The 55745-nt window shown below is 64.9% G+C and carries 54 protein-coding genes and 4 pseudogenes; 26 read left to right on the forward strand and 32 right to left on the reverse strand.

Annotation, left to right across the window (positions count from 1 at the left end; translation table 11 throughout):
• Nucleotides 1-104: 104 nt before the first annotated feature.
• The 3 genes from AWC08_RS28295 to AWC08_RS28305 are packed head-to-tail and all read right to left on the reverse strand — an operon-like array spanning nucleotide 105 to nucleotide 2003.
• Nucleotides 105-668 carry a VOC family protein gene (locus tag AWC08_RS28295; RefSeq protein WP_069435626.1) on the reverse strand — a complete coding sequence of 188 codons (564 nt, stop codon included), beginning with the start codon at nucleotides 666-668 and terminating at the stop codon, nucleotides 105-107.
• Nucleotides 669-671: 3 nt separating this feature from the next.
• On the reverse strand, nucleotides 672-1160 hold the full coding sequence (locus tag AWC08_RS28300) for an LppP/LprE family lipoprotein (protein WP_065137087.1): 489 nt from the start codon (nucleotides 1158-1160) through the stop codon (nucleotides 672-674).
• A 45-nt stretch (nucleotides 1161-1205) separates the two neighbouring features.
• Complete coding sequence (locus AWC08_RS28305) at nucleotides 1206-2003, reverse strand: spirocyclase AveC family protein (RefSeq protein WP_159460030.1); 798 nt, start codon at nucleotides 2001-2003, stop codon at nucleotides 1206-1208.
• Between the two features lie 84 nt (nucleotides 2004-2087).
• Here AWC08_RS28305 and AWC08_RS28310 point away from each other — a divergent pair.
• Nucleotides 2088-2408: pseudogene (locus tag AWC08_RS28310) on the forward strand (TetR/AcrR family transcriptional regulator); the annotation flags it as partial.
• 296 nt (nucleotides 2409-2704) lie between these two features.
• Entirely contained in the window at nucleotides 2705-3550 is an 846-nt protein-coding gene (locus tag AWC08_RS28315) for a mycofactocin-coupled SDR family oxidoreductase (RefSeq protein ID WP_065137136.1), read from the forward strand.
• A 6-nt stretch (nucleotides 3551-3556) separates the two neighbouring features.
• On the opposite strand, the gene AWC08_RS28320 is transcribed toward AWC08_RS28315, so the two are convergent.
• From AWC08_RS28320 to AWC08_RS28335, 4 genes and pseudogenes are all read right to left on the reverse strand, one after another.
• Nucleotides 3557-5665, reverse strand: coding sequence for a hypothetical protein (locus AWC08_RS28320; protein WP_069433313.1), 2109 nt, complete (start codon nucleotides 5663-5665; stop codon nucleotides 3557-3559).
• A gap of 48 nt (nucleotides 5666-5713) precedes the next feature.
• Nucleotides 5714-5992: pseudogene (locus tag AWC08_RS38740) on the reverse strand (TIGR03854 family LLM class F420-dependent oxidoreductase); the annotation flags it as partial.
• A gap of 9 nt (nucleotides 5993-6001) precedes the next feature.
• Nucleotides 6002-6553 (reverse strand): TetR/AcrR family transcriptional regulator, encoded by a 552-nt coding sequence (locus tag AWC08_RS28330; protein ID WP_065137090.1) that lies wholly within the window; start codon nucleotides 6551-6553, stop codon nucleotides 6002-6004.
• A complete protein-coding gene (locus AWC08_RS28335) occupies nucleotides 6537-6983 on the reverse strand; it encodes an SRPBCC family protein (protein ID WP_065137091.1) in 447 nt (148 codons plus the stop codon). Before AWC08_RS28335 ends, AWC08_RS28330 begins: the two co-directional genes overlap by 17 nt.
• A 123-nt stretch (nucleotides 6984-7106) precedes the next feature.
• Between AWC08_RS28335 and AWC08_RS28340 the strand changes: the two genes are divergently transcribed.
• From AWC08_RS28340 to AWC08_RS28350, 3 genes are all read left to right on the forward strand, one after another.
• On the forward strand, nucleotides 7107-7331 hold the full coding sequence (locus AWC08_RS28340) for a three-helix bundle dimerization domain-containing protein (protein ID WP_065137092.1): 225 nt from the start codon (nucleotides 7107-7109) through the stop codon (nucleotides 7329-7331).
• Between the two features lie 116 nt (nucleotides 7332-7447).
• On the forward strand, nucleotides 7448-8515 hold the full coding sequence (locus AWC08_RS28345; RefSeq protein WP_069433312.1) for a DUF2855 family protein: 1068 nt from the start codon (nucleotides 7448-7450) through the stop codon (nucleotides 8513-8515).
• Between the two features lie 25 nt (nucleotides 8516-8540).
• Nucleotides 8541-8912 (forward strand): DUF4345 domain-containing protein, encoded by a 372-nt coding sequence (locus AWC08_RS28350; RefSeq protein ID WP_083271085.1) that lies wholly within the window; start codon nucleotides 8541-8543, stop codon nucleotides 8910-8912.
• Here the strand turns inward: AWC08_RS28350 and AWC08_RS28355 are convergent.
• Nucleotides 8909-9133 (reverse strand): hypothetical protein, encoded by a 225-nt coding sequence (locus AWC08_RS28355; protein WP_065137094.1) that lies wholly within the window; start codon nucleotides 9131-9133, stop codon nucleotides 8909-8911. The two genes, AWC08_RS28350 and AWC08_RS28355, sit on opposite strands and share 4 nt — an antisense overlap.
• Nucleotides 9126-9332 carry a hypothetical protein gene (locus tag AWC08_RS28360; RefSeq protein ID WP_069433311.1) on the reverse strand — a complete coding sequence of 69 codons (207 nt, stop codon included), beginning with the start codon at nucleotides 9330-9332 and terminating at the stop codon, nucleotides 9126-9128. The genes AWC08_RS28355 and AWC08_RS28360 overlap by 8 nt, the downstream gene beginning before the upstream one ends.
• A gap of 69 nt (nucleotides 9333-9401) precedes the next feature.
• On the opposite strand from AWC08_RS28360, the gene AWC08_RS28365 reads away from it, so the two are divergent.
• Both AWC08_RS28365 and AWC08_RS28370 read left to right on the forward strand, forming a co-directional pair.
• Nucleotides 9402-10271 carry a VOC family protein gene (locus tag AWC08_RS28365; protein ID WP_065137096.1) on the forward strand — a complete coding sequence of 290 codons (870 nt, stop codon included), beginning with the start codon at nucleotides 9402-9404 and terminating at the stop codon, nucleotides 10269-10271.
• Nucleotides 10268-10957 carry a M15 family metallopeptidase gene (locus AWC08_RS28370; RefSeq protein WP_065137097.1) on the forward strand — a complete coding sequence of 230 codons (690 nt, stop codon included), beginning with the start codon at nucleotides 10268-10270 and terminating at the stop codon, nucleotides 10955-10957. Before AWC08_RS28365 ends, AWC08_RS28370 begins: the two co-directional genes overlap by 4 nt.
• Before the next feature lie 2 nt (nucleotides 10958-10959).
• On the opposite strand, the gene AWC08_RS28375 is transcribed toward AWC08_RS28370, so the two are convergent.
• Nucleotides 10960-12312: a serine hydrolase domain-containing protein gene (locus AWC08_RS28375; RefSeq protein WP_174900794.1), complete on the reverse strand. Its 1353-nt coding sequence runs from the start codon at nucleotides 12310-12312 to the stop codon at nucleotides 10960-10962.
• A gap of 242 nt (nucleotides 12313-12554) precedes the next feature.
• On the opposite strand from AWC08_RS28375, the gene AWC08_RS28380 reads away from it, so the two are divergent.
• From AWC08_RS28380 to AWC08_RS28390, 3 genes are all read left to right on the forward strand, one after another.
• Nucleotides 12555-13415: a phytanoyl-CoA dioxygenase family protein gene (locus AWC08_RS28380; protein WP_065137099.1), complete on the forward strand. Its 861-nt coding sequence runs from the start codon at nucleotides 12555-12557 to the stop codon at nucleotides 13413-13415.
• A gap of 6 nt (nucleotides 13416-13421) precedes the next feature.
• Complete coding sequence (locus tag AWC08_RS28385; RefSeq protein ID WP_083271084.1) at nucleotides 13422-14132, forward strand: peptidoglycan recognition protein family protein; 711 nt, start codon at nucleotides 13422-13424, stop codon at nucleotides 14130-14132.
• Between the two features lie 62 nt (nucleotides 14133-14194).
• Nucleotides 14195-16216: a sensor domain-containing diguanylate cyclase gene (locus AWC08_RS28390; RefSeq protein ID WP_159460031.1), complete on the forward strand. Its 2022-nt coding sequence runs from the start codon at nucleotides 14195-14197 to the stop codon at nucleotides 16214-16216.
• Here AWC08_RS28390 and AWC08_RS28395 read toward each other — a convergent pair.
• The gene (locus AWC08_RS28395; protein ID WP_264076701.1) at nucleotides 16210-17373 is read right to left on the reverse strand and encodes an NDMA-dependent alcohol dehydrogenase; all 1164 of its coding nucleotides are present in this window, start codon (nucleotides 17371-17373) and stop codon (nucleotides 16210-16212) included. The two genes, AWC08_RS28390 and AWC08_RS28395, sit on opposite strands and share 7 nt — an antisense overlap.
• A gap of 149 nt (nucleotides 17374-17522) precedes the next feature.
• On the opposite strand from AWC08_RS28395, the gene AWC08_RS28400 reads away from it, so the two are divergent.
• The 3 genes from AWC08_RS28400 to AWC08_RS28410 all read left to right on the forward strand — a co-directional run bounded on the left by AWC08_RS28400 (nucleotide 17523) and on the right by AWC08_RS28410 (nucleotide 20698).
• Nucleotides 17523-17855, forward strand: coding sequence for a hypothetical protein (locus tag AWC08_RS28400; RefSeq protein WP_065137101.1), 333 nt, complete (start codon nucleotides 17523-17525; stop codon nucleotides 17853-17855).
• A gap of 73 nt (nucleotides 17856-17928) precedes the next feature.
• Nucleotides 17929-19695, forward strand: coding sequence for a serine/threonine-protein kinase (locus AWC08_RS28405; RefSeq protein WP_069433308.1), 1767 nt, complete (start codon nucleotides 17929-17931; stop codon nucleotides 19693-19695).
• 241 nt (nucleotides 19696-19936) lie between these two features.
• Nucleotides 19937-20698, forward strand: coding sequence for a 2-oxo acid dehydrogenase subunit E2 (locus tag AWC08_RS28410; protein WP_159460032.1), 762 nt, complete (start codon nucleotides 19937-19939; stop codon nucleotides 20696-20698).
• Between the two features lie 11 nt (nucleotides 20699-20709).
• On the opposite strand, the gene lipY (AWC08_RS28415) is transcribed toward AWC08_RS28410, so the two are convergent.
• Complete coding sequence (gene lipY, locus AWC08_RS28415) at nucleotides 20710-21870, reverse strand: triacylglycerol lipase LipY (RefSeq protein WP_082986757.1); 1161 nt, start codon at nucleotides 21868-21870, stop codon at nucleotides 20710-20712.
• A 118-nt stretch (nucleotides 21871-21988) separates the two neighbouring features.
• Here lipY (AWC08_RS28415) and AWC08_RS28420 point away from each other — a divergent pair, with 118 nt between their 5' ends.
• Nucleotides 21989-22453, forward strand: coding sequence for a PE family protein (locus AWC08_RS28420; protein ID WP_065137104.1), 465 nt, complete (start codon nucleotides 21989-21991; stop codon nucleotides 22451-22453).
• A gap of 12 nt (nucleotides 22454-22465) precedes the next feature.
• Here AWC08_RS28420 and AWC08_RS28425 read toward each other — a convergent pair whose 3' ends face one another.
• The 4 genes and pseudogenes from AWC08_RS28425 to AWC08_RS28435 all read right to left on the reverse strand — a co-directional run bounded on the left by AWC08_RS28425 (nucleotide 22466) and on the right by AWC08_RS28435 (nucleotide 26260).
• Nucleotides 22466-23404 carry an N-acetylmuramoyl-L-alanine amidase gene (locus tag AWC08_RS28425; RefSeq protein WP_083271087.1) on the reverse strand — a complete coding sequence of 313 codons (939 nt, stop codon included), beginning with the start codon at nucleotides 23402-23404 and terminating at the stop codon, nucleotides 22466-22468.
• A gap of 524 nt (nucleotides 23405-23928) precedes the next feature.
• Nucleotides 23929-24559, reverse strand: a pseudogene (locus AWC08_RS39765) (DUF1906 domain-containing protein); the annotation flags it as partial.
• Between the two features lie 156 nt (nucleotides 24560-24715).
• A pseudogene (locus AWC08_RS39770) lies at nucleotides 24716-25099 on the reverse strand (M23 family metallopeptidase); the annotation flags it as partial.
• Nucleotides 25100-25120: 21 nt separating this feature from the next.
• On the reverse strand, nucleotides 25121-26260 hold the full coding sequence (locus AWC08_RS28435; protein ID WP_142283862.1) for a peptidoglycan-binding protein: 1140 nt from the start codon (nucleotides 26258-26260) through the stop codon (nucleotides 25121-25123).
• Between the two features lie 401 nt (nucleotides 26261-26661).
• Here AWC08_RS28435 and AWC08_RS28440 point away from each other — a divergent pair, with 401 nt between their 5' ends.
• Nucleotides 26662-27132, forward strand: a complete 471-nt coding sequence (locus AWC08_RS28440; RefSeq protein ID WP_065137106.1) for a hypothetical protein — start codon at nucleotides 26662-26664, stop codon at nucleotides 27130-27132.
• Nucleotides 27133-27184: 52 nt separating this feature from the next.
• Here AWC08_RS28440 and AWC08_RS28445 read toward each other — a convergent pair whose 3' ends face one another.
• Both AWC08_RS28445 and lipY (AWC08_RS28450) read right to left on the reverse strand, forming a co-directional pair.
• Complete coding sequence (locus tag AWC08_RS28445) at nucleotides 27185-27484, reverse strand: hypothetical protein (RefSeq protein ID WP_082986752.1); 300 nt, start codon at nucleotides 27482-27484, stop codon at nucleotides 27185-27187.
• 98 nt (nucleotides 27485-27582) lie between these two features.
• Nucleotides 27583-28986 (reverse strand): triacylglycerol lipase LipY, encoded by a 1404-nt coding sequence (gene lipY / locus AWC08_RS28450; RefSeq protein WP_065137107.1) that lies wholly within the window; start codon nucleotides 28984-28986, stop codon nucleotides 27583-27585.
• A 300-nt stretch (nucleotides 28987-29286) separates the two neighbouring features.
• Between lipY (AWC08_RS28450) and AWC08_RS28455 the strand changes: the two genes are divergently transcribed.
• Entirely contained in the window at nucleotides 29287-30186 is a 900-nt protein-coding gene (locus tag AWC08_RS28455; RefSeq protein ID WP_065137108.1) for a universal stress protein, read from the forward strand.
• 45 nt (nucleotides 30187-30231) lie between these two features.
• Here the strand turns inward: AWC08_RS28455 and AWC08_RS28460 are convergent, their stop codons facing one another.
• Entirely contained in the window at nucleotides 30232-33045 is a 2814-nt protein-coding gene (locus tag AWC08_RS28460) for an ATP-binding protein (RefSeq protein WP_069433304.1), read from the reverse strand.
• Between the two features lie 252 nt (nucleotides 33046-33297).
• Here AWC08_RS28460 and AWC08_RS28465 point away from each other — a divergent pair, with 252 nt between their 5' ends.
• Nucleotides 33298-34446, forward strand: a complete 1149-nt coding sequence (locus AWC08_RS28465) for a BTAD domain-containing putative transcriptional regulator (RefSeq protein WP_069433303.1) — start codon at nucleotides 33298-33300, stop codon at nucleotides 34444-34446.
• Between the two features lie 33 nt (nucleotides 34447-34479).
• On the opposite strand, the gene AWC08_RS28470 is transcribed toward AWC08_RS28465, so the two are convergent.
• The 5 genes from AWC08_RS28470 to AWC08_RS28490 all read right to left on the reverse strand — a co-directional run bounded on the left by AWC08_RS28470 (nucleotide 34480) and on the right by AWC08_RS28490 (nucleotide 38143).
• Nucleotides 34480-35283 carry a crotonase/enoyl-CoA hydratase family protein gene (locus AWC08_RS28470; RefSeq protein WP_069433302.1) on the reverse strand — a complete coding sequence of 268 codons (804 nt, stop codon included), beginning with the start codon at nucleotides 35281-35283 and terminating at the stop codon, nucleotides 34480-34482.
• A gap of 52 nt (nucleotides 35284-35335) precedes the next feature.
• Complete coding sequence (locus tag AWC08_RS28475) at nucleotides 35336-36169, reverse strand: DUF1206 domain-containing protein (RefSeq protein ID WP_083271082.1); 834 nt, start codon at nucleotides 36167-36169, stop codon at nucleotides 35336-35338.
• A 176-nt stretch (nucleotides 36170-36345) separates the two neighbouring features.
• Nucleotides 36346-36561 carry a hypothetical protein gene (locus AWC08_RS28480; RefSeq protein ID WP_142283863.1) on the reverse strand — a complete coding sequence of 72 codons (216 nt, stop codon included), beginning with the start codon at nucleotides 36559-36561 and terminating at the stop codon, nucleotides 36346-36348.
• On the reverse strand, nucleotides 36561-36902 hold the full coding sequence (locus AWC08_RS28485; protein WP_069433300.1) for a hypothetical protein: 342 nt from the start codon (nucleotides 36900-36902) through the stop codon (nucleotides 36561-36563). The genes AWC08_RS28480 and AWC08_RS28485 overlap by 1 nt, the downstream gene beginning before the upstream one ends.
• Before the next feature lie 23 nt (nucleotides 36903-36925).
• Nucleotides 36926-38143: a CynX/NimT family MFS transporter gene (locus AWC08_RS28490; protein WP_069433299.1), complete on the reverse strand. Its 1218-nt coding sequence runs from the start codon at nucleotides 38141-38143 to the stop codon at nucleotides 36926-36928.
• A 72-nt stretch (nucleotides 38144-38215) separates the two neighbouring features.
• Here AWC08_RS28490 and AWC08_RS28495 point away from each other — a divergent pair, with 72 nt between their 5' ends.
• Nucleotides 38216-38884 (forward strand): FadR/GntR family transcriptional regulator, encoded by a 669-nt coding sequence (locus AWC08_RS28495; protein WP_069433298.1) that lies wholly within the window; start codon nucleotides 38216-38218, stop codon nucleotides 38882-38884.
• Between the two features lie 18 nt (nucleotides 38885-38902).
• On the opposite strand, the gene AWC08_RS28500 is transcribed toward AWC08_RS28495, so the two are convergent.
• On the reverse strand, nucleotides 38903-42049 hold the full coding sequence (locus tag AWC08_RS28500; RefSeq protein WP_069433297.1) for a bifunctional cytochrome P450/NADPH--P450 reductase: 3147 nt from the start codon (nucleotides 42047-42049) through the stop codon (nucleotides 38903-38905).
• A gap of 566 nt (nucleotides 42050-42615) precedes the next feature.
• On the opposite strand from AWC08_RS28500, the gene AWC08_RS28505 reads away from it, so the two are divergent.
• From AWC08_RS28505 to AWC08_RS28515, 3 genes are all read left to right on the forward strand, one after another.
• Nucleotides 42616-43812 carry an EspA/EspE family type VII secretion system effector gene (locus AWC08_RS28505; protein WP_085088598.1) on the forward strand — a complete coding sequence of 399 codons (1197 nt, stop codon included), beginning with the start codon at nucleotides 42616-42618 and terminating at the stop codon, nucleotides 43810-43812.
• A 64-nt stretch (nucleotides 43813-43876) separates the two neighbouring features.
• Nucleotides 43877-44194 (forward strand): ESX-1 secretion-associated protein, encoded by a 318-nt coding sequence (locus AWC08_RS28510; RefSeq protein WP_069435106.1) that lies wholly within the window; start codon nucleotides 43877-43879, stop codon nucleotides 44192-44194.
• A gap of 42 nt (nucleotides 44195-44236) precedes the next feature.
• Nucleotides 44237-44860 carry a hypothetical protein gene (locus AWC08_RS28515; RefSeq protein ID WP_069435105.1) on the forward strand — a complete coding sequence of 208 codons (624 nt, stop codon included), beginning with the start codon at nucleotides 44237-44239 and terminating at the stop codon, nucleotides 44858-44860.
• A 156-nt stretch (nucleotides 44861-45016) separates the two neighbouring features.
• Here the strand turns inward: AWC08_RS28515 and AWC08_RS28520 are convergent, their stop codons facing one another.
• Complete coding sequence (locus AWC08_RS28520; protein WP_142283864.1) at nucleotides 45017-45739, reverse strand: hypothetical protein; 723 nt, start codon at nucleotides 45737-45739, stop codon at nucleotides 45017-45019.
• Nucleotides 45740-45960: 221 nt separating this feature from the next.
• Between AWC08_RS28520 and AWC08_RS28525 the strand changes: the two genes are divergently transcribed.
• Nucleotides 45961-46752: a phosphatidylethanolamine N-methyltransferase family domain-containing protein gene (locus tag AWC08_RS28525; RefSeq protein ID WP_069435103.1), complete on the forward strand. Its 792-nt coding sequence runs from the start codon at nucleotides 45961-45963 to the stop codon at nucleotides 46750-46752.
• 18 nt (nucleotides 46753-46770) lie between these two features.
• On the opposite strand, the gene AWC08_RS28530 is transcribed toward AWC08_RS28525, so the two are convergent.
• Both AWC08_RS28530 and AWC08_RS28535 read right to left on the reverse strand, forming a co-directional pair.
• A complete protein-coding gene (locus AWC08_RS28530; protein ID WP_172835274.1) occupies nucleotides 46771-47583 on the reverse strand; it encodes an enoyl-CoA hydratase/isomerase family protein in 813 nt (270 codons plus the stop codon).
• Nucleotides 47584-47645: 62 nt separating this feature from the next.
• Nucleotides 47646-48872, reverse strand: coding sequence for a cytochrome P450 (locus tag AWC08_RS28535; RefSeq protein ID WP_069435108.1), 1227 nt, complete (start codon nucleotides 48870-48872; stop codon nucleotides 47646-47648).
• A gap of 205 nt (nucleotides 48873-49077) precedes the next feature.
• On the opposite strand from AWC08_RS28535, the gene AWC08_RS28540 reads away from it, so the two are divergent.
• The 3 genes from AWC08_RS28540 to AWC08_RS28550 are packed head-to-tail and all read left to right on the forward strand — an operon-like array spanning nucleotide 49078 to nucleotide 50294.
• Nucleotides 49078-49632 carry a TetR/AcrR family transcriptional regulator gene (locus AWC08_RS28540; protein WP_069435102.1) on the forward strand — a complete coding sequence of 185 codons (555 nt, stop codon included), beginning with the start codon at nucleotides 49078-49080 and terminating at the stop codon, nucleotides 49630-49632.
• A 31-nt stretch (nucleotides 49633-49663) separates the two neighbouring features.
• Complete coding sequence (locus tag AWC08_RS28545) at nucleotides 49664-49924, forward strand: type II toxin-antitoxin system Phd/YefM family antitoxin (protein WP_069435101.1); 261 nt, start codon at nucleotides 49664-49666, stop codon at nucleotides 49922-49924.
• The gene (locus AWC08_RS28550; protein ID WP_069435100.1) at nucleotides 49905-50294 is read left to right on the forward strand and encodes a type II toxin-antitoxin system VapC family toxin; all 390 of its coding nucleotides are present in this window, start codon (nucleotides 49905-49907) and stop codon (nucleotides 50292-50294) included. The genes AWC08_RS28545 and AWC08_RS28550 overlap by 20 nt, the downstream gene beginning before the upstream one ends.
• 216 nt (nucleotides 50295-50510) lie before the next feature.
• Here the strand turns inward: AWC08_RS28550 and AWC08_RS28555 are convergent, their stop codons facing one another.
• The 3 genes from AWC08_RS28555 to AWC08_RS35910 all read right to left on the reverse strand — a co-directional run bounded on the left by AWC08_RS28555 (nucleotide 50511) and on the right by AWC08_RS35910 (nucleotide 52882).
• Nucleotides 50511-50885, reverse strand: coding sequence for an FKBP-type peptidyl-prolyl cis-trans isomerase (locus AWC08_RS28555; RefSeq protein ID WP_069435107.1), 375 nt, complete (start codon nucleotides 50883-50885; stop codon nucleotides 50511-50513).
• A gap of 79 nt (nucleotides 50886-50964) precedes the next feature.
• The gene (locus AWC08_RS28560) at nucleotides 50965-52386 is read right to left on the reverse strand and encodes a DUF2252 domain-containing protein (RefSeq protein WP_069435099.1); all 1422 of its coding nucleotides are present in this window, start codon (nucleotides 52384-52386) and stop codon (nucleotides 50965-50967) included.
• Nucleotides 52387-52639: 253 nt separating this feature from the next.
• Nucleotides 52640-52882, reverse strand: a complete 243-nt coding sequence (locus AWC08_RS35910; protein WP_069435098.1) for a hypothetical protein — start codon at nucleotides 52880-52882, stop codon at nucleotides 52640-52642.
• Between the two features lie 574 nt (nucleotides 52883-53456).
• Here AWC08_RS35910 and AWC08_RS28570 point away from each other — a divergent pair.
• Nucleotides 53457-54308 (forward strand): hypothetical protein, encoded by an 852-nt coding sequence (locus tag AWC08_RS28570; RefSeq protein ID WP_142283865.1) that lies wholly within the window; start codon nucleotides 53457-53459, stop codon nucleotides 54306-54308.
• Nucleotides 54309-55057: 749 nt separating this feature from the next.
• On the opposite strand, the gene AWC08_RS28575 is transcribed toward AWC08_RS28570, so the two are convergent.
• A complete protein-coding gene (locus tag AWC08_RS28575) occupies nucleotides 55058-55321 on the reverse strand; it encodes a helix-turn-helix domain-containing protein (RefSeq protein WP_232008099.1) in 264 nt (87 codons plus the stop codon).
• Nucleotides 55322-55745 lie beyond the last annotated feature (424 nt).

The following is a 55745-nucleotide window of genomic DNA, read 5'->3' on the forward strand; positions in this document are numbered from 1 at the left end:
TCACACCTCCGCGCCGAAGGCGCGCAAAAGTACAGGATTTACGGCGTGTCGCCGTACACACGCGCGCGCTCGCCGGCGCCGCGGCACCCGCAGGACACGACGGGTCACGGAAGCAACAGCTCCCGCACGTTGAGCTGCGGACAGGTCTTTGCCCAGGCGCGAGTGGCAAGTTCGGATTGCGTAGCGCCCGCACGCAAGGCGGCGAGCATGACGTCGGGGTCGAAGGACGGGCCGATCGGATCGGCACCGTATTCGTCTCCACGCATGTAGGCGGTCGATTCCTGGGGAGTCGCGAAGTTGTCGATCTGCAGTTCCACCATGTTGATATCAGGATCCCGGTAATAGATCGATGTCGTCACACCGTGCTGTACGGGCACATGAGGACGAATGCCGTTCTCCCTCAAGACCTCGTATTTCGACAGCAGGCTGAGCAAATCGGGGAAGGTGTAGGCGGAATGGGCCAGGCCCACTGTCGTCGCGGTGCGCGGAGTCGGGTCGGGCAATTCAACGATCGCCAGCCGGTGATGCTCTTCATCGAAAGTCAGAAAGCACAGCGACGCAATCTCGAACACCACATGGGCGTCGAGCACTTTCATGTACCAGTCACGCAGTGCGGGCAACTGGCCGGTCTGCAGCACGATATGGGCCAGCTTCTTGTCAGGGCCCATGGCTCACCAGGCGGGCGCCGGGTCCAGCATCGCGACGTGGTCGTTCTGCCACTGGTAGCGCACGGTGGTGGTTGGCCCCGGGCACGCCGTGCAGACTTCCCTGCCGTCCTTGTAGTCCAGAGCGACGGTGTCATCGGTGGTCTTGGCTGCATTAACCGTCGTGAAGGCATACGCCTTCAACGTCGCAACGCCCACGTAGTTGCCCTTGTGGAACAGCAAAGCCAGATCCGGTGAACTGCCGGTGGCTCCCACGACGGTGATGATGACCGTGGACAGGGTGGTGCAGGGGTTGTAGTTGCTGCTCGCATCGAAGCTCTTGACGTTGTGATCCCACGCCGAACCTTGCGGCAGCGTCGGCAACGCCCCCAGCGCCGCCTCGATCTGGGGGGCATTCAGGTTGACGCCACACGTCGGGTCTGCACGAACCGGTGGCGCGAGCGGATTCAACACGCAGAGCGCGGCGATAAGGGCGCTCAGGACAACGACTCGCATCGAAACACTGCCTCCTTGTCGGCCGCAGTCAATCGTCGCGCTGTTTCAATCCCGGCTGGTAGGACCGCGATGACATTGTGTCGAAGAAGTGACCAAGCGGCGGATTACCGCGCGGGCTGCTCGGTCGGGCCCGAGGTCACCCAACCGCCCAGTTTTATAGCCAGATGAGGCGCGAAGACGGCCCCGTACATCAGGTTTCCGACGATGCAGCGCGGACGTCAGCCGGCTGCCCGACTTTCGGTCGGCCCACGCCTCGATCACATTGCGGCCTACGCAATCCGTGCGCCCCAGCAGGTAGGTGAAGACCATCATCTGCACACCCATGGCGAGCGAGTCGTAGACGGATACTGGTGCGCGGTCCCTTCGAAGACGGCCAGTCCGGGAATCACGTCCGTAATGGAACCCGAGCCGCGCGCCGATGAACGCGTTGAAGTTGAAGGCCCAGCAGAAGCCGACCACGAAGCCGACGGTGAGCAGGGTGATGGGCCTGCGCGTACCGAACCGCGTGCTCAACCGTTGCCCGACGGCGGCGCCGATCGTCGCCGGCAACACGAAGTAGCCGATGTAACCGACCGGTACCGACGACGGCAGGCCGCCCCAGGTCATATTCTGCGGCCACCACGACGGCATGCGCGGCAGGGCCGGCGGGAACTGTGCGTACATCGCCCAGTCATACGGAGCCTCAATCCAGGAGAACGAGATCGCCGAGATGCAGAGCAGCAGCAGTGGGTGCGGGCGACGGCGGCGGATGCTCAGATACACCCCGACGGCGGTGAAGACGATGCCGCTGCCCCAGCCGAAAATGACGGCAGCCGTGAGCAATGGGGTTAGCCCGGTGCTCAACGCCGGGCTTCGGGGTCGGAATAGATGACCACGCCGTAGATGACGGCAAGCAGCACCACGACTCGCGAGATCGCGTCGGCTGCCGACGTGATCGTCGAGCACCGGGGTTTGCTGCTGACGCTGGCCGCTTCGGAAGCCTTCAGTCAAGAAGAGATCGCCGAAACCGGAATGGGCGACATCCGAGCGGCGATCGCGGTGCTGGGGCGGATCAGCAACGAAGGCATGCAGTTACCCGGACTGCGCTCCAGTCGCCCCGAACTGCCGGCGCATTCCACCGTGGCGATGATCGCCGGCAAGGTGGCATTGCGTTCGGCGTCCTTCGGCGATGAGCAGCCCCCGCGTGAGGCGATCGTGGATGAACTGGTGCAGGCGAGCCTGCACGGATTCCTGCACCGGCACAGCTGAATTGACGGATCAGAAGGTCAGCGCCCCGGTGAAGTACGTGTACGGCGAAATATTTAGCCGCACAACCCATCTCACTCGCCTCGTCGGCCGCGGTCGACGAGGAGGTCACCGAACAGCTGCGGGCGGCCCTGACCCTTGCGGATGACCCGGGCCGAACTCGAGGAACTCGTCGTCCGCTTCGCGGTCTACCTGGGCCGGAACCTGGCGCGGCGCCTCGACGATCCGTTGGTCGAGGTCGCTGAGGCGATCGACGACACCTGAGGCGGTTGAAAACCGCCATGGCAGGATTCATCGCTATGGCAGAAAACAGGGTCGGCAGAGTCGCCGGCAAGGTCGCATTGATCACCGGCGCGGCACGTGGCCAGGGCCGCGAACACGCGATCCGGCTGGCCGAGGAGGGCGCGGACATCGTCGCGATCGATGTCTGCGCGGACATCGACGGCGTCGCCTATCCCTGCGCCACCGAGAGCGACCTCGCCGACACCGCGGATCTGGTGGAGAAAGCGGGCCGCCGCATCCTCACCGCGAAGGCCGACGTGCGGGACGTGGAGAGCCTGCGGGCGGCGGTTGCCCAGGGAGTGGACGCGTTGGGCCCGCTGGACATCGTGGTGGCCAACGCCGGCATCAGCGGGGTTCCCGCTCCCGCGGCGATGATCGAGGAATCGGCGTGGCAGACGATGATGGACATCAACCTGACCGGGGTGTGGCACACCGTGAAAGTGGCACTGCCGCACATGACCAACGGCGGCGGGTCGATCATCCTGGTCAGCTCGATGCTCGGCATCCGCGGCGGTGGCTACATGGCCCACTACGCCTCGGCCAAACACGCCGTCGTCGGGCTGATGAACTCGCTGGCCAACGAGCTTGCACCGCAATGGATCCGGGTCAACTCCATTCATCCGGGCAATGTGCTGACCCCGATGCTGGACAACGACTGGTTCGTCCGGACGCTGCGCCCCGACCTGCCGAACCCCACCGTGCAAGATGCCGGGGAGATCATCGGGCAGTTCCACCTGTTGCCGAAGCCGCTGATCGAGGCGCGCGCCGTCAGCAACGCCGTGCTCTTCCTCGCCTCCGACGAGGCGCAGTACATCACCGGCGCGGCGCTGCCGGTCGACGCCGGCGCCGTCGCGAAGTTCTGACGGACCTCACCCGCGCGGAAGTCTCCGCAGCCGGTCGGGATCGCCCTCGACACACAAGTAGGGTTGCCCGTCGTCTGCCTCGGCGACGCTGACGGGTAATTGGTTCGCGCCGGGGGTGTCCGGTTCGACGAGGAGCTCCAGTTCCCCGGAGTCGACATAGCGCACCGCGTCGTCGTTGGACAGCTTCCATGGCCGGCCATCGGTTGGCCACTGGCCGCCGACAGTCCGGATGTGTTGCAGCTCAGCGTCTTCGGTTCCGTCAGCGTGCGCGTAACTCACCCACAACTTTCCGGGCAGCGGGCGGAAGAACACCGCGAGGCGCTGACGGTTGAGATTGACGTCGACCGGTATCCCGATGGGAGGCAGGGAGGTGCCTTCGGGCTCGTCGTTGAGCGACTTCTTGACCTGACGAGAACCGATCCCGGTGCCGAACCAGTCGATGGTCAGCACAGTGGTGAGGTACTGAGCGATCGCCAGAGTCAACAGCCCACCGGCTCCGGCCACTCCGACACCCGCGGCGCCGGCCGCGGCGGTGACCGGAAGCGCGACGAGACCGGCGACGGCCGCCGCCCCTGCGGCAGTGGCGACCTTTCCGGCCGCCGTCAGGCTGAAGTCCGGGTTGATCTCTGGCTCCGGCGGATTCTGCACCGGCCGGACCCCGACAGTGCGTGGTAGTTCGTCGAAAAGCTCACTGACCCGCTTGACTTCTGCCTCGTATTCTTCACCGCTGATCTCACCGGCGCGTTTGCGTTCGCCCGCGGTTTTCATTGCCTGCTCCAGGCTTTCGATGGTCTTGAAGTTGGCGCGGCGAGTCTCCTGAACCGTCGGGTCGCGCGGAATTTCGTCCAAACCCATGTCGTAGGTCACCTTGAAGCTTGCGTTGAAGTCGTAGAGCTTGGTTTCGGCGCTGACCGTGCCGTCCACCACCAGTCGGCCATCGCCGGTGCGCGGCAAGATGTCGGCGTCGAGTGCGTCCAGGCTGCGCTCGTCGCCACCGATTTTGACCGTCTTGGGCCCGCGCAACAGACACGGGACGTCGGAGTCGAAGTCGCTTTCGTCGAGGTCAAAGGTGTTGCGCACGGTGTCGCGAACCTGACGCAGGATACTCCACCCGGTGACCGCCAATCCCGTTTTCTCACGCGGGTTTTCGGCCAGAACCGACGCCGGGAGCTGTTCTCCGGGAGGCAGGTCACGCAGGGTCTGAAGTTGAACCACCATGGACTCGTGGGTGGTGTCACCTATGTCGAATCGGTGCACGACGGCGTCGAGAGCCTTGACGGTGCTGTCGTCCTGCGCGTCCGGGTCGACGTCCAGGGGTGTCGGTAACAGGCTCTGAATTCCGTTGTCGCCCATCTCGGCAAGCTGTGGGCGCATCGCGTCTGCGATCTGCGCGGCGAGCGAGTCGAGCACCCTGGTTCTCGCCTCGTCGTCGGAGAGGCCGGGATGTTGCAGCTTTTCCACGTTCACCAGGAGTTGGCCCGCGATGCTGTGGGTGATCCAGTGCGCCTCGGCGTAGTCGAGCTCCCAGCTGATCCGCGGGTCCTGGCCGGTGAACGCGGTAGTGCCGTCGGCACGGCGCTGGACGCCCGGCCCGAACAGCCGGGTCGCGTACTGACCGGGCAGCGCGTCGGCCACCAATACCGGAGCCTGCTGGGCAGTGAAGTTCAGCGCGATGGTCTGCTTGCCCGGCTCAATCTGGTGAGACTCGAGTTGGTCGTGGATGGTCAAACGCCCGAACAGCGGGATCTCGTTGTAGGGGATCTCGCGCGACTCCCCGGCCCGCGGGCCGTCCGGGATGGTGATGGTCGTAGGCGGGAGCTCGACCAGTGGGATGCAGGTCACCGAATCGATGACGATTCTGGAATCGAAGATCACCAGGTCGATCGCGAAATGCCTTAGTGGATCTCGTTTTTCGCCGTCGATCTCTTCCTGCCAGGCACGCTGGTGCGAATCCAGGATGAACCAGACGCGATCCAGGGTGACGTCGAGATTGGCCGTAGCGGAGTAACCGGTGCCGTCCACGGATTCGGTGTACGTGTCGCCGCTGAACATCTCGACCGTCTGATCCTGCACGCGTTCACGATGAATCTCGATGATCGTGTCGGGACGTTCCATGCGGATGCTGTACCCACAAAGAGTCGGGAGTCAATCACCCGGGCAGGCTCAGTTCTGCCGAGGAAGCGCCTCGGCGGCGAAGCGCTCGATGAACCCGTCCGCCGCCCCGCCGACCGGTCTGATGACGAACTTCGTCAAGCTGGCGTCCAGGTAACCGTCGAGCTGGCGGTGCAGCTGGTCCCAGCCCGCGGCAATGAACTCCGCAGGCTCACGATCTGCACGGCGCCGGCATACCGCCGCTGCCAGCTCGTCGGGCGATTCGCCGTCGGCGACTGCCAGCGAGATGCCGAAGTGATCGGCTTCGATGCTCCGGCCGGCCTCGGCTGCAGGCGCCCGCTATTTCCATCCCGGCCGCCGCAGCAGATCGGCAAAAAGCTGCACCGCGGAGCTGACGCCCGCGTCGTCGTCGGTGGCGACCAGGTCGAGCAGCAGCCCGCGCGTGACGGCAAGACCCAGCCGCACCAGCGCCGGGTCGTTGTCCGGGCCGCCCACCTTCGCCGCCTCGGCCAGCCAGGCGTCAACGGCGCCGGGCACCATACGGGCGAACGGCTCCTCGCCCTGGGCGCCGCGGGAGTAACACTCGAAGAACAGTCGCTCGAAGGGACGCAGCTCAGGCCGGCACAGGGTAGCCCACATGGCGGCGAAGCTCTCGGCCGGATCGGTCGGCAATTCGGACAGCACCGCCATCTGGCGGCGCTCGACCTCCTCGACGATGGCCAGCAACATTTCGTCCCGAGATGCGAAGTGGTGCAGCAACATTCGATGGCTGGTGCCCACCGCGGCCGCTACGTCACGCAGCGACCGGTCCCCGATGCCGCCGGCAGCGAATTCGTCGATCAGGTCATCGAGCAGCTGCTGGCGCCGCCTGAGGTCAGGAGTGCGGGCCAAGTGACTGCCGCAGTTGCTCGCTGCGACCCTTGAGCCCTTGGGCTTCCATCTCCAGGTAGCGACGCGTGGTGCGGATCATGAGTTTGGCGATGAGCGCCCCTATCGGACCTCGTTGGTCGAGCGCCTGCCGTACCAGTGTCCGGTCGTCGGCGATCGGGGTCAGCGAGTGCAGGGCCGACGTGGTGCCACCCGGCGAACGCTGCACCCAGGTCCAGGACACCCCGGGCGCGACATCGGTCACCTCCCAGACCAGCTTTGGCAGTCTGGGTTGCTTGATCTGGAATCGCTTGCCCACGGCCAGGCCGGGCCCGTCCAGGGCGACCAGCTCGGTCACCGAGGCGGTCCACTCCGGCCAGCGCTCGACATCGCTGAACACGTCCCACACCAGGGTTGCCGGTGCGTCGATCTCGACGCCGCTCTCAGTAATCATGTACCAAATGGTACATACCCGATCGCGCTGTCACCAGCCTTTTATGTGCCTTGGATTCATGCCCCTGGCGTTCGTTAACCTTCGGTTTGACGAACGGTCACCGTCCGGGCAATCCTTTTCACCATGCCTCCGCGCGCACGGATCCCCGAGCAGACCCGAATCGCCGAGATCGAGCGCCGCCTGATGGAGCAGTTTCCCGAGGTCAATGCCGAGTTTCTCGACGAGGCTGTCCGCGAACATCATTCCCGATTCGCCGCGAGCCCCATCCGGGACTTCATCCCCCTGCTCGTCGAGAAGCGCGTGCGTCAGGAACTCACCGGTCTTACCCACGCCGACCGCGTCTCATAGCGGTCGCCTCGGGGCATCGGCACCGCTGGCCAGTGTGCTGAAGCGGGCGGACAGCCAGGCAACGATGACGGCGGACCCGCTGTTGTGACACTGCCGGCGTCTTAGGCTGTTGTCTCATGGACTTCGAGATTCTCCGCACCGATTTGCACCAGACCCGGTTCGTGTCCGGCGATGCGCCGTCGCCGGCCGACGGGCAGGCCGTGTTGCGGGTCGAGGCCTTCGGCCTGACGTCCAACAACATCACCTACGCCGTCTTCGGTGAAGCCATGCGGTACTGGGACTTCTTCCCCGCATCCGACCCGCAATGGGGAAAGTTGAACGTCTGGGGCTACGCGCACGTCGAGGAGTCGCGCCACCCCGGCCTGAGCACAGGAATGCGCGTCTACGGGTACCTGCCGTGCGCCAGCCACTTGCTGATCGTGCCGGACCGCATCAACGAGAAAGGATTCAACGACGCGGCGCCGCACCGGCTGCCGCTGCCCTCGGCCTACCAGGGCTACCGCGACGTCACCACCGATCCCGTCTATTCCGCAGATCGCGAGGCGGAGCACATCCTGTTCTTCCCGCTTTTCTTCACGTCGTTCTTGATCGATGACTTTGTCGCGGACGAAGGTTTTTTCGGTGCCGACACGATCGTGATCTCCAGCGCCTCGTCCAAGACGGCAATCATCGCGGCGTACCTGCTCGCCCAGCGCGGGGGCGTTCAGGTGGTGGGGCTGACGTCGCCGAGCAACAGCGCCTTCGTCGAGGGACTTGGCGTCTATGACTCAGTTCACCGGTACGACAACATTTCCGAGCTCCCCGGCGATCGCGCCGTGTACATCGACATCTCGGGCGACGGCGCGGTGCGGGCCGGCGTCCACACCCGCTACGGAGATCGCCTCGCCCATAGCTCCGCGGTAGGCATGACCCACTGGACCCAGATGGCGCAAGGCGGCAGCGATCTCGCCGGACCCAAACCAGTCTTCTTCTTCGCTCCGGACCGCATCAAGAAACGCGGCGCAGATTGGGGCACCGCGAAACTCGACCAGCACGTCGCCGAATCATGGGTGCCATTCGCGCAGTGGGCGTCGAAATGGCTTCGGGTGGAACATATCTCCGGCCAGGACGAAATTCAGCGGGCCTACCTCGAGCTGCTCGACGGAAAGGTCGATCCCACGGCCGGCACCATCGTCGATCTGTGAAACCCCGGGGTGTCAGGAGGCGCCAGTGACAGTGACCGTGACCGCGTTCGCCGCGGTGTTCTTCCTCGGCATGGGCGTCTACGCGTTGGCCGCTCCGGCCAAGATGATCCAGGTGTTCGGCATCCGGTTGCCAGAGCGAGAATCCCGCTCGGAGGTACGGGCCGTCTACGGCGGATTCGGTCTGGCAATCGCGGGCGCGCTGGCGTATGCGGCGACCAGTGCAGGCCCGGCACGAACCGGAATCATGATCACCGTCGGGCTTGCGCTGGCGGGCATGGCATTCGGTCGCATCGTCTCGGCCGTGATCGAAGGCAGAACTCCGTTCTACCCCAACTGGTTCTACTTCGTCGTCGAAGTGGTTGTCGGCGGTGCGCTGCTACTGACCGCGCAGAGCTAGCCGACAGCCGGCGGGGTCCCCCAGCATTCGACGACCTCGGCCAGATCCCGAAGCAGCACGTAGCGGTAATCCTGCGCGGCGGCATTCGCGGTCGACTCCGCATATGCCGCCCTCGCGCCGGCCTCGTCGCCTTCGTAGACAGTTGTCGGGACCGGGGGCACCCCGGGATTGTCGGGCGCGGCCGCTTCGCCGACCTCCACGGTCCAGGAATGCTCAGTCATGATCCTCGTTCCGGGCGCACTCGGCCTTGGACCGGCTCTGGCCCGCGGCCCGCCGATGCTCGGTCGCGGCGTCACTGTGCAGGTCACCAGAGCTGTTGGGCTCGGCCTTGGTGGCCCACTCATGGCCTTCGGCTATCTGCTCATCCAGTTGCGCCGCGCGATCCCCGGCGGCCGCACGTTCACGTGCTGTGTCCGGCATGTCAGCAGGGATAGCCAGACAACCGCGACCCAAACAGATCCGCGACACCCGATCAGGCATGCTGAATCCGTGTTCGACGCGCTCGACCACGTCATTGTCGCCGTCGGCGACCTCAGCGACGCCACGCGCCGCTACGCCACGCTGCTGTCACGCAGCCCGTCGTGGCGCGGCGAGCATCCGGGCTGGGGCACGGCCAATGCGCTGTTCAGGCTCGACAACACCTACCTCGAGCTGATCACTCCCCACGGTGACGGGCCGCTGGGGCGCACCGTCGCGGCGCGGCTGGATCGACAAGGCGACGGTCCGATCGGGCTTGCCTTCGCCAGCTCCGATCTCGACGCCGCGCACGCCGCACTAGTCGCCAACGGCCTTGAACCGCCGCCTGTTTCGCCTGGCCAGGGTCGCGACACGGCGACCGGGATGGTGCGGCACTGGCGCAGCGTGCTGCTGCCGGAAGCACGCACCCGCGGCGTGCTGATCATCGCGATCGAGCACGAGTCCCCGAACCGCCTTCCCGAGGCAGCGCCTATCGGATCCGACAATGCCTGCGCAGATGACATCGTCACCGGGATCGACCACGCGGTCGTGCAGACCTCGGACGCCGATGCCGCGATCGCGCTGTACCGCGACGGCCTGGGCCTGCGCCTGTCGCTGGACCGCAGCTTCCCCGATTGGGGCATGCGGCTGGTCTTCCTTCGGGTCGGCGGCGTCACCGTCGAGATTGCCCAGCCGCTGAGTGACGCGACGCTTCCGCCACACACCGATCAGCTCTGGGGTCTTTCCTGGCGGGTACCGAACGCCGACGCGGCGCGGACGCGGTTGCTGGCAGCGGGCCTCGACGTCTCCGAAGTGCGTCCCGGACGCAAACCCGGCACCCGCGTGCTCAGCGTCAAGGACGGCACCTGCGGGGTACCGACGCTGTTCATCGAGCCGCGTTGAGGTCGTGCCGGCGGGTACTCGCCCTCCTCGCGCTCCTCGCCGTGCTGGTGCAGTGCGCCCGGCCGGAACCGCCCCAGGCGGCCACGACGACGTCTGTCTCCGCGCCATCGTTGCCCGCTCACACGCCTGCCGGGGCGGTCGTGCAGCCGGTGACCGCCGCCGACCTCGGCGCGAGCTGGCACCCGGGCTGCCCGGTCGAGCCTGCGCAGCTACGCCGAGTTCGTCTCAGCCACCGGGGTTTTGACGGGCAACCACATGACGGCGAGCTCGTCGTGCACCAAGACCTGGTGCCGGCCGTCATCGACATCTTCGAGCAACTCCTGCGAGTGGGCTATCCCATCGAGCGGATGCAGAATGTCGACCAGTACCCGGGCGCCGACGATGAACTGTCCATGGAGGACAACAACACCTCAGCGTTCAACTGCCGCACCATTCCGGGCACCGGCCGCTGGGCACAGCATGCCTACGGCCGCGCGATCGACCTCAACCCCCGCCTGAACCCCTGCCTGTATTCCAGCGGCAACGTCGAGCCGCACAACGCGGCAACCTATTTGGACCGCGGCCGCACCGACGCCGGGCTTCTGCACCGCGGCGACCCGGCAGTGCGTGCCTTCACCGATCGAGGTTGGCAGTGGGGCGGCGACTGGACCACACCGATCGACTACCAGCACTTCGAGCGGCCCTGAGCTCACAGACCCAGCGCCCGGGCCGCCGCCGTCGCCACCTCGCCTCGCAGGTTCGACATCGGTGGACTGCCCCTGGTGTGAATCGAATTGGAGAGCAGCACGATGTAAGTGTCGGAGCCCGGGTCCATCCACAGCGAGGTTCCGGTGAAGCCGGTATGGCCGAAGCTGCCGATGGGAAAGACCGCGCCGCGCGGCGCGGACTGCCCGGTGTCGATATCCCAGCCGAAGCCGCGCAGGTTCTGGCCCGCGATCGCCGGATAGCGCGCGGCGAGCAGCGACTGGTTGCCGTTCGGCCGCTGGGCGAGGGCTTTGCGGGCAGCCTGATTGGCCGCTTCGAGTTGGAGGGCTGTGTGTCCCGGCTGCTGCGGCGCGGTCATCATCTCCAAAGTCGCTTGTTTGAGCGGGAATTGGCTTGGCCGTCCGGCGAATCGGTCGAGCAGGGCCTGAGCGAAAATGCTGACGTCGTACGCCGTGGAGAACACCCCGGCGTGGCCGGCCACCCCGCCCATGCGCCGCGCCGTCGTGTCATGCACGGTGCCTCGGAGCAGGTGATCGAGGTCGGGGTTCTTGTCCGGGTCGGCTCTGCCCTCTTCGTCACGTGCGGTCGGCGCGATGCGCGCCAGCAGGCCCGTGTCCCACGACCCCGCCGGACAAGTGGCCGGGGCCGCCCCGGGCGTCCAGGCGAGCGCGGACCCGTACGTGACGTGCGGGCCGCACGCTTTGGCCGCCGGAAGGAACCGGGTGTCGGCCATGCCGAGGGGACCGAAGATGTGTTGCTGCGCATACACATCGAGCGCCTGACCGGTGATCTTTTCGACTAGCGCACCGAGCAGGATGAAGTTGATGTCCGAGTAGCGGAAACCTTCGCCGGGGCCTGACTGCAGCGGCGTGGTCAACGCGCGGCGAACGCCTTCGGACCGGTCGGGTCCAGCCAGTCCCCAGGGGTCCTTGAGTTCGACGTCACCCGGCTCACCCGAGGTGTGCGTGAGCAGCATCCGGACCGTCACTTTGGCGCGCCGCGGATCGCCCAGCGGGTTGAAGTCCGGCAGGTACTGCTGAGCGGGATCGTCGACCTGTACGTTGCCCTGTTCGTAAAGCTGCATGACGGCCGTGGCCGTCACCAGGTTCTTGGTCAGTGACGCCAGGTCGAAGATCGTGTCCTCGGTCATCGGCTCGGCGGGCGCCGGCCGGCCGTCCAGGCCGGGCTCGCCGGCGTGCTTGCGCAAGCCGTATGCCTGGTGGAATGCGATGGCACCGGCGTGCCCGATCTCGACAACAGCCCCGGGCAGCTTGTCTGCTGCGATGGCATCGTTGATCAGCTTGGAGACGGCGGCGAAGGCGGGTGCGTCCGCCATTTCGGGCAGCTTCGGTGGCGGCGCCGGGGCGGGGGCGGGCACTGGCACGGCCTGGCCGCCGGCGTTCACCGCGGTGTGCGCCGCAGAGCCGTGTGAGCAGGCCGGCGCGAACGCCAGCAACGTTGCGAGTGCGATGGCCTGTCGCTTCACGCGATTCCCCGTGTTCGCGGATAGTGATTGAGCAGTTTCAGCTTAGTGTGGACTTGAGTGTGGACTGAGGTACTACCCGAAGGACGCGGACCATGAACATCGACCAGGAGTCCGTCACCACGCTGGAAGATCTGCGAGGCGATCTGGCCCAGCGGTACAAGTGGACGCCCACCGGTGGGAGCTCGGTCGAGCGCGCGGTGGTCCAGGACGACATGGCCGCCCTGGCCCGCGACGGCTATGTGATCTGGGAAAACCTGCTCAGTGCCGACCAGTGCCGGGAAATCCGTGAGGTGTTGCGTCCTTTGCTGGGGCATACCGGCCGCAACTCGTTCGAGGGTCGGCGCACGCAGCGCATCTACAGCGTGTTGAGCCGGACGCGGGCGTGCGATCGGCTCGTCGACAATCCGCGGGTGCTGGCGGTGCTCGATCGGTTGTTGATGCCGAACTATCTGCTTTCTGCTCTGCAGGCCATCAACATTCAGCCCGGCGAGTCCGCGCAGCTCGCCCACCATGACGACGGGTTCTATCCGGTTCCGCGTCCGCGGGAACCGTTGGCGGCCGCGACGATCTGGGCGATCGACGACTTCACCGCCGACAACGGCGCCACCGTGGTGATCCCCGGCAGTCACCGCTGGGGAAAGCGTCGTCCGGGCCCCGACGATCCCACTCGGCCGGTCGTCATGCCCGCCGGGTCGTGCGTCTTCTTCGTCGGCACGTTGTGGCACGGCGGAGGCGCCAACACGTCCGCGACCGACCGGCTGGCCGTCACCGCCCAGTACTGCCAGCCGTGGCTGCGACCGATGGAGGCGTTCACCCTCTCGGTATCGCGCGACATCGCTCGAGAGGTCTCCGACGACATCCGCCGCATGCTCGGCTACAGCATCCACCCGCCGTTCGTCGGTGCGGTCGATGGCCTGCACCCGTTGCGGCTGCTGGGTATCGAGGAGGACTAAGCGCGCATGGACGCTACGGCAGATCATGTGAGCCGTCGCCGGCTGCTGTCCCTGGCCGGCGGCCTGGGCTTGACGGCGGCTGCGGTAGACGCCTGTGCCGGCAGGACCGCCGCTGACCCCGCGCGGGCCGCCTCGGTGCCGATGCTGTGCCGCGATGCATGGGGTGCCCGTCCCGCCCGTCCCGGCGGGACGCCCCAGACGATCGCCCGCATGACCCTGCACCATGCTGCCGTGGCACTCGGCGACAACCGCAACGCTCCGGCCCGCTTCCGCGCAGACCAGCGTTACCACCAGGACAGCCTGGGCTGGATCGACATCGCGTATCACTTCGGGGTCGACGGCAAGGGCAACATCTACCAGCTACGCAGACCCGAGATCGCCGGCGACACCGCCACCGACTACAACACGGTCGGCCACTTCCTGGTCATCTGCGAAGGCGACTTCGACAAAGAGGCCGTGCCGGAGGAGCAACTTCGCGGGGCGGCACAGGTATTCGCTTGGGCTGCAAACACTTACAAACTTTCGACGAGCACCTTGGCGGGCCACCGCGACTTCGCCCAGACCTCGTGTCCAGGCAAGAATCTCTACGCCTACCTCTCCTCGGGTGAGCTCAAGCGCCGCATCGACGATCTCCTGTCCGCCGGCGGGGTCGACCTTCAGCCGTTGTGCGGATCGGAAGGGGCGGCGAAGGTGGCGGCCATCGAAGCCGGTAACTGACGTCAGAGTTCCGCAAGGCGAAGCGGTACCAAGGATCTGCATCGCTCGCCTAAAGTGTCATGGTGACCGCGGGAGAGCATCCCAGCGCGCAGACTCTGTCCGGCTGCGCGAGTGAGCAATTGCATCTGTCCGGCCGAATTCAGGCCCACGGGGCGCTGATCGCCGCCAACCTGCAGGACCGCCGGATTACCTATGCCAGCGCCAACACGGTTGATCTGATCGGTGCGCCGCCGGAGCAGCTTTTCGATGCGCCGCTGACGAGCGTCTTTTCCCCCGACGAACTGCGGCGGCTGGAGCAGGCATTCGAGCAGAGCGGATACCGTCCTTCGTCGCCCGACCTGTACGGCGTGCGCCTGGCGGCCGTTGACGGCAAGGTCGACGTGATTCTGCATCAGGTTGCCGGGCAGCTTGTGGTCGAGGTCGAACGGTCACGCGGGGACGATCAGACGAATCTCGTTCCGGTGCTCTATGCCTCGCAGGCGATCAGCGAAGCGACCAGTGTGCCGGAAGTCGAGGCGGCCGTGGCGAGCACGGTGCGGGCATTGACGGGATTCGACCGGGCGATGGTCTACCGGTTTCATGACGACGAGCACGGCGAGATCGTCGCCGAGGACCGACTGCCCGGACTGGTCCGATACCTCGGACATCACTTTCCGGCGAACGACATTCCGCCGCAGGCCCGCCATATCTACATCCGCAAAGCGTCACGCTACATACCCGACGTCGACGACGGCGACGTCGCCGTCATCGCCTCCCCGCGGATGGCCGGCATGGGTCTGGACCTGAGTCACGCTGCGCTGCGCAGCGTTTCGCCTTTCCACCTCGAGTTCATGCGCAACATGAACACCGCCGCAAGCGTGTCGTTCTCCATGGCCAGTGCGGGGCGCCTGACCAGGCTTGTCTCGTGCACGTCGGAGAAACCCCGGTGGCTGTCACGCTCGGTGCGCCGGTCGTGCGAACTGCTGGTCCTGCAGGCCAAACTGCAAGTCTCTGCGGCCGAACAGATTTCGAAGTTGAACGATGCCGCGTTGCGGGAATCGGTCCGGACCCGGCTGCGCACCGCGATGCAAGCCGCACCTGCCATCGCCGACGGGCTGACGTCGGGTTCCGCTGACCTGCTAACGCTCTGTCAGGCCGACGGCGCGGTCGCGTGTGCGGACGGGCAGTACCGGTCGATCGGCGCTGCCCCGACCGAGGATGCCGTGCGACGACTCGCCGCCGAGATTCGCGCGGCCCGTCCCCCCAACTCGCCGTGGGCCTGCGACCGGTTGCCTCACAAGACAGCCGAGTCCATCGGTGCGGCCGGCTGCTTGTTCGTCGCGCTCGCCGGATTCGACGATTTCGTGATCTGGTTCCGGCGAGACCGTCTGCAGCACCTGCGCTGGCTCGGGGACCCGCACGCTGAATCCACCGGGCTGTTGAATCCGCGAAAGTCGTTCGACACCTGGCTGGAGCGAGTCACCGGCTCGAGCGTGCCGTGGACGGACGCCGACGTGCAGGCGGCACAACTGCTGGCATATGACGTCGAATCGGCCCAGCTGAGCCGGGCGCAGGCCCGGCTTGCTCACCTCGGCCTACACGACTCGCTGACCGGGTTGCCCAACCGCCACCATCTGAGCAATGTGATGGCGACCATGCTGGCCGGAGCATCGTCCACGGACCCGGTGGCCGCCATCTTCATTGATCTCGACCGCTTCAAGGAGGTCAACGACAGATATGGGCACGAGGCAGGCGACTGTGTGTTGCGTGAGGCCGCACGGCGCATCGCGGAGGTAACCCGCGCCGGGGCCGACGTCGTGTTTCGGGCAGGGGCGCAGAGCCCGCCCGCGGTCAGGCTGGGTGGTGACGAGTTCTTCGTGCTGCTGCCGGGCGCAGATGCCGCCGGCGCCGCGCTGGTTGCCGAGCGGGTACGGCAGTCGCTGCTCGAGCCGATTACGATCAGTCCGGATCTCCAGCTGACCATCAGCGCGTCGATCGGGATCGCGCTGGCGGCGGAGCCAGAAGAGCTGCACCAGCTGCTGAGCCGGGCCGACGCCGCCATGTACGAAGACAAGCGACGCGAAAAGCACGTCGGGAGTCACTGAAAGTCGATGAGCCCGCGAATATTTCGGCCCTCCCGCATATCGTCGACCGCCTCGTTGAGCTCCTCGAGCCGGTAACGGCGGGTGACCAGCTCGTCGAGCTTGAGCCTGCCTTCCCGATACATCGACAACAACATCGGCATGGCCGTGCGCGGGTTCATTCCACCGCCCAGCACGCCTTTGAGCTGCTTGGCCGACAACACCATGTCGTTGAGCACCAGCGGAACCGGCAACTCGTCGTAGCGACTGAGCCCGGTGAGCACGCAGGTTCCGCCTTTGCGGGTCAACATCATTGCGGGCGACAGCAGGTCGGCAGGCACCACGCCAGGGGTCAGCACCACCCGGTCAGCCATCACCCCCCGGGTCAGGTCCCGCACCAGCGGCGCAGCCTCTTCGACGGACGCAACGACGTGCGTGGCACCGAATGATGGGGCCGAATCACGTTTGAGGACAACGGGATCCACTGCGACGACGTGTTTGGCTCCGACGGCTCGCGCACCCTGCACGGCATTCATGCCGACGCCGCCGACGCCGATCACCACGACGGTGTCCCCGGCCTCCGTGCCGGCACCGACGGTTGCCGAACCCCAACCCGTCATGACCCCGCAGGACACCAGCGATCCCGCGTGGAAGGGAATGTCGTCGTCGATCTTGATCACTGATGACTCCGCGGCCACCAGATACTCGGCGAACGTGCCCAGCTGGGTCATCGCTGTCAAGGGCTCGCCGCCCAGGTGCCGGCGCGGCGTGCCGTCGGTCGTCATCACCTTCGACACCGTGCCGGCGCCGAGGTCGCAGAGATAGCTCTGGCCGGACGAGCACCACCGGCAGGAGCCGCAAGCCGGGATGAACGACGTGGCCACCCGGTCCCCGGGCTGGACGGACCGCACGCCCGGCCCAGCTTCGACCACGACGCCGGCCCCCTCGTGCCCGCCCAGCATCGGGTACAAGTCGGGCACCGGAATCCCGTTCGTCGCCATAACCGCCGCCAGGTGCTCCCCCGCCACCCCGTCGCCCGTCGCATAGTGGTCATCGGAGTGGCAGATCCCGGCGACCGCCATCTGTACCAGCACCTCGCCGGCCCGCGGTGGCCCCAAGTCGATCTCGCGGATCTCCCAGCTGCGGCCCGCGCCCGACAACACCGCGCCCCGACACTTCACCACCGCACCCCGTCTCTGTTGACGCCGATTGCTGCGGCCGAGCATTCCACCACGGCCAATGAGCCCCCGGACCAGGGACCATCGGCCCTACAGACAACTCCGCCCGGGGCGCATGCTGAATTTCCGCAGCAACCGGGAGGAGCGCCATCATGGCAGAGACAGACACCGAGAAGAAGACCGTCGCCGAGCGCGCGGCAGACCTGTCCGAACGAGCGGCCGGCCTGTCCGACGATGTCCTCAAGTCGGTCGAATCCGGACAGCGGGCGGCGATTGACGCCGTACGCAAGTTCGTCGGCACCGTGGAGGAGTCGCTGCCGGGGCATGGTGATGACCACCCATCGCGGCGCAACACCATTGTGGACGCCGCTCTGGACATGGCGGACAAGCTCGTCAAGACCCAGTACGAGTTCATCCGCAGCGTCGTGAGCAGTGCAAACGAGGCGGTACACAAGCAAGCCGACACCAAGCCGCCTGCCGAGTAGCCGCCGCCGGCCGGCACCGCGGGTGGCGAGCGGAATTGGCTCCCCCGCCGTGCCGGTTTGTAGGCTTTCGGACATGCCGTTCAAAAACGGCGAGGTCTTCGCTGGCTACGTGATCGAGCGCCTGCTCGGCACTGGCGGGATGGGCGAGGTCTACCTCGCCCAGCACCCGCGTCTGCCACGTCACGACGCGCTGAAGGTCTTGTCCCTGGCAGCCACGGCCGACCAGGAGTTTCAGGCGAGATTCAAGCGCGAAGCCGAACTGGCGGCGACGCTGTGGCACCCGCACATCGTCGGCGTCCTCGACCGCGGCGAGTTCAACGGCCGGCTGTGGATCTCGATGGAATACGTGGACGGCATGGACGCCGGCCAGTTGGTGCGCGAGCGCTATCCCGACGGGATGCCCGAGGGAGATGTCGCGGAAATCGTGACCGCGGTCGCCGAGGCGCTGGACTTCGGTCATGATCGTCGCCTGCTCCACCGCGACGTCAAGCCGGAGAACATCTTGGTGGCCGCGGCCGACGGCCACCGCCGCCGCGTGCTGCTGACCGACTTCGGAATCGCCCGCAGGATCGACGACGTCAGCAACCTGACGGAGGCGAACGTCGCCGTTGGCACCATCAGTTACGTCGCGCCCGAACAACTGCTGGGCAAGCCGTTGGACGGTCGGGCGGACCAGTATGCGCTGGCCGCCACCACGTTCTTCCTGCTGACCGGCGCCCCGCCGTTTCAAGACTCGAACCGGGCCGTCGTGCTCAGCCACCACCTCAATTCGCCGCCGCCGCGGATATCGCAACGCCGGCCCGAGCTGGCACATCTGGACGCCGTGCTGGCGAAGGCGCTGGCCAAAGACCCGAACAAGCGGTACCCGACGTGCGCGGAATTCGCCCGCGCGCTCGCGCGGCACCAGCGGGCCGAAAGCCCCAGCGCTGCGGAGCGTCCAATGACGCAGCGACTGGAACGTCTGATCATCAGCGGAACCGCGCGTGCCGTGCAAACAAGCCCGACCGGTGTCGAAGATCACGTCGGCACCCTGTCTCTGCACGTGCTGCCGCACGAACCGCTGGAGGACCTACCGGCTCTGCTTCCGGTCGAGATACAAACGGATCTGGTCCCGGGTCAGCTCACCGACGGGGACGAAGTCGAGGTCACCGGCATGTGGGACGGCGAGATCCTCGATGCCGACAAGATCGTCAACCTGTCGGCGGGCGCGCGCCCGAAGCGCCCGCGGCCTGCGGCTCCCGCCGCATCGCCCACCGCGCCGATGGCCACCTCACCCAAGAGGCGCAAACGGTGGGCACTGGCGGCCCTGGCCGTTGTCGCCGTCATCGCGCTGACCGCCGGTGGCGTCTTCTACTTCACCCACGGATTCGGCCGCCAAACGCGGCCCGGACCCATCGTCAAGCCGGTGAGCGCCGCCGTGTTCTCACCCGACGGCACCCCGGACAACCCGCAGGACGCCCGACTGGCGATCGACGGGAACCCCAACACCGGATGGTCCACCGTGACCTACACCGACGCGGTGCCCTTCCCGAAGTTCATCCAGGGGATGGGCCTCATCCTGCACCTGTCCGAACCCACGGCCTTGAGCGCGGTGATGCTCGACGTGCCCAGCACGGGGACCCAGGTACAGATCCGCTCGTCGCCTACCGAAAAGCCCGCCAAACTCGCGGAGACGACCGAGTTGGCTCCCACCGCGACGTTGCAACCCGGGCGCAACCGGATTGCCGTGACGAAGCACGACAAGACCACGAATGTGCTGGTGTGGATCTCCACGCTGGGCTCCACGAATGGTCAGAGCCGGACCGAGCTCTCCGATATCACTTTGCAGGCGGCCGGCTGAGGCTGCCAAAGACCCGCGGCCCAAGTGACCTTGTCCTCTGGCCGCGCCGCGGGCTGTGGCCGAACAATCGGATGGCGTAGCCGCGTGCGAGAAGAGGTGTCCGATGCCCGAGACCACGTCAGCAATCCCATTCTCCGTCTGGCGAAAGATCGCCATGGCGACCTGGCGTCCGAGGACAGACCCGACGATCTCGGCCACGATCGACATCGAAGCCCCTCGACTGCTCGATTACATCGACCAGGTGCGCGACGCCACCGGCCAGCACATCACCCCGGTGGATCTCGTCGGCCGGGCTGCCGGCAAGGTCGTCGAAGCTCTGCCGGGCCTCAACGGGCGGGTGGTGTTCGGCAGTTTCCTGCCCTCCCCCACCGTCGATTGCTTCTTCGTCGTATCGCTTCGCACCGATCCGGTATCCGGGGTCGAGGCAGCCAGAACCGATCTGTCGGGCACCGTCGTGCGCCGCATCAACGAGAAGCCGCCCTGGGCGATCGCCAAGGAGCTGGCCGATCGCGCCGGCCGTATCCGCGACGATCATGACCCGCAGTTCAAGAAGATGAAGGCCATGGTGAAGGGGTTGCCGCCGCTGCTGCTTCGTCCGCTGATGGCGGGCGTGGGATTCGTCACCGAGAGCCTGCAGTTGGCCCTGCCGTTCACCGGACTCGAAGCCCGCCCGTACGGATCCATTCTGGTCAGCAACGTGGGGACCTACGGCCTGGATTCAGCCGCCGCCCCGGTGCCGACGTTCTGCCACGTACCCATCACGATCCTGCTGGGAGCCGTGACCGACAAAGTATTGGCTCGAGACGGTCAACCCGTCGTTCGTCCGGTGTTACCGCTGACGATTAACCTCGACCACCGGTTCGTCGATGGCTATCAGGCGGCGACGATGGCCCGCATCTTCCGCGAGTATCTCGCCGATCCCGCCGCGTTCGACCCCGTGCCGACTCAGGTCCCGTCGGGAGAGCTCGCGCCCGTGCCGTCCGAGGCCCCGGCGACCGCTTAGGCGGCTCGCGATCAGGCGGCTATGCCCAGCTGGCGGTTGATGTCCGGCCAGTAGGGCAAACCGCTCGGAGTGAGCAGGATGAAGTCGTGAATGCCGGTCTGGTTCAGGATGAAGCTGACCGGGGCCCCTTGAGCGATGGCTGCCTGCTGAAGGACAGCCGCTTGGAGTACGAGTGGATCCAGCGCGCCGGAATAAACATACGTCGGGGGCAGCCCGGCCAATGACCCGTACAGCGGACTCACCATCGGGTTGGTCGTGGACAGACCGCCAGCCCACACCACGCCGAGATCGCGGGGGCCCACGTCCAGCCACGGTGACAACAACACCATTGACGCAGGTACCGGGTCGCCGTGGCTGACCAGGTACTGAACGGAGGACAGTGCGAGATTGCCGCCCGCGGAGTCGCCGACGACGCTGACGTTCTCCGCCCCGTGCTGCGTGATCAGTGAGGAGATCAGGCCCGCCGTGCGGGGCACCACCCAGCCGGCGGTACCGCCTTCCTGCAGCAGCGGATAAATCGGCACCTCGAAGGTGGCGCCGGTCTGGTATGCCGTCACCGAGTAGTTGATCCAGTGGAAGAACGACGGCGGGAAAATGAACGCGCCGCCATGCAGGGCGACGACGTATTCACCGGTCGGATTGGCCGGCGTGATCTGTACGACCCGCATCCCGTCATACGAGGTGAACTGGACCGTCTGGCCCAGCAGCGCGTTCAGCAACGGCGGCGGAGAGTTACCGAGGAACCACGACAAGGGCGGCAGGTCGCTGGCGATCAGCGCCAGGAGCGGCGAACCCTGCACCGACGTCAGAGACGCGAATCCGGCGCTTACGGTTGCGGGGATCTGTTGAACGCCGAGCACCACTTGCTCGAAGGCCGCCAACGGCGCAGCACTGGCCGCCTCAGCGGAGGCGTACGCGCCGGCGGCGACCTCCAGGGCCTGGGTGAACCGTTGTTGATAAGCGGTCAGCTGTGCGCTGAGTACTTGATAGCCCTCACCGTGGGCGCTGAACAGGGCGGCGATCGCCGCTGATATCTCGTCTTCCGCCGCAGCCAGTACGGCGGTAGTGGCCTGCGCCGCGCTCTGATTTGCGGTCGCGACCACCGAGCCGATCGACGAAACCTCTGTCGCCGCGGCGGACATCACCTCCGGAAACGCAAGAACGTACGACACCGCGCCACTCACCCTTCGATCGCCCGATGAGCCGGAGCTTATGCCGCCGCCGATGAGTCACGGGGCGGTTTGCGGGAAACCCATGTCGACCTGCGCCGTACTGGATAGGCTGCCGAAGATGCAGGTTGCGCCGGAAATGCTCATCACCGCATCGCGTGCATTGGCAGCCATCGGATCCGACATACGATTCGCCCATCACGAGGCGGCAACACCGACCACCATCATCGCCAGCGCTGCCGGCGATGAGGTATCCACGGCAATCGCCGACGTTTTCCGGTCACATGCGCAGGATTTCCAGAAACTCGGCGGCCAGGTGGCCGCATTTCACGACCAGTTCACCCAGGCTCTAACGGGGGGCGCTGACGCTTACCAGGGCGCCGAGGCCGCCAATGCCGCGGTGTTGTCGCCGGCCGCGGCCGTCGCGCCGGCCGCGGATGACAATCCCTGGACCTTTCTCGTACAGCTGGGAGCACTGATCCTGACGCCGCCCATTTTCGTTGCGTTGTTGGGCCTCGCGTCGACTCTGCTGGCGACCTACTGGGCGGCGACGCTGTTCAGCCAGATTGTGCTCGGCAACGCATAAGGTTCGCGGCGCTCAGGCGTCCTGCAGCGACCCTGCGCCGGTGGCGTTCCTGCTGCGGGTGGTGGCCTTCTTCTTGGCCGGGGATCGCCGCGCGCGCGTGGGGAGCGGCTTGGTCAGCGCGGGCGGGTTCGTGGCAGCAAGGTGGCCGGCGTTGTCTCCGTTGAGGACCTCCGCCAGCGCATCGACCAGAGTCCTGCCCCCTAGTTGCGGCCAGCCCTTGCCGTCCGGCCCCAACAACTGCACCCAGATCTGTTGCAGCAGAGCGTGATCGGTGAGCTCAGGCATCTGCGTCTTCGGCTCCTCGACCTTCGGCTCCTGCTTCTCGAATTTCTTGAACACACCGAGGATCGCCTTCTGGACCTCGCCGCGGAACCACTTCATGTCCATGTCACCCGGGTCCGGCTTGCCCTGGGTGTCGATACCCAGCGGGTTCTCGGCACCGGCCCACTCCTTGTGCCCGATGACGTGGCTCGAGTCATACCCCAGCTTCTTCAGGATTGCCGCGGTGGCGTCTCGCATGGTGACGATCTGATCAGCGGGCCACGTCTCGTTGCCCGCGTAGTGCGACCCTGGTTGCCAGGCGCACTCGAACCCGATGAGCCGAGTGTTGCCGCAGCCGTCGGGGATTCCGGGATAACACCCCGAACCGGCGTGGTTGCACGGCCCGACAGCCACCAAATGGAAGGTCCCGTCCGAGGTGATCAGCCCTTGTGACAGCGGCCCTGGCAGCCACCCTGTCGGCTGCATGACGCCGTCGCGGATCACCTCCCACCGTTCCTTGACGTTGCCCGTGTGGTGGATCATCACGCCCCAGATCGGCCCCATCGAACTGGAGCCGTTCTCGCCACATCCCGTGCCACGGTCCTGCCAGCCCTCGTGGACGACCAATCGTTTGCCGAGCGCTTCGCGCAGAACATCTTCCAGCCACACGGGGTCCCCGGTGTACGTCACTTCTTTTCCTTCCTCTTGGGTTCCTTGGGTTCCGGCGAAACGCTCGACCATCTCGCCGGCTTGTGTCATGCGGCTGCGGATTTCGTTGAGATAATCGCGGCGCGCGTCCGGATCGTGGTAAGCGTCGTCCGCGGAGTTTCGCCCGGACGCTGCTGGAGCCAGAAGATGTTCTTCCATACGTCTGGCGATGCCCCTGCACTGCAGCGCTTTTCGTCGAGCCGGTCAAGGAACACCCGGATGTTCTCATTGGGATCGTCGCGACCGGGATAGCTCTCGTCCTGCTGGTAGATGCCGTGCCATGCTCCCCCGCCGCCGATCGCGTCCGGACGCAGCCCCGACTCCTGTATCGCCGTCGACAGGCAGGCGATCACTTCGTCTCGGTTGTAGCGGCGCCGCAGTGTTTCGCCGATGATGACTTCCGCGACGGCATCGGCGCCGGACCCGTGATCCAGCGATCCCAGGCGCTTCAGCATCTTCCAGCGGGCCGAATCTTGTTGTGTCGCAGTGCTTACGGCGACGACATCCCATTGACCGAAGTCTTCTCGCAGGATGCGGTTGCGATCCACGCCGACGCCGCCGACGCGCTGTTTGTCGATCTCGAACTGGTGCAGGTGGGCAGCCGGATGGACCTGTCCCCCGCTGTATCCCTCGTCCCAATTGTGCATCCAGAAATACGTCCCGATGCCGTCGCGGATCGCCCACTCGATGCAGGGGAAGTTGCAGTACACGCCCATCCGTTCTTTGCCGAGCCGTTCCTGCCAAGCCAGCAGGTACGGGCGGCAACTGGGTGTTCCACTCTTGTTCGCTGGGGCAGGCGTCAATCGACACGTAGATCGGCGCGGTGTTCGGTCCACCGGCCTCGGTGTGCAGTCGCAGCCCCCGCTCGGCGTCTTTGCGCCCCTGCGCCGCTCCGCCTTTCCAGTCCGCGGTGGCGGCCTTACCGAACTGGTAGTTCGACACCACCGCGAGGCCGTGGGACCGCAGATCGTCGGCCTCCTGCTTGCGTAACGGTTTTCCGCGCATCCAGTCTTCGCGCGGGTCGGAGACGTAACGCACCGCTCCGGCGTACCCGGCGGCCCGGATCTGCTCGGCACTGGGAACACCGGCGGAATAGTCGACCAGCAGCTGGCCCACCAGCGACGTAACAGGCTCGATAGCTTGCCTTTTCGGCGCCTTCCGCGGATCGACCGCGTCGATGAGCCACGCCTGGTTGGGATCGCGGTCCTGCCCACCTTTGCGACCGGGTGGGCCCCAGGTCTCGAAGTGCAGGTGCGGGCCCGAGGAACCACCCTCCGAGCCGACGACCGCGATCTGCTGGCCGGCCCGCACGCGCTCGTTGGTCTTCCATGGTTGACCGGTGTCCGGGTTCACCAATGATGACGGCGGCATGTGGCCGAGAACGAAGTCCAGGTCCCATTCCTGTTGTGCGTCGATCCACAGCCACGAACCGAAACCGCCCGGATCGTCATTGATTCCGACGTGGACGAAGAATCCGTCGGCAGGTGCATAGATCGGGGTGCCGTGACTGGCCGCGATATCGACACCACGATGATCGGGGCGGTCGCCGGTGCGGTAACCGCTACTCTGACCGGTATGGGTGCCGGGAGCCAGTGGGTGGTACTTCACCTTGCCCCCGGACTTATCAATCCTCAACTGGCGGGACGGCTTTGGCTTTGCGGCTTGTTTCGATGCCATGATTTTCTTTCTCTGCGTTTCTCACGCGTTAGCGGCTGGTGCCGGCACCGCCAGCTGACCGGTCAGCAAGCTTCGCACCCAGCTCACCCCGCCGCTGATGTCGTAAGGCGAGTAGTGCGGGTTCGGCTTGTCGTTCAGGAACACGACGCCCGACATGATCGCGTCGATGATGGCCCAGATTTCTTCCGCAGGCTCGCGAAACAGGGCGGCGATCTGGAAGGCCAGCGAGAACGAATTCGAGAAAATGTCGCCGCGCGCGACGGCCTGGTACACCGCCGCTTTCGCCTTGCTGGCGTTGTCGTCGCCGTTCTCGGCGAAGATATCTCCCCCGCGGTAGACGTCCAACCAGTTGTCCGGCTTCACCGGGAAGCCGGGCAGGCCGAAGCGCCGGTATGGGTCCAGGCCGTGCGTTTCGGTGTTCTTGATCCAACCCTCGGCCCAGGGAGCGATACTGCCGGTTGCGCGGCATGGGTTGCCGTACGCGAGCACGCCGAGCAGATCCGGCTCCCGCCATTCCAATGGCTTACCGGGTGCGAGATAGTTCATCCAGAAGTCGAACCCAACGATGGCGCCCTGACTGAAGATGCCGAGCACCCACTTGGTGCCCGCGGGGAACGGCACCCCGTTGTTCATGACGGTCGCCCCTACCAGGCGGGCGAGTTCGTTCTCGCCGCTGGCGTTATCGAACGGAAAGGCAGCGTTGTTGTAGCCGATCGGCTGATGGCGGCACAGCCCCTCACCTTCCAACTGAGTGGCCGTGTTGGCCACCGGACCGAAGAACATGTCCGACTTGTGGCCTTCGACGGTGAACATGATCGGCAGGATCGGCGCCGAGCCGGCCCGCACCCTGTCATCGGCGCCCGGTGCCGGGTAACTGCCCAGCCGTTGCCGGACAGCGAGATTGGCGACCGCGCGCCCACTCGGATCGAGGATGATCGGGAGCCCGGTTCGCTGGCAGAACTGTTCGACGGCGCGCGCCACGAGTTCGTCGTAGTTCGGCTGGGCCACCACTCCCAGGTCGCGTGCCCACTGGTACTTGTCGTGCAATTTGGCCGTCATCAGCCGGATCGCGTCCCAGTTCGGAGCGTCGCGCGGTGTGTCAGCCCTGTCCACGTCGCCGACGCCCAGACCGATCCACTGTCCGTTCGCGTCATTGGCCATATGAAACCGTCTCCTGCCTCGTCGCCAGGACGAAAGCCCGGCCGGCGGGACCGGACTGATTGGCGTAGGCCCCCTCGTCAACAGCGATTCGACGATCGCCCATGATTTTTGCCGCCCCGCCCGCTAGGGATGGTCTGATCACAGCACCGCACTGAGCACGTCGATAGGGTCCAAAGTCCCGGAGCATCCAGCCTTTTGTTCGAGCACTTTCCAGGCAGCTCCACTAACCGTCCCGACGGCGCGAGTGCCGCCGACATGGCCGCGATGATCCGAAATGACTTTGCACGCAGCAGATTGCCCGGTGTCGGCAGCCCGCCGCGACCGCGATTAGAGACTAAGGACCCCGCGATTGGGGCCCTTGGTCCACCCCGCGCCCCGGCCGGGCCGAATAGTGTCAGCGGATGCGGCACTGGCAGTTTGGGGCGTTGGCCATGTTGGGTGCGGTGGCGATCTCGATCGCTCCGGCCGATGCTGCGCCTGGGGATGACAACACGCCACCGGTGGACGACCTCGACGGCTATCCGCTCGCCTCAGGCACCTACAGTTCCTCGTCCTTTTCCTGGGTCTACTTCACCACACCCGATGGGCGCTACTGCGGCATTGCGCCCAACGGCGGACCGATCGGCTGCGACACGGTGCCAGCGGACGCTCCACCGGGAACCAACCAAACCTTCGCCGACGCGACCCACCCCGCCCAATATCGGCATTCGGACACCAAGACCTTCACCCGCAACTTCCCGGTGCTGCCCGCCGGCTACCGCGTTCAGACCATGGGTGCGGTCTGCGCGGTCGACAACCAGGGCGCGGTGCACTGCCAGACCGAGGGCAACCACGGGTTCATCTTGTCGACTGAGCATGGCGTGCTCTGGTGAACGAGACCGAGACGCGGCTCCCGCCTAGGGCGATGGCCGATCATGGGGTCTGTCAGCCGGGCTCGCTGACCTCGGCCTGCCATCGAGCACGGCGTTGCTCTTGACTCGCCTCCCACCACGGCGGTGAGCCACGCTCCCCGAGTGCGACCTTGGCGGCATGCACGCCGGCTCGGGCAGTCGGCTCCTCAGGAGTTCCCTTGGTGCGTCGCACCTCTCGGCGCCACGCCATCAGTATCCGGACCAGGTCTTGCCTACGTTCTTCGGGAATCAACGGATCGCTCGCACGCCACCTGCGACCGTCAACAACGATGTAATGCCCGTCATCAGCGGGTTCTGGTACCCCATTGGACATGGGTGCCTCGAATCTTCTCGCCGACACTGAATTCCTGCAGGGCCGTACTCGCTTTTTCGCTGCGAATTTTCAGGGTCGATGGGCAGCAGGTGACGCAATCAGGCCGCGATACCGAGCTCCTGGTTGATCTGGTGCCAGTACACGGGCCCGTCCAGGGTGAGAATGAGCCAGTCGTGGATTTGGCCATTGGCCAGTACGAAGCTGAACGGCGCATTGTCGAGAGCGGCTCTCGCCTTCAACACGAGTGCATCCGGAGAGAGAATGTCCAGGTTGCCGGTGTAGACGGTCGTCGGCGGCAGACCGGCCAGCGGTCCGTTGATCGGGCTCACCTGATAGTTGCCGATGGGCAGGCCCCCAGCCCACTGTCTGCCGAACTGCTGGGCCAGCCCGACGGGCAGCAACGGATCCTGAACGAACGCGATATTCGGGTTGGTCATGGACAAGTCGAGCCAGGGAGACAGCAGGACCATCGACGACGGCAGTTGCGCACCGTTGAGCATCATCTGCTGAACGGACGCGAGCGCGAGGTTGCCCCCGGCGGAGTCTCCGATGACGCTGACGTACGGTGTGCCGTATTGCGTGGTTTGTGCGGAAATGAAGTTCGCCATCATCGGCACCACAAGCCCGGCCGTACCCCCCTCCTGGAGCAACGGATAGATCGGCACTTGAATGGTCGCGCCGGTTTGGTAGGCCATCACCGAATAGTGAATCCAGTGCAGGAAGGACGGCGGGAAAATGAAGGCGCCGCCGTGGATGGCCACAACCTGCTCACCGGTGGCATTAGCCGGCGTGATGTGCACGACGCTCATCGTTCCGCCGGTCGGATTGTCAAACGTGCTGTAGGAGACCGTCTCCCCGAGAAGCAGATTCAACAACGGCGGCGGCGAATTGCCGATGAACCAGGACAACGGCGGAACGTCGCTGGCCAATAGTTGCAATATCGGGTTACCCGGCGTCGCGATGTAGGTGTCCAGCCCCGACAAATTCAGCAGCGGCTTGACCGGGTACAGCAAAGCCTCTTCGAACCTCGTGACCAAGGACGGCGAGCCGGTGAAGGTGCCAAGGTCCCCGGCGGGAATGGGCGGACCGGCCGGCGCGCCGAAGACCGTGGTGAAGACCTCGTTGGCTATCCGGTTGACGCCGGCGGCGACGCCCGCGGGGAACTGCGCGATCTCCTGCTGAAGGAGGGTGACGGCACCCTCGAATGTCTGCAGCGGCGCGGCACTGGCGGCCTCGGCGGCGGCATACGCGCTGCTGGCCGTCGTGAGGGTGTGCACAAACTCGCTGTGGAACCGTGCGACCTGGGCACTGAGCACCTGATAGCCCTCGCCGTGAGCGGAGAACAGTGCCGCGATGGCCGCTGAAACCTCGTCTTCGGCGGCAGCGAGCAAGCCGGTGGTCGGCGCTGACGCGGCTGCGTTGGCAGCACCGATCGATGAGGCGACGTCCGCCGCGTCCGCTGCCGCCGCCGTCACCCACTCCGGCACGACCATCAACGACATAACCGCTCCCCCTCAATCCCATTCCGGCTCAGATCGTTTCGACACAAGCCCACTGGATTCACCTGCTACGACCATCGAACCGACTCGGACGAGTCGCACACCCCAACAAAATCTATCTCCGGCGCCGCCGAACTGTTAGCAAAATGAAGAGAAAACCGGTGATGGCCACGCACGGGAGACACAGCCGGACCTTCGATCGGTGTCTTTGGTCCTTCTGCTTGCATCTCTTCGACCCTGACAGTGAGGACATCCCTGAGTAAAGCTGCGGATGGGTACGTAGCGAATCGGGAAGAACTGAAAATGTGGCAACCACCACGCGGCGCGATCTTGGTATGCGTTGACGGCTCGGCAGCGGCACTGGGCGCGGTGCGTTGGGCCGCCCGTGATGCAGCACTGCGGAATGTGCCGCTGACGCTGGTCCACATTTCCGACGCCGCCTTGCCCGAGTGGTTCGAGGTCGCCGCCCAGGCCGGCGGCAGGCAACGGGAGAAGCGGCGGGCCCACAGAGTGATCGAAGCGGCGATCAGTGTCGCCGAGGCGAGCACCGATGAATGCGGTCGATTGGAAGTCGACGGCAAGGTGTTCAATTCGGCCACCATCCCGACGCTCGTCGGCCTCTCCGCAGACGTGGAGATGGTCGTGGTCGGCTACCGAGGACACGGCGGCGTGTCGGCCCGCGGTGGCCTGGGCTCGGTGAGTTCGGCATTGGTCTACAACGCGCGTTGCCCAGTCGCGGTAATCCATGACGACCAAACCGTGCTCGGCAGTGTCGCGCAGGCGCCGGTGCTGGTGGGCATCGACGGCTCGCCGGCATCGGAAGCGGCGACCGCTATCGCATTTGCCGAAGCCTCCCGACGAGGTGTCGGCCTGATGGCCCTGCACGCCTGGACCGATCCCTGGATTTCCGGCTTTCGGGCGTCGTTCCAAGACTCCGAATGGGACGCTCAGTTATCCGAGGAGGAGGAGAGCCTCGCCGAACGGTTGGCGGGTTGGCACGAACGCTATCCCGATGTGGCGATCCACCGCACGATCGAAATCGGTGATCCGGCACGGTGCCTCATCGAGGCGTCCCAACGGGCGCAGCTGCTTGTGGTGGGCAGCCACGGCTGCGGCTGGCTCCGCGGCAAGTTGCTCGGATCGGTCGGGGCAGCGGCGGTCAACAGGGCCAAGATTCCCGTGATCGTCGCCCGTCAGTCCTGACGGCCGTTGCGGGTCAACTTGACCAACGGCTCCGGCCCCGGTTGCCTACCGTGCGCTCACCAGCCCCGCCGCGTCGGCACCGTTGACGTTTTGCTTTTCCAGCAGGCCCAGTTCGATTGCCAACAACGTCAAGCCGGGGCGACGTCGGCGCCCCGTCTTGTCCCGAATGCGGTCCAAGTGCGAACGGACCGTCCGCAACGATATGAACAGAGTCTCCGCGATTTGCTGATCGGTCTGGCCGTGGGCGAGCAATGCCAGCAGCTCCAACTCGCGGCAGCTCAGCGATTGGCCCACAAGACGACTGGTGCTGACCGGGGCTGGCACGTGTGGCGCATCGGAGGCCTCGTCGAGCCGTTTGCGGTAGCGGGCCGCGAACTGGTGGTAACCCGCCGCCGATGCCCCCTCGGCGGCTTCTCCGTACAGCGCGGCGGCGCCGTCCAGGTCGCCGCGGTAAGCGGCAAGATCGGCCGCAGCGCCCACTGCCAGTGGATGCCGACTGGGGCCCAGGGCGCCGCGCAAACAGCGCTCGGCTTCGGCTTCGGCACCTGCCGCCAGCAGCGCGGGTACCACGCTGCGCACGACGAAGGGGTCTCTGGCCAGTGCAGGGGCACGGGCGAGCAGGGCCCGCGCAACATTGGCCGACGTTTGGGGGTCCTTGCCCGTCGCCGCGGCCAACTCCACCCGAGTAGGACCGCAGACATGGTGCCACCAGCCCTCCCGCGGTGCGAGATCTTGCAGCAGCGCCTCGGCTTCGCACAGCCGGCCCTGCTGCAGCCGCACCCAGGCCAAGAATTCGCGTCCGAGGAACGACGAGAGCCCGGTTGGGACAGCCGCGGAGCCCTCGAGCAACGTCAACGCGGCCTTCTCGGTGCGGCCGACATCGCCCATCGACCGGCTTGCGATGGCCTCGATCAGCGCGGCCAAGACCTCGGGACCCGGGCCGACGTTGAGGGAGCGGGCGTGAACGCGGACGAGGTTGGCCATCGTCGATAGCTCGCCGGCCCGCATAGCCAGCCCCTTCTGCAGAGCGCAGATTATGACGCTGGCGCCGAAGTCTTCCGGCAACCGCAGCCGCATCGCCTCGGCCGTCCCACGCTCGATTACCGCGATGCCCTCGTCGCGGCGTCCCAGCGCACACAGCGCTGCGCCGCGACAGATCAACGCGGCGGCGCGGCCCTGATCCGCGTCGAACTCATCGGCGAGCACCAGAGCGCGGTCGGCGAATGCGAGGCCGGTCTCACCGTCGAGATTGCAGTTGTGCCACATCGCCAGGCGCGCGTACACCAACGCCAAATCCGGCCCGGGCGGGGCGGTTTCGAGTACCACCTGTGCCCGTTCGAATGCGTCGAGCGCGGCCAGCTGTTGGCCGAGGGCCAGATGCACCGAACCCAGGACCATGAGAAGTTTTGCCGTGGACGTGTGCGCGGCCGGCTCCAGCAGGTCCACACCCTCCTGCAGCGGGGCGATCGCTGCCGCGGGATCCCCGCTGGCCAGGAGCATACGGCCTTGTTCACACAGCAGGCGCCCGCGTTCGGCGGGGTCGACATCGCTGCTCAGCGCGCGCTCGTAGAGCATCGCCGCCTCGGCGAACGCGCCCGCGCGCGCCGACATTCCGGCGGCCTGCGCACACAGCGGCGCGGCCTCACCCTCGCGACCTGCGGCCAGCAGATGGCGGGCGCGATCGATGATCGGCGCCGGCGACGTCGCTGCCGCGAGCACATCGGCGGCCCGGCTGTGCAGGTTCGTTGCCTCCCACGAAGGCACCGCATCGCGCACCGCCTCGTGGGTGAGAATGTGACGGAATCGCAGCCGGCTGGGGTCGGTCGCGTCACATTCCACCAGTTGCGCGGCGGTCGCGGCCTTGAGGGCCGCCGAGACCACCTTTGCGGGCAATTCGGTCAACTCCGACAGCAACTGAGGATCAAAGGCGCTGCCCAACACCGCTGCTGCCGTGATCACGCTCTGGTGCTCGGGCTCGAGACGATCGAGTCGCTGCAGAATGCCGAGGGCCAGAGTGACGGGCAGATGAAGCCCGGAAAGCTGCGAACACTGCCAGACCCCGTCAAGCTGGAAGGCGTGCCCCGAGCTGATCGCTGCGTCGAGCATCTCTTCGACCGCAAAAGGCACGCCCTCACTGCGCTGCACGAGCATGTCAACCAATGCGCTGCTGACGTGGTCAACGCCCAAGCGTGCGCAGACCAGACGGCGGACATCGCGATAGGCAAGCGGTTCCAAATCCGTCGCGCTTGCCAGGGCCGCGCGACGCCACACGTCGAACATGGCACGCAGCGGGTGGGCCGCACTGACCTCATCCGAGCGGTAGGTCACCACTAACAGCAGCGGAAGCCCGACGGTGCGCCGGGCGACGAAATCGACAAGCGCGCGCGTCGACGCATCCGCGAAGTGCAGATCATCGATCACCATCAGCGCGCCCGACTGCCCCGCCACCGCGCGTATCACCGCCAGCACACCCTCGAAAAGCTGCAGCCGGGCCGCAGCGTCAGACAGGTCGTTGGGCAGGGGTGCACCGTTCGACAGTTGTGGCACGATCGCACCGACCGCACCGGCGGCCGGTCCAATCTGTCGGCGTAAGTGCGCCGCATCGGCCGTCGCGAGATAGGTGTCTATCGCTTCGTTGAAGGGCAGATAGGGCAGGGCGGGTTCCAGTTCGCTACACCCGCCCCAGAGCACCGCACAGCCGTACTGTTGTGCCCGCAAGGTGAGCTCACGGGCCAGGCGAGTCTTGCCGATGCCAGTTTCGCCGGCCACCAGGCACACCTGACCCATTCCCCGCCGGGCATCGTCGAATGCTTCTTCGAGCGCGGTGAGTTCTGCCTGCCGCGCAATCAGCGGCGTCACCGATCTACATGTGTACGTCATGCCAACCTCAACCAGTACCGACCAAGTCGTGCAATGAACACAAAGGGCCGTCTGTCAGGGTGAGTTGCCAGGCTTTATTGATCCTCAATAAATCCTCAATGGATGCTCAACGGGTGCTGCGGCGCTACCCAGGGATTGGGCGCCTTTGATTGAGCGCTTTGCCGCCCGCGTCGGCTCGTTGGCACGCACAATGCACACAAGCGCTGCACGGAGGGGAGGTTGGCAACGGCAATGGCCGCAGAGAGCCCGGAGTTCGGTGTGCTGGGCACGCTGGAGATGCGCGTGGGAGGCACCTCGATCGCGCTGGGGACACCCAAGCAACGCGCGGTGCTGGCGGTGCTGGTGCTCAGACGCAACGGCACGGTGGGCATGGACACGCTGATCGAGGCCGCCTGGGAGCACTCGCCACCGGCGGGGGCGCGAGCCACGATGCACTCCTACATTTCCAACGTGCGCCGTCTGCTGGCCGATGCCGGGGTCGATCCCCAAGCCATGCTGGCCAACGTGGCCCACGGGTATCGGCTCACCGTCAGCGATGAGAACTGCGACGTGGGGCGTTTCACCGCGGAGAAGAACGCGGGGCTCGACGCCGCTGCGGCCGGCCACTTTCAGGACGCCAGCGAACACTTGAGCGCGGCGCTGGCTCAGTGGCGCGGCCCGGTCCTGGACGATCTGCGAGACTTCGGCTTCGTCCGCGGTTACGCGAGCTCGTTGGTCGAAGACAAGCTCGTGGTTCACACTGCCCGCGCTCAGGCCGAAATCGTCTGCGGGAGAACATATTCCATAATCAACGAACTCGAAGAGCTCATCACCGAGCATCGCTACCGGGAACCGCTGTGGGCGCAGCTGATCACCGCCTACTACGTTGCCGAGCGCCAATCAGACGCCCTGGACGCTTACCGCCGGCTGAAAACCACCCTGGCCGATGATCTGGGCATCGACCCCGGACCCACGCTGCGCGCGCTGCACGAACAAATATTGCACCAGCAACCCCTCGACGTGGACAGAGCCGCCCGCTCGGCGGCCAAAGACACCATGGTCTCTACCGTCGGCGGCGCCCATAGCCCCAACGGACCGACCACAATCGCGCTGCGCGACCCCGACGGCCATTTGTATCCACTGCTAGCCGTGGTCACCCGCATCGGCCGCGACGCCGCGAACGACATCGTGCTTGACGACGTCAAAGTCAGCCGCAACCACGCGGTCATCATCAACACCGGGGCAAAGCTCGTGATCACCGATCTGCACTCGGCCAACGGCATCTACGTCCACGGGCGTCGGGTCGGCACCAGCACGACCCTCAACGCGAATGACACCATCCGCATCGGCACCCACGAACTCACCCTGCAAACCGAGCTGCCCCCATCACCCGACCCCTAACGCACACCGCTCCGGGATCCGAATGCCGCCGGGCTAAGCGGGGTCGGCGAAAACGGGCCGCTCCCCCGACATTCCAGCGACTACGGCAGCGATCTGGTTCGGCGAACCGATCAGCCCGGTTTGCAGAACTGATTCGAGCGCAAGAGCGGCCACGGGGTCGTTGCTCATCCAGGTTTCGTCGTACAGGCGCTTCGCGGCACGGACGGCATCCGGTGACTTCGATGCGATCTCGTCCGCGAGCGCCAGCGCCGCAGACAGCGGATCCGCGTCCGTCCGGGTGATCAAGCCGAGCTCGGAACCTTCGCTGCCGGAAACGATGCGGCCAGTGAAGGTCAGCTCTTTCGCGACGTCGATCGGTAGAAGTCTCGGCAGTGTCTGCGTGATGCCCATGTCAGGAACGAGTCCCCACTTGATCTCCATGATGCTTAGCTTGGCGTCCGGGGTGGCGATCCGGATGTCTGCGCCGAGCGCAATCTGCAGACCACCACCGAAGCAGTTGCCGTGGATCGCGGCGATGACTGGCGCCGGCACCAAGGACCAGTCGTAGCTCACGCGCTGAGCGAGGTTCGCCGGCCGGCCCTCGTCCCGCGTCAACAGGACGCCCGTGCCCCGTTCGCCGCCCATGAAACTTGCCACGTCCAAGCCAGAGCAGAAGCTCTTGCCCTCTCCGTGCAGGACGACCGCACGGACCGACGTATCAGCCGCCAGCTGCGCTGCGGCATCCACCAGGCCTTCGAACATGGCTTGGTCGAGCGCGTTGTGCTTGTCGGCGCGCACCATCGTCGCCGTTGCCACGCCGTTGTCGGCAATCCGCACCCGGACTCTGTCTTCGCTCACGAGTAGCAATCTATCGCGGGCGGACTGAGTCGTTCTCGTGCGGACGACCGCGCTAGGTGGCGGGGCGGTAGCGCGCCTCGGCGAACGAGAACAACCCGTGGGCGAACAGGCCGACAGCGATCAGCCAGAGGACCACCTGTCCCCAGCTCTGGCCGGCGAGTTCGGCCAACAGCCCGGACAATCCCTTGGCGTTTTTCGGGTCGAAGGTCAGGCCGGCGATGACGAAAAAGACGCCGACACCGATGGCCACCAGTCCGGTGCCCAGGTACCCCGCCCGGCCCAGCGCTTCGATGACCTTTCGCTTGTCCGGGCTCAGCGCTCCGGTGCGCTTCATGAAGCCACGGTTGATGGCGTGCTTGTAGATTTCGTAGCCTCCGAAGCCTATGGCGACTAGGCCGACGAGCAGCACGATCCAGCGTCCGCCGGGCATGCCCATGACCATCCCGGCAGCATGCTGCTGGCCTTCGCCGCCACCGCCACCGGGGACCGCGCCGGCATCGCCGCCCCAGTTCGCGATGAGGATCGACAGCGACGCCAGCGCCGCCCCGCTGTAGAGAACGCCCTTGCCCGCGTACTTGGCCCGATGGCTGCCGTCCGACCCTTCGATCGGATCACCCGAGACGGCCTGGCTGAATTTCCACACCACCAGAGCGATCAATGCCACAGTCAAGGCGATCAGCAGGAACTTGCCGAACGGCGCCTGCGCGACCGTCTGGATCGCCCCGGACTTACTGGCACTGGCCGAGGAATTCTCACCCATCGCGACCTTGATCGATAGGAAACCCAAGAGCACATACAGGGCTCCCTGGCCTAACAGGCCGACCCGCGCGACTTTGGATCTGACGTCTCCCGCATACCCTTGTGGGCGGACAGTGGCTCTGCTCATCGCGTACTCGCCTTCGTCTAGTGAACGGCTGTGTAATACGCACTTACCCACCGCGGGGCCGGGCGATACGCGCGCGCGTCAATTCATATTTATCCGGCGGTGCACGAGGTTCGACGCGATGGAACGCGGGCGTCGGCCGGCCATGCGATCCGGCACAGCCCCGGTCCCAAGGACCGCTATAGCCCGGCGTCTCGTTCGGATGGGTCACCCTCGCCTAGATCTCGGCCGGCAGCTCGCTCGCTTTGACGGTTCTGGTTGAGCTGCTCGATAACGCTGTCCGTGTCGGTGTCGTGCAGCCCGAAGCACTTGCAGGCCGATCGGATCTCGGCCTCGGTGAACATCGGCACCGGCTCCTTCGTCCCCCAGCCCCAGTTAGGGCGTTCGGTTCTCATCAGGACCACCCTCGACCACTCATCCACAGCGGCGGTTCCTGGCCGCTATACATGCTCTTAGGCTGCCATCGCTGTCTATGCAACAGCCGACCGGCGTGGTGCTCGGCCACATCCTTCAGGTACTCGACGTCATCGCTGGTCCAGGGATGCTGGCCGGTGCCGTCCAACCACCATCTCGGTTGGCCGTCCTGCTCGTAGCGGGTTATCCGATAGCGCTCGGCGACGTGCCTGCCCTTGCCGTCAACCTGCCAGTCCAGCAGCCGCGGGCGGATGGCCTCGGGCGTCGGCTGGATGAACTCCCGCGGGTAATTTATCCGGATCTCGATAAACTCGCCGCTCATCTATCAACCGTAGATCAGCAGTACTAGACGTAGCGGTTGCGGCCCGCGAGGGCGCCCATCGTCATCTGCAGACCGTAGATCACCAGGACGAAGATCCACGGCACGGTCCAACCACCGGTGACGTCATGAAGAAGACCGAACAGGAAGGGGCCGATGCCGGCAAGCAGGTAGCCGAAGCCCTGTGCCATCCCCGACAGCTGGGCGGTGCCCTCGGTGGTGCGCGCGCGGAGCGCAATCACGGTGAGCGCCAGCGAGAATACGCTCATACCCAAGCCGACGAGCACGCTCCACAACAGCGGCGCCGCCGCCGGATCAACAAGCAGGCCGAGGACGCCGGCAAGTCCAACCACCCCCAGCGCAACGATCCAGCCGCTCTGACTGCCCGATCGAGCGGCGATCGGCGCAAGGAAAATGCTGATCGGCACCGCGATCAGCGAGGTCAGGCCGACGAGCATCCCGGCGGTCGCCTTCGGCACACCGCTGTCGATGAACACCTCGGGCAGCCAGCCCAACATGATGTACGCGAGTGTGGACTGGAAGCCGAAGAACAGAGTTACCGTCCATGCCAAGCGATTTCGTAGCAGCGATCGGCCGGTAGGGCGGGCGGGCAGCTCGACGGCGCTCACCCCCCGCGCACCGACAAGCCAGGCGACGAGAGCCAGCAGCGCAAGCACGGCCCAGCCCCCGAGCGCGCCGCGCCAACTTCCGAACGCGGACTCCATCGGCGGTGTCAGCGCTGATCCGATCGCGCCGCCACCTTGCAGGGCAGCGGTGTAGATGCCCGTCATCGCCCCGATCTGAGCGGGAAACGACCCCTTGATCACCACCGGTATCAACACATTGATCAAGGCGATGCCGCCGGTGGCCACCACCGTCCCACCGATTACGACGAACGGACCGTCAAGCACACGCAACACCAGGCCGACGACCAATGTCACCAACGCGGCGCTGATCGCGTGCTGCAGGCCGATCCGGCGGGCCAACCACGGCGCAGCGAATCCCGCTGCGGCAAAACACAATCCGGGAAGCGTGGTGAGCACACCGGCCCAGGTGGCCGAGGCGCCGAGCGATTCGCGCATCGGGCGCAGCAGTGGCCCCACGCTGGTGAGCGCGGGTCGCAGGTTCAGCGCCGTGAGGACCACCGCGGCGATCAGTAGCCCACCGCCCGCTAGCCGGACGGCCGGATGGGTTTCTTCGGCAGTGGCTGCACGCTCGTCCACTTCGGCGCATATGCCTGCCATTTCTGCACTCACTCAGCTAGTCTGTCATACATCCCATGATTGGATGAATTGAGGACTTGAATTGAGGACGCTGTGCCCTTGGCAACAACCCGCCGCGCAGGCCTGGTCGAGCAGATCATCGATCAGCTGCGGCAGTCCGTAGCTTCCGGAGAATGGCCCGTCGGTACGCGGATACCCAACGAACCGAGCCTTGCCGAGGCGCTGGGTGTGGGCCGCAACACGGTGCGGGAGGCGGTGCGCGCCCTGGCGCACGCCGGGATTCTCGAAGTTCGACAGGGGGACGGCACCTATGTGCGCGCCACCAGCGAAGTCTCCGGGGCGTTGCGCCGCCTGTGCGGGTCCGAGCTCCGCGAGGTACTGCAGGTGCGCCGCTGCCTGGAGGTCGAGGGAGCGCGACTGGCTGCCGTTGCACGCACCGACGCCGACGTCGCCGCGCTACGGCAGTTGCTCGGGCGCCGAGATGAATTGGCCTGCGGAGAAGATCACGCCGCCTTCGCGGCAGCGGACGCCGCGTTGCACTTCGCGGTGGTGCAGGCGTCCGGGAACACCGTCCTGACAGAGCTCTACCGGGGGCTCACCGAAGTCGTCGCGGCCAGCGTGGCAGCCACCAGCGTGGCGCACGAACCCCGCGAGATCCGACATGGCGGCTTGATCGACGCGATCGCCGCTCGGGACGTCGAAGAGGCCGGACGGGAGGCCGGCGGCTTCCTCGACGAACTCATCGAGGAATTGCCGTCATGACGATGCCCGCAACCACTTTCACCCCGCCCACACGTCCTCGACATAGTGGTCGGATTCGATGAGACCATTCAGCCAGTCGCGGGCCTGACCTTCATCGGCGCCTGTCCGTGCGCGATAGATGTCGAGGAACGACCCGCGCACCGCCGGCGCCATCCGCGCGCCGTCGCCGCACACATAGACGTGGGCGTCCTTGCCCGGGTCACCCAACAGGTTCCAGACGTCGTCGGCGTCCGCGGCGATCCGGTCCTGCACGTAGCGAACCCCGTCCTGCGGTGCCCGTGAAAACGCTGGGCGCATCGCGACGATGCCGATTCCCTCGGCCTGCTCGAACTGGTCTCGGAAGATGTAATCGACCTCCGGGTCACGCACGCCGAAGAAGCACAACGCCGGCTGCACCGGCGCTCCGGCGTTCTTTGCGGCCAGCCGGTCACCGAGGAAACCGCAGAACGGGGCGACACCGGTACCGGCGCTGACCAGGATCACGTTCCTGGCCGGATCGGCGCCGGCCCGGAACGCCTGGCGGGCCGGGTCCACGCGCGCCCGGATCAATTGTCCGGGTTGGACGGTCGCGAGGTAGTTGGACGCGACACCTTTGAACGTGCCGCGCCCCGAACGGGCCGGCGCCTCCAAGACGCTGACGATCAGTCCTACCGTGCGTGGTGACAACAGTGATGACGACGCGATCGAATAGTGCCTGGGCACCATGGGGTCGAGCAGTTCGAGAAGTTCGGCGCCGGTGAGAACGCAGGCAGGGTATTCGTCGAGGCATTCCATCACGCTGAGCGGGCAGCCGTCTGGGTTATCGGCAAGCTCGGTGAGCCGCTGACGCTCGGCGGGGTCGCTGTTGGCTGCCGCAAGCTTGCGCAATAGACTGCTGGTGACCGGTTTCTGCAATTCGACAAAGTGCGTGAGCAGTTCTCGGACACTAACCTCTCGGTCCAGCGCAATGAGCCGTCGTGAGCTGCGCCGGGGGTTGATCGCCAGCCGCAGTCCGGGGTCGAGGCCGAGTTGGGCCAGAACCGCGTCGACAACCTGGGGCGGGTTGTCGGCCATCACGGTGAGGTGGTCGCCCGTTTGGTACTCCACGCCGTCCGGAAGTTCCACGCGGATATTGGTTTTGGCGTGTCCCAGCCCGGGGCTGACCAGTTCGTTTCGTTCGACCACGGTCATCGGGATCACCGACGACCGGGCGTCCATCGCCGCCGTCACGGGGCCGACGATCTGGCGCAACTCGTAGAGCGGTTCCGTTGCATCCGTGAGCGGCGCGGCGTCGGGGTCACCGAAGCGTTCGGCCAACGACGACAACAACCCGGCAGCGAACTCCTCGATCGTGCCGACCATATCCCCCGAGGTGTCGGCCGCCGCCAGTGGAACCAATCTGTTGGCTTGCAACTCGCCGAGGCGCTCGTCGATGCGCCGCGGGATCGCCTGATAGGTGTCGGCCCAGTTGTGGTCGCCCACACCGAGAACCGCGATGTTGGGTGACGGATTCAACGTGGTGTCCGCGTCCAGCAGCCAGGTGAGGAAGGCGCGCGCATCGTCGGTCGGCTGTCCGTTGTACGAGGACGCGATGATCACGATGGCCTCGGCTTCGGGGAAGCCGCCAACGGCGTCGTCGAGCGGCGCCACCGTCGCTGCACAGCCCAAAGCCGTTGCCTCATCCGCGAACTGACGGGCCAGGGCGCGGCACGTGCCCAAGTTGGAGCCGTGCAAGATGGCCAGCCTGGTACCGGCCTTGAGTGCCGTCGGTTGCGCCGCCGCACTCTGCGCGGCAGCCGCTTCGAGGCTCGGTACATCGGCCTGGCGGTCCTGCGGGGTGCGCCGCGCGACATCGAGCCGGAACCCGATCGGCCGGCGGCTGGTCGGCGTTTCCCACTGCGGCACATAGTGGTAGGCGTCGATGAGGCGGTAGCGATGGATCAGCCTGGCCAGTGCCATGGCCGCCTCGTGCAGGGCGAACTGCCGGCCGATGCAGGATCGCGCCCCGGTTCCGAACGGTTTGAACAAGGCGGCCGGCCTCGCTGCCGAGCGGTCGGGCGTGAAGCGGTCGGGATCGAAGAGTTCGACGTTGTCGCCCCACTGCGGCTGTCGGTGCAAAGCGCCGGTGAGTACCGTGACCGCCTCTCCCCGTTTGATGGGATACTTGCCGCCGATCACCGTGTCTTCCAGAGCCATTCGGTCGAAATTCAGCACCGGCGGGGACAGCCGCAGGGTTTCCTCGATGGCCTGCCGCAGATAGGTCAGCTTGCCGATGTCGTCGTAGCGGGGCAGGTAGTCGTCGTCGGTTCCGAACACGGTGTCCACTTCGGCCTGTACCCGGTGCAGCACCGTCGGATCGTTGACGATGTTGTACAGCGTGTTGGGCATCAACTCCGACGTGGTGAGCTGGCCGGCGATCAGGAACGTCATGATCTGATTGCGGATGTTCTCGGTGTCGAGCACCGGTTTGCCGCTCGAATCCTGTTGCAGCATCAGCGCCAGCAGGTCATTGCTGGCACCGGATTGGTGCTCGGCTATCAGTCCGTCCATGAACTTGTGCAACGTGGCCAATTCTTCGTTGAAGACCGGCGTAGTCGCTCCAGAGCCCAACTCCGCTATGGCCGTTGTGAAGCTCTGCGGGATCGGAGCCAGCCCGGGACATTCGAAAGAATTGAACCGCGAACCGAATCCGGCGAGCGCCACGGTGTCCATGGCCAGCTTCTGCAAGTCGTTCGACACATCCACCGGGCCTACCCCGACACTGGCGTCCCACCGGTCGATCAACTTGCAGTTGATGTCGAGCATCGCGTCGTGATAGGCGCGCAGGCCCGCGTAACTGAAACCCGGCAGCAGGACATCATGGGCTCGCTGCCAGTTCGGCTCGCCGTGGTAGGCCGTGAACAGGCCGTCACCGGCCAACGGTCTGACTCGGGCGAGGTTTGCGGTGAGGTTCTTGGCGAAGCGGCTCTCGTCGCAGAGCTCAGTGACCAGCTCCAGCGAGCAGGCGTACAGCTTCCTGATGCCGCCGTTGAAGTCCGCGTAGAACAGCGGACCGTGCAATTCCCCGAGTAAGTCCACCGGCAGCGCGCGGGGGCGGCCGACCAGTTGATCGGGGCCGGGCAGTGGTCCTTCGACCGAGGGGACACCCGGCAGATCCGGCGGCGACGATGCGCGAAACTCGTTCATCCGCGCAGCATAGGTTTCGGTGCGGAGGCTTGTCTGCAATCCGCAGAAGTCTTCCGGGCCCGTCAGCCGGGTCCCCGCCACAACGCACCAGCCGCACTCGCGCGTCCTGAAGTTGTGCGCCGGCACCGGGGACCGCCGCGGCCTCAACCACCCAGTTCGTGACGAGAATCGACAGCGACGCCTGGCGCGATCGCTGCCGTCCGATATGTCGTCGACCGCCTGTAACCGACTATGTCAACCATGGTTGACTATTGCTTTAACGGACTGTAGCCTCGGTGTCGGATCGGGATTACCGCGGCCACAACCCGCGTAGCGCCAAAATGGTTCGGCGCCTTAGGTATTCCCGCTGCCGAACTTCGCGCGGCGCCCCGGCGGCGTGCGATTGCGAACGGATGCGTCTACAGCGTTACGGAGTGTCGCCCCATGCAACCAGCACAGTTCCGGGCCAACGGCAGCCCGTGCGGAAGGTCCAAAAAGCTCCCTCCGCGTACGCAGTCCGCGCAGCTTGAAGTAAGGCCAACTCCCGGCTTCAATGTTTACCCCGTTGTTCGAAGCGAGGAAATCACATGGGTGCGCTGGTAATCCTTAATTCCACGATCAGCTTCCTCGAGACTCTGTATGCGACGCTCGGGGTTGGAACGCCGGTCACCGGAGAGGTATTCGACACCAGTTCGTCGACGTTCCTGGAAGCCATCGAAACGCAGACATCGACCGTCCTGAGTGACAACTGGCTTGGCACTGCGGCCGACGCATATTCGGAGAAGAGCAAGACTCTCCAAGACGCCGAGCAGATTATGGCCGACGTCGACTACACAACCGGCACACTGGTGTCGGACCAGGCCGACGCGGTTGAAAAGGCGCGCAATACCCTCAAAAAATGGATAAACTTTCTCGAGGACTGCAAGCCTTATGCCAAAGCGCTCTACGACGCTATTGTCACAATTGCCGATTCGTATGTGTTCCAGGCCACGGTTTCTGCCGTCGCGGTGACAGCTTCCGGTATCGCATTGTTGGAATTGCTGCTCACCACATTTAAAAATGCCGAAAAGCTGGTTGAAAGTATCGAAGAAATAGTCGAGCTAATGGCGCAGTTGCCGAGCGATTTCACCGAAGACCTGGCCGCGCTGTCGGAAGGCTTGCTCTCCGCCCTGGAGTCCGGAATTTCCGACCTTGTCTCCGATGTGGAATCGGAGGTCAGTGAACTTGTCTCCGCCGTCAAATCCGAAGTCAGCGGAGTCATCTCGGCACTGAGGTCGGAATTGTCCGACCTGTCCCTGTCCGACTTGTCCCTGTCCGACTTGTCCATGTCCGACTTGTCCCCGTCCGACTTGTCCCTGTCCGATTTTTCTTCGCTGTCGGACTTGTCTTCCCTGATGTCGATGTCGGGCTTGAACTCATTGTCCGATGCGACCGCATTGTCCGACTTGACGTCGTTGCCGGGCTCGAGCGCCTTGTCGGATTCGACCGCGTTGTCGGGCCTGACGGCAACGTCGAGCTCGGCCGTTTCGCCCGGATTGCTGACTCGGTTTGCCGGCTACACCGGGTTCCCCACATCCGAGCAGACAAAGGGTCAGCTGGGCGCATTGGACAAGCTGGCCGACGAAGAGTCGCAGACCCCGCAAGCCGGTTTGCCTCCAAGTCTGGTGCGCCGTTCTTCGAAGGATGCGGGAGGTCAAAAAGGTGCAGCCGCGGGTGCGGCCGGCGCGGAACGCGCACCCGTCAATGCGGCCGCTTCCGGATCGACTCAACAGCGCACCCTTTGATGCGATCGGCCGCCAAACGGCGTGGCCGTCGGAAACAGAACATCTCGCTTAAGGAGAATCCGCCATGTCAGATTCCTTGGCCGTCAACCCCGACTTTCTCGGCGTGCTCGCAAACGCCCAAGAACAAGCCGCGGCATATGTCCAGTCCGCGACCGAAACGGTTGCGGGCATCGCCGAAGACGTTGAGACCACCCACGGTTCGTATACGTCCAAGTTCACCACCACGCTGACGGCGCTAGCCACGATCCGCAACTCGGTGGGCACGAGCCTCTACGCGCTTGGCGGCGAGGTTGCCTCGAATCTGCGGCTCGCAGCCAAGGCCTACAGCGAAGCCGACGATGTCCTGGCGGAGCTGATGGAGAAGATCAAGTTCTCCAGTTGAGCACTCCCCCACTGGCAATCACTACCGAACGATGAGGACACGATGATCGACTGGTCCGGCACAGACGATTACCTCGATGAGCCCGTCACCCTGGATATGTACGGGCGGCCAAGGCGCCAAGTGCCCACTGACCAGCAGACCGATGCCACGGTGAACTGGCCAGCCGATGACTGCGCCGATTACTCGTCCACCCTGGATCTGTACGGCCGCCCTGTAAACCGCGTGTCGACGCGCGGCGACCTGGCCGGACAGAGGCCGGTCGAGTCCGAGGTTGCCGACCTCGAGCCGCACGCCTTTCCTCCCTTGGCCGGGACGACGGCATCGCCTGAGTCCGGCCTGGCAAAGGTGGCCAATCCGCAAGGGACCGTGGCGGTGTCGGCAGACATGGGCGGCAGAATCCATCGGGTTGATCTTTCCGCGGGGGCGACAAGCATGGGGGAGCAACAACTCGCGGAGGAGATATTGGTCATCGCGAACCTCGCGCGGCAACGAGCGCGGTCCGCCCAATACACGCTGCTGCTCGACACCTTGGCCGAGGCGCCCGTTCAGGACCCCGAAAGCCGGCCCGCCCTGCTGGAATTCGTGAGAAAAACCATGGGCGTCGCGACGCCGGAAGATGCCGCAGCGACCGAAGAGAAGGTCTTTGCGACCCGGTACACACGCTGATGTGTTGCGAATCCCTGTGCCTTCAAGGAGATTAACGCCTCTTGCGCCAACTCCTCGGCGTCGATTGCGCCAGCTTGCTCCGCGGCGATCATCGTGGCTGAATCGCCCGCTTGCTATCTTCGCCGACCGGGGCCGTCGGGAAGTGCCTGTGGGGACTTAGTTCCCCATCTCGAGCACTTGCTGCATCACTTCCTCGTTGATGAACTCGAACTCGATGTCTTCGACGTTCATGTGATGCCGCACGTAATTGACGAAGTCACTCATTTCGTCGTTGAACGCATCGGTGGCCCGACGCTGCAGGTGCGGCGCGACCAAACCCATCATCTCCTGGGCGAAGGCGCGGTATAGGACTCGTTGTGCGGAGTCGGCGACATCCTTCGGCGCGATGAGGCGAAGTTCCGTCAGCAGGGTGAATCTGTGTCGGACCACCTCGTCGTAGACACCGGTCGCGCGTACCAGCTGAGTCAAGATCTTGGTTCGACTGCCACCGGCTTCGATTGTGGGGTCGATCTTCTTCGCGACCCGGAACAGTTCCTCTTCCGTGCTGGCAGCAGTGAGCTCGTCTGCCACCGGTCCGAGTTGCTGTGTCATCCGCTTGAGGACGGACGACTGTTCCGCCATCTCCCCCATCCCGGTCATCCCGGCGACGAAACGCATTGCGGCTTCGCGCAGCAATGTGTTCCGCTGCGCGGCTCTTTCGGCCGCTGTCGCTCGCTCGTGAGCTACCTTCGAGGTCCAGTAGGTGGCGAGCCCTCCCACGATGGCGCCGAGAAGGCTTGCCGTTGCCGTGATGACCGGAACAAGCCAGGCATAATCACTGCTCATCGAGACCTCGCTGAATCTTACGCAAGCAGAGCGGTTTTCCCGTATTTCGAACACTCAGCACCGTTGAGATAGGCCGCGACCTCCTCACTGGATTACCGGCACTGCGACGATAACCTCCGTCGGGCAGCGGTCCGGCCGTTCTCGTTGACGGAGGTGTCGTCACCCTAAACCACCGCGGTCGTGTTTGATCCTGTTCCTCGAAGGCCGTTTTCTGGTAGGAAGCGAACGCGTCTTGGGATCGGGTAACTTCGCTGCCAGCTCTCGAAGGGAGACTGATGAACTGGTACACCGGCAACACCACTTACGACACCGTTGTGACGATGGGTTTGGTCATCGCGGCATTGGTGATCATCGGCGGTCTGTTCCGGCAGAGCCCTTACGGCCGATTCGGCGCCACGGCGCGCGGAGTCAATCTCAATCCGAAGCTCGGCTGGTGGCTGATGGAAATACCCGCAACCGTGGTGTTCGCAATCTTCTATCTCGCTGGGCCGCAACGATTCGACGCTACGCCGCTCGTGCTCGCGGCCATCTGGCTGATGCATTACGGCAACCGGGGATGGTTCTTCCCGTTGTCGATCAGACAGGTGCCCGGCAAACGCGGCAGCTTCAACATCGTCGTGCTCGCCTTTGGCATGGTGATCACCACGATGCACGGCTACCTCAATGGCGCGTTCTTCAGCCAGGACTACAAGCATCAGTACGGCACCGATTGGTTGACCGATCCACGGTTTCTGGTCGGGCTGGTCGTTTACCTCGGCGGATTCGTCCTGCTGGTCCGGTCAGAATCGATCGTGCGCAACCTGCGGGACAAGGCGAACCCGGGCGCAACCGAGTACAAGATCCCGTACGGCGGCGGGTTCCGGTTCGTCACCAGCCCGGCATACCTGGGCGAGCTGATCGCGTGGGCGGGGTTCGCCCTGCTGACCTGGTCGCTCGCCGGGGTGATCATTTTCCTGATCACGGCAGGCAATTTGGTCCCGCGGGCGTTCGCCACGCACAAGTGGTACCAGGAAAAGTTTCCCGATTACCCGCCCGAGCGAAAAGCGTTGATACCCGGGCTGATTTGATCAGGTCACAGCGTCGCGTCAGACCCGATCCGACGGCTTGGCGGCCTTCTTCATCAGCTCAGCCAGGTAGTCACGGAATTCCTGGGACCCGGTCACGACCGCCTGCAAATCGTTGCTGGCCTGCTGGTGCGTCCGGAAGCCCATGTTCTCCCACGCCCGCAGGATCCCAGCCTTCGTCGCCTGCAACGTGATCAGCGGTGCCTTCGCGATCTTGGCTGCAAGCTCCTCCACCTCCGCTTCGAGCCGTTCGCGCGGCACGACCCGGTTCACCAGGCCGAACTCGAGAGCCTGCTGGGCGGTGATCTTCTGTGCGGTATACAGGTATTCGGCCGCCCGCTTGTAGTTCATGAACACCCACGGCTCGAACATCGTCTCCGAGCCGGGCAGGCCGAATCCGGGAACCAGTGGCATCTGAAACCACGCGTCATCGCTGCAGACCGTGATCTCCGGAATCAGCGCCCACGTGGTGCCGCCGCCGATCGCGTAACCATGCACCTGGGCGATGACCGGCTTCGGGAATTCCCAGAGCTTGAGCACCGGCCACAAGAACAGCTGCGCGGCCGAACGCCACACTTTGCCCGACGCCTCGATCTCGGCCTTGAACTCTGGGTAAGACCCCTCGGGGATGTGGCCCGAGCAAAACCCTTTCCCGTTGGCCTTGATGATCACGACTTTGACGTCGTAGTCGTACTGCGCGTCGTCGAGCGCATCGTTGACGCTGTGCACCATCTCGGATGTCTGGGCGTTGGCGCGATCCGGGTTGTCCAAGATGATGCGCGCGATCGGCCCGTCCTTCTCGTACACGACGTGGTTCATCTTCCGCGTCTCCACTGCAATACCTCCTCAAGCTTGTGGGCCGGGCGCCCAAACTTCGAGGGCGCTCAGGCCGATGGTCACAGTCGGATGGGTACCGCCGCCGGACCGCGTACGGAGTTCGTATGTACATGCTCGACGGTGTCTTCGTCGACATCCCAAGAAGGAAATCGCTTCAACGTCTCCTCCAGCGCCACCCTGGCCTCCAGCCGGGCCAGGGCGGCACCCAGGCAGAAGTGCGCGCCGTGCCCAAAACTGACGTGACGGATGCCGGTTCGCTCGACATCGAAGACATCGGCGTTCTCGTATTGGCGCTCGTCGCGGCCCGCCGCGCCGGTCAGCAGGGCCACCTTCGCCCCGGCCGGGACCACCACACCATGAAAGATGGTGTCACGCAGGGTGAAACGCCCCTGGACCGGAGACGGCGCATCGTATCGCAGCAATTCCTCCACCGCCCCGCCGATCAGGCCGGGGTCGGCGACCAGCTTCGCGCGCTGGCCCGGATTGCGCGCGAGGGTCAGTGCCGCCCACCCGAGAAGTCTGGCTACCGTCTCGTTGCCCGCGACGTTGATCATCGCAACGAACATCAGCAGTTCGCCGTCGTCGAGCCGGCGTGGTCCTGCTTCGGGCACAACGAGATCGGCATTCATCAGATCACTGACGATGTCGGTCGTGCTGTGCTGGCGGCGCAGTTCGATCTGCTGCTGGTAGTAGGCGAACAGATTCGCCGCGGCCTGCATCCCCTCGGCACTGAGTTCCGTGCGCCCTTCGTCGCGGTGCAGTTGCGCGTCCGTCCACTCGCGCAGGTTGTCGTGGTCCTTCTCGGGGAAGCCGAAAAGCGAGCTGATCACCATGACCGGCAGCTTGGCGGAGAAGTCCTGAACGTAGTCGAACCCGTCGGTGCCGACGTGTCGATCCAGATAGCCCTTGCACAGTTCGCGGATGTGGTCCTCCAGGCCGGCGATCCGGCTGCGAAAGAACGTGCGGTTGACCATCTTCCGCAGGCAGGTGTGGTCGGGAGGATCCATCATGATCATCGGCTGGGGCGCGGCCAAGGGTTCTTCGCTGATCACATCGAGGAGGATGCCGTGCGCAGACGAGAATGATTCGGTGTCCAGCGATGCCGTCATGACATCGTCGAACCGGCTGAGGGCGTAGAAGTCGTGTTCCGCGTTGTAGTAGACAGGCGCTTCGTCGCGCATCCGCTGCCACACTGCGTACGGGTCAGCGTGCAGGGTCCGATCGAAGGGGTCCCAGCGCAGATCCGTAGGCTGATTCGGAAGCGGCGAGCGGCTCGAGTCGGCCATGACCGGCATGGGGTTAAGTTCATGCGCATCGCGCCGTTCCGTCAACGATGCGAGACGAAGTTGAGAAGTCTGCTTCTGCGACCTCAACGTAAGCCGTTCTCACAGGTCGGCTCCTAGCAGGGCATTTGCCATGACAGAATGAGCGCAATTCTTCTCACCGTAAGAAGAGTGGTTCGTCTATTTCCAACGCAACCGGCAGGTACTGATGCCACACGACGACTGGCTGGTGGGGCGAGATCGAGCCACCGAGGCGACCGCACGCATCCTCAACGCGGCTGCCGACCTTATCTCACGCCACGGATACGGCGCATTCTCGATCGACGCACTGGCCGCCAAAGTGCATTGTTCCCCAGCCACGATCTACCGCCACGCCGGCGGCAAGACAGCGATCCGCGATGCCGTCGTCGCCATGCATGCGAACCGCATTGTGGAACGAGTTCGCGACGCGATCAGCGGGCTCAGTGGCTCAGACCGGGTGGTCACCGCTACCGCGATCGCCCTCGAAAGCATCCGATCTGACCCGCTCGCACAGATCATGCAGGCGATGCACACCGCGGCCGAAAGCGACGGGTTACTCCGCTCCCCCATGCTCGCCCATTTCGCCGCTGAAATGCTCGGGCACAGCGCACCCGATCCGTTGGCAGAACAGTGGCTGATTCGCGTCTTCTTGGCACTGTGGACGTGGCCCCTGCAAGAATCCGGCGCCGAGCGTCAGATGCTGCAGCGATTCCTGGGCCCGCCCTACGGGCAACTGGACTAGACTAAACTAAGTCTAAGCGTATCCTTGAGCAGTGACGGTAAACGTGAACATCCATGAGGCGAAGACGCACCTCTCTCGACTCCTCGAGCAGGTCGCGGGCGGCGAGCGTGTGATCATTTCGAAGGCCGGCAAGCCGATAGCGGATCTGGTGCCCCATAAAGCGGTCGATGTCGCGTTCGGCGGACTACGGGGCCAGCTCACCTACGACGACTCCTCCTTCGACGTCGATCCGGAGATTCAAGAGATGTTTTACGGCACGCAACACCCCGGCGATGCCGATGCTGCTTCTTGACAGCCAGACCCTTTTGTGGCTGCTCGATGACAACCCACGGCTCGGCCCCGAGGCTCGGACGACCATCAGAACGGCGGCAGGCGTGCACATCTCTGCCGCGACTGTTTGGGAATTGACCATCAAGACGATGCTCGGCAAACTCTCCGTGCCGAGCGCGCTGTCCGCAGTCCTCAGCGGGCAAGGTCTCCTACTGCTGAACATCACTGCCGAGCATGCCGAAGCAATCCGCGACTATCCCGAATTGACGCGGCACGACCCGTTCGACCGGCTCCTCGTTGCCCAGGCCGACCGGGCCGGCTTGCAACTGCTCACCGCTGACAGAGTCCTGCTCAGACTGCGAAAGGAGTTCATCCTCGATGCCACGAAGTGACAGGATGCGAACCGTTGCACGCGGCTCGTGCTAGATCGAGGCATGACGCACGAGGCAATCGAGAGGTTCGTCGTGGATGTGCGGAGCGAGCCGGCGTTTCACCCCGATGACGTGGCCGACAAGATGGATGAGCCCGTCATGCCGCCGGCGCGGAGTGCGCAGAACACGCCGCTGAGGCCGATTCTAGGGATGAAAGACGTCCGGTGCGGGCCGTGGCTACCTGACCTCAAGCAGGTCAACCACGAAGATCAGCGACTCGCCCGGCTTGATGACACCGCCGGCGCCACGATCGCCGTAGGCGAGGTGGGCGGGAATGAGCAACTGCCGGCGACCGCCGACCTTCATACCCTGCACGCCCTGGTCCCAGCCCTGGATGACCTGGCCGACGCCCAGTCGGAACGTCAACGGCTCACCGCGGTTGTAGGAAGCGTCGAACTCCTCACCGGTGGAGTGAGCGACGCCGACATAGTGCACGACCACCGTGTTACCGGCGGTAGCCTCAGCGCCGTCGCCCTCGATGACGTCGGTGATGACCAGGTCGGTGGGCGGCTCTCCGCCGGGGAAATCGATCTCGGGCTTCTGTGCAGTCATGCTCACCACATTGGCAGATGGTCGCCGGTGGTCGTGCCGACGGGTGGTCGCAACACAGCCGGATCGAACGGTGTGCGGCCTACACCCCGCGTTCGACGGGAAGCAGTCCGCGGTCCACAGCGGCTGTGAGGGCGGCGTGGTCGGCTTCGGTCTGATCGGCGTAGCGCCGTGCGAATTTACACAACGCCCTGTCGACGCGATCGGAGCTTCCCAGGTACCCGGCGATCATCGAGGCACCACTGGTCCTCGCATGGCCCTTGGCAAGAAGCTGACCCACCACTCCGGCGTAGTCAGACAACGCCGCCGCATCTATAGCGTCTAAACGTATGCTGCCCTTCATGTTTCGGAACTGCCGCACGTAAAATTGCCGTCCGTCCATGGTGGTCCAGCCCAACAGTGGGTCGCTGACTGTCTGCAGCTGCTGCTGGTATTCCACGACACGCTGCCCCTGGTGCGCGTGCCACGCCGATTCACCGTGCACGTAGCGGGCCAATACCGATCGGCGTGCCTGCTTGAGCTGTAGGAAAACAACGTCCTCTTCCGACGAACCCTCTAACAGCGCGACGTAGGCGCGGAGGCCGACACTACCCACCCCGACGACCTTGTGTGCGACGTCAATCAACGTGTAGCCGCCGAGTACGCGACGCCAGTAGAGGGGCAAAGTATTCAGATACTCGTCGAGCGCCCCGGCCAGCAGCTCCGATTCCCGAGCAGACAGTCGCGTGATAAGGGGCGGTTCCTCGACAATCTTCCGTTCACCATTCACCTCATGGGTGAAGCGCGGCAACGCTCGGTCGCCGGTGCGGTTACGCGCCCGCTTCGCCGACCGCGCGACCTGTTCGCTAAGCGGGCCGGTTGTCTCGGCTGCCAGCCTGTCGACGTCGAGCCGAACGAAAGACCTTGTGAACAGCGGCAGGTCGGCGAGCCGCCGCAACTCTTGCCGGTAGGAGGCAACACAGGAGCGTACTGCGTTGCAACAGTGGTCTTCCGACGTCCCGTTCTGACGTCCGGCAACCCAGATGCTGGCGGACAATCGCCGCAAGTCCCACTCCCAGGCGCCCGGGTGGGCCTCGTCGAAGTCGTTGAGGTCGATCACGAGATCCCGCTCGGGAGAAGCATAGAACCCGAAATTGCCGAAGTGTGAGTCACCGCAAACCACGGGCGTGATTCCGGTCGCGGGCAGATGCGCCACGTCCTCGGCCATCACTACAGCGCTGCCACGCAGGAATCCGTATGGCGAGTCCACCATGCGCCCGACCCGGATCGGGATCAGCCGGTCGACCCGGCCCTGGTGGCTTGCGTTGATGAGTTCCACCGGGTCAGGACGATTAGAAGGTGCGATCCACTCAGCTAATGACCTGCGCGGCACCCGCTTTCGCAGGCTCTTGCCGAGGGCATAGCGCTCTGCCCGTGCGGCCGGTCGCTGGCGCAACGACCGGTACGCAGTGCCATCGACCTCTTCAAGAACCGTGTGCGCGCCTAAAGCTGCGCTGCCATCCATATCAGGTGGATACCTCGTTTGGGGGAAGCAATCCAGACGTCCGCTCAAGTTTTCTACTATCCTGCTCGCGGCATTTCGCGGGCGCTCGCGGCGAGATGACATTCCAAAAAGTGGAGCTGCCGGGAATCGAACCCGCATCTAAGCCAGGAGTTTTGGCCTCTGAACTGCCCCTTCGATCCAGTTTGGTCCCGTTCAGTACGTCTCGTTACCTGCGGTTGTGTTTTCGGGTCTTGACGGCGTGAATGCTCACGATCTACCGCCCAGGCTCGCAGGACTCGTAGGACTGGTCGGGTTCGTCGGACTGGTCGGACTTGACGGACTCGTCGGACTGGTCGTGGTCGGTGGAGCCTTCGGGCTGGTAGGACTCGTCGGGCTTGTAGGACCGGTCGTGGTCGGTGGAGCCTTCGGGCTGGTAGGACTTGCCGGGCTTGTAGGACTCGTCGGGCTCGTAGGACTGGTGGGCGTGGGACTCGCAAGGCCCGGGCCTTCGCCACACCAGTCCCGCACATCTTTCGGGTACTGCTCGAGCGGTAGAGGACAACGCTGCCCCGGCGGGAAATTCACGCCGGCGTTGAGTAGATCGCAGGGGACGTAGACCTGCTTGCCTGTGGGGGTGTTGCTCAGACATTTCGTCGGCGGATCGGCATGGCCCTGGGCAGGGACGGCGAGCACCACCGCCAAAGCGGCGAGCAACCCGATAGCAACGCGACAATTCACGAGCACTACTTTATCCAGAGCCCCTATCACGATGGACTTTGCTGGGAGATAGTCAGCCACAGCCGGTGAGAAAGAAACGGACCAGAGTCTCTGACTCTGACCCGCATCTTCTTGGTGGAGCTGCCGGGAATCGAACCTCACTCCCCGCATACCATAACCGCTGGCGACCTGCAGTTACCTGCATTGAGACGACGCGAAAACACGTCTGATGACGTGGGAAAACGCCGCAGCTTGTTGACCACGTCAACAGTGGCGAGCCGACCACAGGTGGTGACGAAAAGCCAGCGAAGGCAAGCCCTCATGCTCCCAGCTCTTGCCGATTCGGAGTTGCCCGGAATGAAGTGTCGGCCCCGATGGCTAAGATCCGCCGCATGGTAACGAATCCCCCGCCTCCGAGCTGGCAACCGGGCGCACCTGTGCCCGGCCCGCCATACCCGCCTTATGCCGGACCGCAATACCAGGCGAAGCAAAAGAACCCGCTTGGATTGATCGCCTTGATCGTCGGCATCGTGGGATTAATTTTCGCGTGCATTCCAGGAGCGCTCATTGTCGGATGGGTGTTGCTGCCAATCGCCTTCATCCTCGGCATCGTGGGGCTGTTCCAGTCCGGGAAGGCCAAAGGACCAGCTATTGCTGCGGTTATTGTTTCTGTTGTTGGAACCGTCGTCGGCGTTAGCGTTTTCGTTGTTGTAATCGGCGATGCGTTCGGCAACGCATTCAAGAAGTCGGACCTGTCACCGTCTGCCCCGACACCGAGCGGTCGCAGCGGCCGGGGCGATCAACCTGCTGCTCGGGGCAGTAGGGACAACCCGCTTGCCATTGGCGAAGCGGTGAGTAATCAAGACTGGCAAGTCACCCTTGGCGCTCCTCGTGAAGCTACAGCAGAGGTCGCCGGAACCAACCAGTTCAACAATTCGCCGAAGCCGGGTATGGAGTACTGGATTGTGCCGGTGACGGCCACCTATGTAGGCAACGCCACCGGCAATCTGATGTTCGGCATCAGGGTCCAATTCGTGGGTTCTGACAATCGGACGTATAGCGATCCCTGCGGTGTCATTCCCGATCCCCTCTCTAATGTTGGCGACCTGTACCGGGGCGGAACGGCTCGAGGCAACACCTGCGTTGCTGCCCCTGCTGGGGCTGACGGATTGTGGACTGTCACCACCGGCTTCAGCGGAAAGCCCACTTTCTTTGTTGTGAGGTGAGAAGCTCCGCCGAGAAGCTCGGTTACGAACCGCCAGCCGCCGCGAGGGGAACGCAGGCAGCAACGCTACTTGCGAATCAAAGACCAGCCTCGATCCCGGCGACGAGCCGGTGCACGTGCGACAATGAGGGTGACGACTGATTGATCCGTTGATCCGATACCTGCATCGGGATCGTAGAGATGCTGGCATTGGCGGCAACAGGAGCCGGTTCTTTGGGCCACCTGCATCGGACAGACGTTGGTGGAAGACACGGTCGGGAGCGCGGATTTCTATGCGCCAGCGTGTGTACTGGGCTGATTTGTCTACGACTGAAGCTCCGTGCAGGGAATGTTTACGGGTCCACCGGATCGTAGGGTTGGCCGTAGGTGACAGCATGCTGCTCTTCTCGTGCACCCGGTAGCAGGGCGCGGACGAGCGTAGCCACCGTTGGGCAGCCCTATAGAAGAATCACAAACCGGGCGAAACCAAGTGGTATAGAAATCGCGCAGCAGGTTTTCATTGCTGCGGACTTTGCCTGGAATGCGCGGCGCGAGCATGCTGCCCAGAAATGGGCGCGACCAGCGTTTATTGCGGACCCGCCGGCGTTCGGTGGCGCGGTCTGATTACTGGTCGGGTACCGGGAGGGCGGCATTTTTACACTTGAGGGGCCCGCTGGGCCTTTATCAAGCGTCATCATGCGACGAAGCGCAACCGAGGTCGAGGTTGAAACCTGCCGTCGCCATGGGTGTGGCCGAGAGTGGTTCGAATGCTCAGGCAGACTCTCCGGGTGGCACTGGTAATCCGCTGACGAGGCATCCGGCATCAACTTCGAGACCGTCGGCGATCTTGATGATGGTTTCCAACCGGAGGCTCCTCTGGCCGCGCTCCACCTTGCCCAGCTGTGTCCAATGGATGCCACAACGAACGGCAGCCACCTCCTGGCTGAGGCCAAGCTCCTGGCGACGGTCACGGACCCGCTCGCCGAACACGCGGGTCGTGTCGTTGAGCGGCGGCTTGGGATGGTCGTCGGACATGATGACCAACCACATATGGCCCGTGCGGAATGGGCCAGAGCGTGCTGTACGCATGCGTATTGGACCCATGCGTAAGCGGCTTTACAATCCCGTCTAGGGACAACGTAAGGGGGGCCATCAGTTGGCTCGAAAATCGACACAGCGCTCAGCATCTGGTCTGCTGCCCAGTCTCACAATCTGCTGGGTGTTGGGTCTGGCTCCTGCGGTACCCGCGTGCTCAGCCGGCACACCGGCCCCGTCGGGGCTCAACGCGCACCAGTCCTGGCGAGCGGGTTATGAGACTGCTCGGCGCGACTATCGGGGGATATTTGTTCCTCGCTCGGTGCAGCAGCAACTTGCGGGCGCGAGTGTTGACGACGGTTGAAAACCAGGCCAGTCGCGACGGTTGAAAAGTAGGCCACCCGATCAGATTGGATGGGTGATC

It is taken from the genome of Mycobacterium gordonae, assembly GCF_002101675.1.
GTDB classification, from domain to species: Bacteria; Actinomycetota; Actinomycetes; order Mycobacteriales; family Mycobacteriaceae; genus Mycobacterium; species Mycobacterium gordonae.

Coding starts and splice junctions, on each gene's coding strand:
- AWC08_RS28295 (WP_069435626.1), bottom strand. CDS start 668: ATGGGCCCTGACAAGAAGCTGGCCCATATCGTGCTGCAGACCGGCCAG.
- AWC08_RS28300 (WP_065137087.1), bottom strand. CDS start 1,160: ATGCGAGTCGTTGTCCTGAGCGCCCTTATCGCCGCGCTCTGCGTGTTG.
- AWC08_RS28315 (WP_065137136.1), top strand. CDS start 2,705: ATGGCAGAAAACAGGGTCGGCAGAGTCGCCGGCAAGGTCGCATTGATC.
- AWC08_RS28320 (WP_069433313.1), bottom strand. CDS start 5,665: ATGGAACGTCCCGACACGATCATCGAGATTCATCGTGAACGCGTGCAG.
- AWC08_RS28335 (WP_065137091.1), bottom strand. CDS start 6,983: ATGATTACTGAGAGCGGCGTCGAGATCGACGCACCGGCAACCCTGGTG.
- AWC08_RS28340 (WP_065137092.1), top strand. CDS start 7,107: ATGCCTCCGCGCGCACGGATCCCCGAGCAGACCCGAATCGCCGAGATC.
- AWC08_RS28345 (WP_069433312.1), top strand. CDS start 7,448: ATGGACTTCGAGATTCTCCGCACCGATTTGCACCAGACCCGGTTCGTG.
- AWC08_RS28355 (WP_065137094.1), bottom strand. CDS start 9,133: ATGACTGAGCATTCCTGGACCGTGGAGGTCGGCGAAGCGGCCGCGCCC.
- AWC08_RS28360 (WP_069433311.1), bottom strand. CDS start 9,332: ATGCCGGACACAGCACGTGAACGTGCGGCCGCCGGGGATCGCGCGGCG.
- AWC08_RS28375 (WP_174900794.1), bottom strand. CDS start 12,312: ATGGCGGACGCACCCGCCTTCGCCGCCGTCTCCAAGCTGATCAACGAT.
- AWC08_RS28380 (WP_065137099.1), top strand. CDS start 12,555: ATGAACATCGACCAGGAGTCCGTCACCACGCTGGAAGATCTGCGAGGC.
- AWC08_RS28385 (WP_083271084.1), top strand. CDS start 13,422: ATGGACGCTACGGCAGATCATGTGAGCCGTCGCCGGCTGCTGTCCCTG.
- AWC08_RS28400 (WP_065137101.1), top strand. CDS start 17,523: ATGGCAGAGACAGACACCGAGAAGAAGACCGTCGCCGAGCGCGCGGCA.
- AWC08_RS28405 (WP_069433308.1), top strand. CDS start 17,929: ATGCCGTTCAAAAACGGCGAGGTCTTCGCTGGCTACGTGATCGAGCGC.
- AWC08_RS28420 (WP_065137104.1), top strand. CDS start 21,989: ATGCAGGTTGCGCCGGAAATGCTCATCACCGCATCGCGTGCATTGGCA.
- AWC08_RS28435 (WP_142283862.1), bottom strand. CDS start 26,260: ATGGCCAATGACGCGAACGGACAGTGGATCGGTCTGGGCGTCGGCGAC.
- AWC08_RS28440 (WP_065137106.1), top strand. CDS start 26,662: ATGCGGCACTGGCAGTTTGGGGCGTTGGCCATGTTGGGTGCGGTGGCG.
- AWC08_RS28445 (WP_082986752.1), bottom strand. CDS start 27,484: ATGTCCAATGGGGTACCAGAACCCGCTGATGACGGGCATTACATCGTT.
- lipY (WP_065137107.1), bottom strand. CDS start 28,986: ATGTCGTTGATGGTCGTGCCGGAGTGGGTGACGGCGGCGGCAGCGGAC.
- AWC08_RS28455 (WP_065137108.1), top strand. CDS start 29,287: ATGTGGCAACCACCACGCGGCGCGATCTTGGTATGCGTTGACGGCTCG.
- AWC08_RS28465 (WP_069433303.1), top strand. CDS start 33,298: ATGGCCGCAGAGAGCCCGGAGTTCGGTGTGCTGGGCACGCTGGAGATG.
- AWC08_RS28475 (WP_083271082.1), bottom strand. CDS start 36,169: ATGAGCAGAGCCACTGTCCGCCCACAAGGGTATGCGGGAGACGTCAGA.
- AWC08_RS28480 (WP_142283863.1), bottom strand. CDS start 36,561: ATGAGAACCGAACGCCCTAACTGGGGCTGGGGGACGAAGGAGCCGGTG.
- AWC08_RS28485 (WP_069433300.1), bottom strand. CDS start 36,902: ATGAGCGGCGAGTTTATCGAGATCCGGATAAATTACCCGCGGGAGTTC.
- AWC08_RS28490 (WP_069433299.1), bottom strand. CDS start 38,143: ATGGCAGGCATATGCGCCGAAGTGGACGAGCGTGCAGCCACTGCCGAA.
- AWC08_RS28500 (WP_069433297.1), bottom strand. CDS start 42,049: ATGAACGAGTTTCGCGCATCGTCGCCGCCGGATCTGCCGGGTGTCCCC.
- AWC08_RS28505 (WP_085088598.1), top strand. CDS start 42,616: ATGGGTGCGCTGGTAATCCTTAATTCCACGATCAGCTTCCTCGAGACT.
- AWC08_RS28510 (WP_069435106.1), top strand. CDS start 43,877: ATGTCAGATTCCTTGGCCGTCAACCCCGACTTTCTCGGCGTGCTCGCA.
- AWC08_RS28515 (WP_069435105.1), top strand. CDS start 44,237: ATGATCGACTGGTCCGGCACAGACGATTACCTCGATGAGCCCGTCACC.
- AWC08_RS28525 (WP_069435103.1), top strand. CDS start 45,961: ATGAACTGGTACACCGGCAACACCACTTACGACACCGTTGTGACGATG.
- AWC08_RS28535 (WP_069435108.1), bottom strand. CDS start 48,872: ATGGCCGACTCGAGCCGCTCGCCGCTTCCGAATCAGCCTACGGATCTG.
- AWC08_RS28540 (WP_069435102.1), top strand. CDS start 49,078: ATGCCACACGACGACTGGCTGGTGGGGCGAGATCGAGCCACCGAGGCG.
- AWC08_RS28550 (WP_069435100.1), top strand. CDS start 49,905: ATGCCGATGCTGCTTCTTGACAGCCAGACCCTTTTGTGGCTGCTCGAT.
- AWC08_RS28555 (WP_069435107.1), bottom strand. CDS start 50,885: ATGACTGCACAGAAGCCCGAGATCGATTTCCCCGGCGGAGAGCCGCCC.
- AWC08_RS28560 (WP_069435099.1), bottom strand. CDS start 52,386: ATGGATGGCAGCGCAGCTTTAGGCGCGCACACGGTTCTTGAAGAGGTC.
- AWC08_RS28570 (WP_142283865.1), top strand. CDS start 53,457: ATGGCTAAGATCCGCCGCATGGTAACGAATCCCCCGCCTCCGAGCTGG.
- AWC08_RS28575 (WP_232008099.1), bottom strand. CDS start 55,321: ATGTCCGACGACCATCCCAAGCCGCCGCTCAACGACACGACCCGCGTG.